The 57,671-nt window shown below is 42.3% G+C and carries 63 protein-coding genes (2 of these 63 only partly in view); 28 read left to right on the top strand and 35 right to left on the bottom strand.

From position 1 onward, the window contains the following. Both RMO68_RS06730 and RMO68_RS06725 read left to right on the top strand, forming a co-directional pair. A protein-coding gene (locus tag RMO68_RS06730) for a hypothetical protein (RefSeq protein ID WP_310439961.1) crosses the window boundary here: on the top strand, positions 1–404 show its 3' portion. 358 nt of this gene lie to the left of the window's left edge; the window shows 404 of its 762 coding nt (coding positions 359–762); its start codon lies beyond the left edge, outside the window; the stop codon is at positions 402–404. A 319-nt stretch (positions 405–723) separates the two neighbouring features. Next, a complete protein-coding gene (locus RMO68_RS06725) occupies positions 724–1,515 on the top strand; it encodes a lipoprotein (protein WP_310439960.1) in 792 nt (263 codons plus the stop codon). Between the two features lie 55 nt (positions 1,516–1,570). Here RMO68_RS06725 and RMO68_RS06720 read toward each other — a convergent pair whose 3' ends face one another. From RMO68_RS06720 to RMO68_RS06710, 3 genes are all read right to left on the bottom strand, one after another. Continuing rightward, positions 1,571–1,960: a 4Fe-4S dicluster domain-containing protein gene (locus RMO68_RS06720; protein ID WP_310439959.1), complete on the bottom strand. Its 390-nt coding sequence runs from the start codon at positions 1,958–1,960 to the stop codon at positions 1,571–1,573. A 93-nt stretch (positions 1,961–2,053) separates the two neighbouring features. Next, positions 2,054–3,193: a GGDEF domain-containing protein gene (locus tag RMO68_RS06715; RefSeq protein ID WP_310439958.1), complete on the bottom strand. Its 1,140-nt coding sequence runs from the start codon at positions 3,191–3,193 to the stop codon at positions 2,054–2,056. Between the two features lie 90 nt (positions 3,194–3,283). After that, positions 3,284–3,550, bottom strand: coding sequence for a hypothetical protein (locus tag RMO68_RS06710; RefSeq protein WP_310439957.1), 267 nt, complete (start codon positions 3,548–3,550; stop codon positions 3,284–3,286). Between the two features lie 282 nt (positions 3,551–3,832). On the opposite strand from RMO68_RS06710, the gene RMO68_RS06705 reads away from it, so the two are divergent. Further along, positions 3,833–4,009, top strand: a complete 177-nt coding sequence (locus RMO68_RS06705) for a hypothetical protein (protein WP_310439956.1) — start codon at positions 3,833–3,835, stop codon at positions 4,007–4,009. A gap of 4 nt (positions 4,010–4,013) precedes the next feature. Here the strand turns inward: RMO68_RS06705 and RMO68_RS06700 are convergent, their stop codons facing one another. Beyond that, the gene (locus RMO68_RS06700; RefSeq protein WP_310439955.1) at positions 4,014–4,394 is read right to left on the bottom strand and encodes a hypothetical protein; all 381 of its coding nucleotides are present in this window, start codon (positions 4,392–4,394) and stop codon (positions 4,014–4,016) included. A gap of 256 nt (positions 4,395–4,650) precedes the next feature. Here RMO68_RS06700 and RMO68_RS06695 point away from each other — a divergent pair, with 256 nt between their 5' ends. The 3 genes from RMO68_RS06695 to RMO68_RS06685 are packed head-to-tail and all read left to right on the top strand — an operon-like array spanning position 4,651 to position 6,143. After that, complete coding sequence (locus RMO68_RS06695) at positions 4,651–4,863, top strand: hypothetical protein (protein ID WP_310439954.1); 213 nt, start codon at positions 4,651–4,653, stop codon at positions 4,861–4,863. Between the two features lie 50 nt (positions 4,864–4,913). Beyond that, positions 4,914–5,828, top strand: a complete 915-nt coding sequence (locus tag RMO68_RS06690) for a DUF234 domain-containing protein (protein ID WP_310439953.1) — start codon at positions 4,914–4,916, stop codon at positions 5,826–5,828. Between the two features lie 36 nt (positions 5,829–5,864). Further along, entirely contained in the window at positions 5,865–6,143 is a 279-nt protein-coding gene (locus RMO68_RS06685; RefSeq protein WP_310439952.1) for a peptidylprolyl isomerase, read from the top strand. A gap of 9 nt (positions 6,144–6,152) precedes the next feature. Here RMO68_RS06685 and RMO68_RS06680 read toward each other — a convergent pair whose 3' ends face one another. Continuing rightward, positions 6,153–7,562 carry an SDR family oxidoreductase gene (locus RMO68_RS06680; RefSeq protein ID WP_310439951.1) on the bottom strand — a complete coding sequence of 470 codons (1,410 nt, stop codon included), beginning with the start codon at positions 7,560–7,562 and terminating at the stop codon, positions 6,153–6,155. A gap of 99 nt (positions 7,563–7,661) precedes the next feature. Between RMO68_RS06680 and RMO68_RS06675 the strand changes: the two genes are divergently transcribed. The 6 genes from RMO68_RS06675 to RMO68_RS06650 all read left to right on the top strand — a co-directional run bounded on the left by RMO68_RS06675 (position 7,662) and on the right by RMO68_RS06650 (position 12,842). Then, the gene (locus tag RMO68_RS06675; protein WP_310439950.1) at positions 7,662–8,909 is read left to right on the top strand and encodes an NAD(P)/FAD-dependent oxidoreductase; all 1,248 of its coding nucleotides are present in this window, start codon (positions 7,662–7,664) and stop codon (positions 8,907–8,909) included. A 91-nt stretch (positions 8,910–9,000) separates the two neighbouring features. After that, positions 9,001–9,483: a rhodanese-like domain-containing protein gene (locus RMO68_RS06670; protein ID WP_310439949.1), complete on the top strand. Its 483-nt coding sequence runs from the start codon at positions 9,001–9,003 to the stop codon at positions 9,481–9,483. Positions 9,484–9,618: 135 nt separating this feature from the next. Further along, complete coding sequence (locus tag RMO68_RS06665; protein ID WP_310439948.1) at positions 9,619–10,263, top strand: GNAT family N-acetyltransferase; 645 nt, start codon at positions 9,619–9,621, stop codon at positions 10,261–10,263. Between the two features lie 47 nt (positions 10,264–10,310). Further along, positions 10,311–11,099, top strand: a complete 789-nt coding sequence (locus RMO68_RS06660; RefSeq protein WP_310439947.1) for a polysaccharide deacetylase family protein — start codon at positions 10,311–10,313, stop codon at positions 11,097–11,099. 121 nt (positions 11,100–11,220) lie between these two features. Continuing rightward, positions 11,221–12,345 (top strand): hypothetical protein, encoded by a 1,125-nt coding sequence (locus RMO68_RS06655; RefSeq protein ID WP_310439946.1) that lies wholly within the window; start codon positions 11,221–11,223, stop codon positions 12,343–12,345. A gap of 83 nt (positions 12,346–12,428) precedes the next feature. Continuing rightward, on the top strand, positions 12,429–12,842 hold the full coding sequence (locus RMO68_RS06650) for an Rrf2 family transcriptional regulator (protein WP_310439945.1): 414 nt from the start codon (positions 12,429–12,431) through the stop codon (positions 12,840–12,842). On the opposite strand, the gene cobA is transcribed toward RMO68_RS06650, so the two are convergent. From cobA to cysK, 8 genes are all read right to left on the bottom strand, one after another. After that, positions 12,835–13,644: a uroporphyrinogen-III C-methyltransferase gene (gene cobA, locus RMO68_RS06645; protein ID WP_310439944.1), complete on the bottom strand. Its 810-nt coding sequence runs from the start codon at positions 13,642–13,644 to the stop codon at positions 12,835–12,837. The two genes, RMO68_RS06650 and cobA, sit on opposite strands and share 8 nt — an antisense overlap. Then, the gene (locus RMO68_RS06640) at positions 13,641–14,948 is read right to left on the bottom strand and encodes an aminotransferase class V-fold PLP-dependent enzyme (RefSeq protein ID WP_310439943.1); all 1,308 of its coding nucleotides are present in this window, start codon (positions 14,946–14,948) and stop codon (positions 13,641–13,643) included. Before RMO68_RS06640 ends, cobA begins: the two co-directional genes overlap by 4 nt. After that, complete coding sequence (locus RMO68_RS06635) at positions 14,920–16,500, bottom strand: nitrite/sulfite reductase (protein ID WP_310439942.1); 1,581 nt, start codon at positions 16,498–16,500, stop codon at positions 14,920–14,922. The genes RMO68_RS06640 and RMO68_RS06635 overlap by 29 nt, the downstream gene beginning before the upstream one ends. 9 nt (positions 16,501–16,509) lie before the next feature. Further along, entirely contained in the window at positions 16,510–17,922 is a 1,413-nt protein-coding gene (cysN, locus tag RMO68_RS06630) for a sulfate adenylyltransferase subunit CysN (RefSeq protein ID WP_310439941.1), read from the bottom strand. Next, entirely contained in the window at positions 17,922–18,833 is a 912-nt protein-coding gene (cysD, locus tag RMO68_RS06625; protein ID WP_310439940.1) for a sulfate adenylyltransferase subunit CysD, read from the bottom strand. Before cysD ends, cysN begins: the two co-directional genes overlap by 1 nt. A 119-nt stretch (positions 18,834–18,952) precedes the next feature. Beyond that, positions 18,953–19,660, bottom strand: coding sequence for a phosphoadenylyl-sulfate reductase (locus RMO68_RS06620; RefSeq protein ID WP_310439939.1), 708 nt, complete (start codon positions 19,658–19,660; stop codon positions 18,953–18,955). A gap of 9 nt (positions 19,661–19,669) precedes the next feature. Next, positions 19,670–19,900, bottom strand: a complete 231-nt coding sequence (locus tag RMO68_RS06615; RefSeq protein WP_310439938.1) for a DUF2061 domain-containing protein — start codon at positions 19,898–19,900, stop codon at positions 19,670–19,672. A gap of 23 nt (positions 19,901–19,923) precedes the next feature. Continuing rightward, positions 19,924–20,859: a cysteine synthase A gene (cysK, locus tag RMO68_RS06610; RefSeq protein ID WP_310439937.1), complete on the bottom strand. Its 936-nt coding sequence runs from the start codon at positions 20,857–20,859 to the stop codon at positions 19,924–19,926. Positions 20,860–21,152: 293 nt separating this feature from the next. On the opposite strand from cysK, the gene RMO68_RS06605 reads away from it, so the two are divergent. Continuing rightward, positions 21,153–21,722, top strand: a complete 570-nt coding sequence (locus RMO68_RS06605) for a hypothetical protein (protein WP_310439936.1) — start codon at positions 21,153–21,155, stop codon at positions 21,720–21,722. Here RMO68_RS06605 and RMO68_RS06600 read toward each other — a convergent pair. Beyond that, complete coding sequence (locus tag RMO68_RS06600; RefSeq protein ID WP_310439935.1) at positions 21,719–23,338, bottom strand: YcaO-like family protein; 1,620 nt, start codon at positions 23,336–23,338, stop codon at positions 21,719–21,721. The genes RMO68_RS06605 and RMO68_RS06600 overlap by 4 nt on opposite strands. A gap of 54 nt (positions 23,339–23,392) precedes the next feature. On the opposite strand from RMO68_RS06600, the gene RMO68_RS06595 reads away from it, so the two are divergent. Then, complete coding sequence (locus tag RMO68_RS06595; RefSeq protein ID WP_310439934.1) at positions 23,393–23,779, top strand: SHOCT domain-containing protein; 387 nt, start codon at positions 23,393–23,395, stop codon at positions 23,777–23,779. A gap of 106 nt (positions 23,780–23,885) precedes the next feature. On the opposite strand, the gene RMO68_RS06590 is transcribed toward RMO68_RS06595, so the two are convergent. Both RMO68_RS06590 and ppsA read right to left on the bottom strand, forming a co-directional pair. Then, positions 23,886–24,941, bottom strand: coding sequence for a tetratricopeptide repeat protein (locus RMO68_RS06590; protein ID WP_310439933.1), 1,056 nt, complete (start codon positions 24,939–24,941; stop codon positions 23,886–23,888). 74 nt (positions 24,942–25,015) lie between these two features. Continuing rightward, a complete protein-coding gene (ppsA, locus tag RMO68_RS06585) occupies positions 25,016–27,412 on the bottom strand; it encodes a pyruvate, water dikinase (RefSeq protein WP_310439932.1) in 2,397 nt (798 codons plus the stop codon). A gap of 68 nt (positions 27,413–27,480) precedes the next feature. Between ppsA and RMO68_RS06580 the strand changes: the two genes are divergently transcribed. After that, positions 27,481–28,980, top strand: a complete 1,500-nt coding sequence (locus RMO68_RS06580; protein WP_310439930.1) for a B12-binding domain-containing radical SAM protein — start codon at positions 27,481–27,483, stop codon at positions 28,978–28,980. Between the two features lie 108 nt (positions 28,981–29,088). Here the strand turns inward: RMO68_RS06580 and RMO68_RS06575 are convergent, their stop codons facing one another. The 4 genes from RMO68_RS06575 to RMO68_RS06560 all read right to left on the bottom strand — a co-directional run bounded on the left by RMO68_RS06575 (position 29,089) and on the right by RMO68_RS06560 (position 33,313). Continuing rightward, entirely contained in the window at positions 29,089–30,399 is a 1,311-nt protein-coding gene (locus RMO68_RS06575; RefSeq protein WP_310439929.1) for a porin, read from the bottom strand. A 276-nt stretch (positions 30,400–30,675) separates the two neighbouring features. Next, positions 30,676–31,086 carry a hypothetical protein gene (locus tag RMO68_RS06570; protein WP_310439928.1) on the bottom strand — a complete coding sequence of 137 codons (411 nt, stop codon included), beginning with the start codon at positions 31,084–31,086 and terminating at the stop codon, positions 30,676–30,678. A 10-nt stretch (positions 31,087–31,096) separates the two neighbouring features. Continuing rightward, complete coding sequence (locus RMO68_RS06565) at positions 31,097–31,825, bottom strand: Rieske 2Fe-2S domain-containing protein (RefSeq protein ID WP_310439927.1); 729 nt, start codon at positions 31,823–31,825, stop codon at positions 31,097–31,099. An 84-nt stretch (positions 31,826–31,909) separates the two neighbouring features. After that, positions 31,910–33,313 carry an FAD/NAD(P)-binding oxidoreductase gene (locus RMO68_RS06560; protein ID WP_310439926.1) on the bottom strand — a complete coding sequence of 468 codons (1,404 nt, stop codon included), beginning with the start codon at positions 33,311–33,313 and terminating at the stop codon, positions 31,910–31,912. A gap of 222 nt (positions 33,314–33,535) precedes the next feature. Between RMO68_RS06560 and RMO68_RS06555 the strand changes: the two genes are divergently transcribed. Next, positions 33,536–33,835 (top strand): chorismate mutase, encoded by a 300-nt coding sequence (locus RMO68_RS06555; protein ID WP_310439925.1) that lies wholly within the window; start codon positions 33,536–33,538, stop codon positions 33,833–33,835. On the opposite strand, the gene RMO68_RS06550 is transcribed toward RMO68_RS06555, so the two are convergent. Then, positions 33,836–35,065 (bottom strand): dihydroorotase, encoded by a 1,230-nt coding sequence (locus RMO68_RS06550; RefSeq protein ID WP_310439924.1) that lies wholly within the window; start codon positions 35,063–35,065, stop codon positions 33,836–33,838. A gap of 61 nt (positions 35,066–35,126) precedes the next feature. Here RMO68_RS06550 and RMO68_RS06545 point away from each other — a divergent pair, with 61 nt between their 5' ends. The 3 genes from RMO68_RS06545 to RMO68_RS06535 are packed head-to-tail and all read left to right on the top strand — an operon-like array spanning position 35,127 to position 37,049. After that, entirely contained in the window at positions 35,127–35,483 is a 357-nt protein-coding gene (locus tag RMO68_RS06545; protein WP_310439923.1) for a c-type cytochrome, read from the top strand. After that, positions 35,480–36,529, top strand: a complete 1,050-nt coding sequence (lpxB, locus tag RMO68_RS06540) for a lipid-A-disaccharide synthase (protein ID WP_310439922.1) — start codon at positions 35,480–35,482, stop codon at positions 36,527–36,529. Before RMO68_RS06545 ends, lpxB begins: the two co-directional genes overlap by 4 nt. Further along, positions 36,522–37,049, top strand: a complete 528-nt coding sequence (locus RMO68_RS06535; protein WP_310439921.1) for a hypothetical protein — start codon at positions 36,522–36,524, stop codon at positions 37,047–37,049. Before lpxB ends, RMO68_RS06535 begins: the two co-directional genes overlap by 8 nt. A gap of 4 nt (positions 37,050–37,053) precedes the next feature. Here RMO68_RS06535 and RMO68_RS06530 read toward each other — a convergent pair whose 3' ends face one another. From RMO68_RS06530 to dsbD, 3 genes are read right to left on the bottom strand one after another with little or no spacing between them, the layout of a single operon-like run. Next, the gene (locus tag RMO68_RS06530) at positions 37,054–37,437 is read right to left on the bottom strand and encodes a hemerythrin family protein (RefSeq protein WP_310439920.1); all 384 of its coding nucleotides are present in this window, start codon (positions 37,435–37,437) and stop codon (positions 37,054–37,056) included. A gap of 54 nt (positions 37,438–37,491) precedes the next feature. After that, on the bottom strand, positions 37,492–37,875 hold the full coding sequence (locus RMO68_RS06525; protein ID WP_310439919.1) for a thioredoxin family protein: 384 nt from the start codon (positions 37,873–37,875) through the stop codon (positions 37,492–37,494). Beyond that, entirely contained in the window at positions 37,875–39,683 is a 1,809-nt protein-coding gene (gene dsbD / locus RMO68_RS06520; RefSeq protein ID WP_310439918.1) for a protein-disulfide reductase DsbD, read from the bottom strand. Before dsbD ends, RMO68_RS06525 begins: the two co-directional genes overlap by 1 nt. Before the next feature lie 139 nt (positions 39,684–39,822). Between dsbD and RMO68_RS06515 the strand changes: the two genes are divergently transcribed. Next, positions 39,823–41,739: a thioredoxin domain-containing protein gene (locus tag RMO68_RS06515; protein ID WP_310439917.1), complete on the top strand. Its 1,917-nt coding sequence runs from the start codon at positions 39,823–39,825 to the stop codon at positions 41,737–41,739. A gap of 23 nt (positions 41,740–41,762) precedes the next feature. After that, positions 41,763–42,698, top strand: coding sequence for a polyphosphate kinase 2 (gene ppk2, locus RMO68_RS06510; protein ID WP_310439916.1), 936 nt, complete (start codon positions 41,763–41,765; stop codon positions 42,696–42,698). A gap of 33 nt (positions 42,699–42,731) precedes the next feature. Here ppk2 and thrC read toward each other — a convergent pair whose 3' ends face one another. The 7 genes from thrC to RMO68_RS06475 all read right to left on the bottom strand — a co-directional run bounded on the left by thrC (position 42,732) and on the right by RMO68_RS06475 (position 50,028). Continuing rightward, entirely contained in the window at positions 42,732–44,204 is a 1,473-nt protein-coding gene (gene thrC / locus RMO68_RS06505) for a threonine synthase (protein ID WP_310439915.1), read from the bottom strand. 75 nt (positions 44,205–44,279) lie between these two features. Further along, a complete protein-coding gene (gene argB / locus RMO68_RS06500) occupies positions 44,280–45,131 on the bottom strand; it encodes an acetylglutamate kinase (protein WP_310439914.1) in 852 nt (283 codons plus the stop codon). Beyond that, positions 45,115–46,017, bottom strand: a complete 903-nt coding sequence (locus RMO68_RS06495) for a tetraacyldisaccharide 4'-kinase (protein ID WP_310439913.1) — start codon at positions 46,015–46,017, stop codon at positions 45,115–45,117. The genes argB and RMO68_RS06495 overlap by 17 nt, the downstream gene beginning before the upstream one ends. Positions 46,018–46,028: 11 nt before the next feature. Continuing rightward, on the bottom strand, positions 46,029–47,147 hold the full coding sequence (locus RMO68_RS06490; RefSeq protein ID WP_310439912.1) for a DegT/DnrJ/EryC1/StrS aminotransferase family protein: 1,119 nt from the start codon (positions 47,145–47,147) through the stop codon (positions 46,029–46,031). Between the two features lie 14 nt (positions 47,148–47,161). Then, entirely contained in the window at positions 47,162–47,962 is an 801-nt protein-coding gene (locus tag RMO68_RS06485; RefSeq protein WP_310439911.1) for an NAD+ synthase, read from the bottom strand. A gap of 60 nt (positions 47,963–48,022) precedes the next feature. Beyond that, positions 48,023–48,835: a ferritin-like domain-containing protein gene (locus RMO68_RS06480; RefSeq protein WP_310439910.1), complete on the bottom strand. Its 813-nt coding sequence runs from the start codon at positions 48,833–48,835 to the stop codon at positions 48,023–48,025. A 29-nt stretch (positions 48,836–48,864) separates the two neighbouring features. Next, a complete protein-coding gene (locus RMO68_RS06475) occupies positions 48,865–50,028 on the bottom strand; it encodes a hypothetical protein (RefSeq protein ID WP_310439909.1) in 1,164 nt (387 codons plus the stop codon). Between the two features lie 126 nt (positions 50,029–50,154). Between RMO68_RS06475 and RMO68_RS06470 the strand changes: the two genes are divergently transcribed. Genes RMO68_RS06470 through RMO68_RS06460 form a run of 3 tightly spaced genes read left to right on the top strand, consistent with a single transcriptional unit; the run spans position 50,155 to position 51,802 of the window. Next, a complete protein-coding gene (locus tag RMO68_RS06470; protein ID WP_310439908.1) occupies positions 50,155–50,418 on the top strand; it encodes a GIY-YIG nuclease family protein in 264 nt (87 codons plus the stop codon). After that, on the top strand, positions 50,403–51,167 hold the full coding sequence (locus RMO68_RS06465; protein ID WP_310439907.1) for a transglutaminase domain-containing protein: 765 nt from the start codon (positions 50,403–50,405) through the stop codon (positions 51,165–51,167). Before RMO68_RS06470 ends, RMO68_RS06465 begins: the two co-directional genes overlap by 16 nt. A 41-nt stretch (positions 51,168–51,208) precedes the next feature. After that, positions 51,209–51,802 (top strand): MBL fold metallo-hydrolase, encoded by a 594-nt coding sequence (locus tag RMO68_RS06460; RefSeq protein ID WP_310439906.1) that lies wholly within the window; start codon positions 51,209–51,211, stop codon positions 51,800–51,802. On the opposite strand, the gene RMO68_RS06455 is transcribed toward RMO68_RS06460, so the two are convergent. Both RMO68_RS06455 and cmoB read right to left on the bottom strand, forming a co-directional pair. After that, a complete protein-coding gene (locus RMO68_RS06455) occupies positions 51,799–52,272 on the bottom strand; it encodes a hotdog domain-containing protein (protein WP_310439905.1) in 474 nt (157 codons plus the stop codon). The genes RMO68_RS06460 and RMO68_RS06455 overlap by 4 nt on opposite strands. Before the next feature lie 2 nt (positions 52,273–52,274). Continuing rightward, positions 52,275–53,168, bottom strand: a complete 894-nt coding sequence (gene cmoB, locus RMO68_RS06450; RefSeq protein WP_310439904.1) for a tRNA 5-methoxyuridine(34)/uridine 5-oxyacetic acid(34) synthase CmoB — start codon at positions 53,166–53,168, stop codon at positions 52,275–52,277. Positions 53,169–53,223: 55 nt separating this feature from the next. Here cmoB and RMO68_RS06445 point away from each other — a divergent pair, with 55 nt between their 5' ends. Further along, on the top strand, positions 53,224–54,108 hold the full coding sequence (locus RMO68_RS06445; protein WP_310439903.1) for a cation diffusion facilitator family transporter: 885 nt from the start codon (positions 53,224–53,226) through the stop codon (positions 54,106–54,108). Between the two features lie 66 nt (positions 54,109–54,174). Further along, complete coding sequence (locus tag RMO68_RS06440) at positions 54,175–54,738, top strand: DUF3365 domain-containing protein (RefSeq protein ID WP_310439902.1); 564 nt, start codon at positions 54,175–54,177, stop codon at positions 54,736–54,738. A gap of 43 nt (positions 54,739–54,781) precedes the next feature. Here the strand turns inward: RMO68_RS06440 and rny are convergent, their stop codons facing one another. Beyond that, a complete protein-coding gene (gene rny / locus RMO68_RS06435; protein ID WP_310439901.1) occupies positions 54,782–56,350 on the bottom strand; it encodes a ribonuclease Y in 1,569 nt (522 codons plus the stop codon). Beyond that, entirely contained in the window at positions 56,256–56,900 is a 645-nt protein-coding gene (locus RMO68_RS06430; protein WP_310439900.1) for a 5-formyltetrahydrofolate cyclo-ligase, read from the bottom strand. Before RMO68_RS06430 ends, rny begins: the two co-directional genes overlap by 95 nt. 54 nt (positions 56,901–56,954) lie before the next feature. On the opposite strand from RMO68_RS06430, the gene RMO68_RS06425 reads away from it, so the two are divergent. After that, a complete protein-coding gene (locus RMO68_RS06425) occupies positions 56,955–57,506 on the top strand; it encodes a TlpA disulfide reductase family protein (protein WP_310439899.1) in 552 nt (183 codons plus the stop codon). Between the two features lie 2 nt (positions 57,507–57,508). After that, positions 57,509–57,671, top strand: the beginning of a protein-coding gene (ftsY, locus tag RMO68_RS06420) for a signal recognition particle-docking protein FtsY (protein ID WP_310439898.1). It continues 725 nt past the right edge of the window; 163 of the gene's 888 nt are visible here — the first part of the coding sequence; it begins with the start codon at positions 57,509–57,511; the stop codon falls past the right edge of the window.

Here is a 57,671-nt window from a genome sequence, read left to right as displayed (position 1 = left end):
TTAATAGAAAAATAGCAAATAACATATCTATTAATATTGAAAATAATGAAGCATATATTAATTTTGACTTCTTAGATTTCGGAGACGGTGCAATTTTTGAAGTCTATCATACAGCAGATGCAAATGAGAAAATAAATCTTAATGGAACAATCAAAGGTGTCAATAAAATAAAACTAGGAATGTATGAAAAAGATTTCATTACAAATACTATTGTTGCCAAATTAGATAATACTTTTCCAGAACCAGAAAATATAATTATAAAAAGTTTTTATATTATATTGATTTTTCCAATAGTAATACCTTTGTTTCTCATAACAATGAGCATAGACTCATTCTTATCTTTTATAAATAGAATACCTGTAGAATATAATTTATTGAATAATAAAGACGAAAATACTGACTAGTCGAAAGCTAAGAAGCTAAGGAGGGACAGGCTAATTTTTCTATTCCCCTTCCCTCACCCCACATTTCAAACTTTCTCCGTACTTTTCTGTTTAGCCGAAAAGTACCAAAAGAGCATACCGCGATCCAAGAACGCTCGTTCCTCTCAGCACTACTGCCTCCGTAATGGCTCTAGGTGTTGGATCACGGGGAATATACGTTCTTAAGGACAAACTCATTCATTTATACTAAAGAATACTTTATAGAAATAGATGTAGAATGTTTTGTTGTATATTTTTTGTTTGCATTAGCTTCTAAAAATCTTTACCTTAGGAATAAATAATGAAAAAGTTATTTGTGCCGCTTTCTATTCTTTTCTTGTTAAGTGGTTGTGCCGGACAATATTACACTGTAAACCCCATCATGAAGTCTACTGATATCTTAAATGATAATAACCAAAGCTTTTATCTGAAAAATGAAAAAATAATTAATACAGAAGGAACTGCCTTTAAAGAGGCGTTTCAAAATGCACAAATTGATCCAAATGCAAGAAATACATTATTGAGTAGATTTATACTACTATCAGATGAAGTGTGTGAAGAACACAAAGGCAATATTCTTGGAAATTCGGTAAATTTCAATGTAACATTAGGAGGGGCAACAACAATTTTTTCTAGCCTTGCAACCGTTGTAGGTGCAGAAACAACCAAAATGGCTTTCTCTGCTGCTGCAACCGTATCAAATGCTAGTCGATCCCTTGTAAATGAAGAAGTGTATTACAATTCTTTCGCCATAGCTATTATTAAAGCTATTGATAAAGAACGAGAAATAGAACGACTACATATAAAAAATGAAATGGATAAAAATACAAGCCAATATACAATTGTGCAAGGTATATTGGATGTCAATGTCTATCATAATTTATGTTCATTCCAGAATGGATTGAAAATTGTTTCTGAATCTGTAGATAGAAGAAAGCCCTCAGCAATGGAATTGCGTGAAAAAATAGAATTTATAAAAAATGCAATTAAGTATAATAATGAAAATGCATATACAAAAGATTTGAATAATACTGCCGAACTATATAAAAAATTACAAGAAACACAGATTATGTATTTACAATCTAGCTATTAAAAAAAAATATAGAAACAAAGAAATAGGGGTTAGGTAATAACTATAACCTCAAACCCTAATTATAAAGCTTCAACGTCTCCCCAACACTCACACGCGCTTCTCTTTGCTCCATACTGATACTCTCACGCCACGGCATCGGACTCACGTCAGGAGACATCAGCCCTTTGCTCTTATGGACACGGATCACATACTCGCCGCTTTGGACAAAATGGTCGTTGTATTCGGCAATGTAGGACATATCCCACACGATGCACCCCTCGGTCGGACAGACATCGGCACATTTCGGTACTGCCGAATCGACGCATTCGATACATTTTTCAGGTTTGACATAGGTGTATTCGCCGCCCTCAAGCGGTGATTCATCTGCACTGACGATCGCCGTTGCAGGACACTCCTCGATACAGGCGTCACAATTTATACAGGTATCGGTGATCAACACTGCCATAAATCACTCCTTGGAACTTAGCTACTCTCATAATTTTAGAATATGCATTATCTATTCTGATTTTTTAGAGAGACATTTTCACCTATCATGCACCTAAAAGAACGATGGAGCCTCATAAATCTGGATTTGATTTCTGCCGCTTTCTTTGGCTTTATAAAGCTCGTCATCCGCTCGTTGGATAATTTTCTCTGTCGTATCCCCCTGTATATATTCAGTGATACCTGCACTTATTGTGATATTCTGCGCAGGAGAAAAATCCTCTTCCATAATGGTAATTCGTATTTTTTCGGCAATTTGAAATGCTTGCTGTGCTGTCGTTTTGGGAAGAAGAATTAAAAATTCTTCTCCTCCCCATCGTCCTACATAATCGACACATCGAATAGAACTCTGTAAAACTTTCGAGATATTTGATATAACCCGATCACCGATATTATGTCCATGAGCATCATTGATCTCCTTGAAATAATCGATATCGATTAAAATCATCGAAAATATTTCGTTATACCGTTCGGCTCTATCAATCTCCATGTCGCAATACGTCTCTATTTTCATTCTATTATACAATCCGCTCAACTTATCGACAGTGGCCAATTGTTCCAATTTTCGAGCATCAAGAAAGATTCGTTTGTTATTTTTTTCGAGGATAAGTGCTGTCATAACCCCAAAAGAAAAAGCAGAAAACATCCACAATTGGTGCAGATAAAAGATCTCTTTCGGCATCAAAGAATAGAATTGATACCCTAGCGTCAATATAAAGCATATCGATGCACTAATAATGGCATAGGAAAATCGCAATCCGGAGATAGCAAAAATCCAAATTACGATTAAATAGACTTCTGTTGAATAGAGTTCAGATAAATAAATCGGGGATGAGCGTAGTAATTCGGTCAAATATAAATTACCTATATTCGCTAGTACGGGAGAGATGGCCAAGATCAGAATCATCGGCGTATAAAGCGTTCGAAAAAATGTCATCGCACTGATAAAAAATAGAAGGGGAGGTAAAAAATACAGATGGAGTGATGTCGCAAACGAGAGCGTATCGGATGATAAGATATCACGCTCTATGTAGGAAGCGGCGATATAAAGCAGACCCGTCAAAAGTGATAAAATGCGGATTTGAATCGTCCGAGCATGTTTATCCCATGCTTCAAACTCTTTTTTTAGGTTCAACGATTCATTTTCAAGAAGCGGGTCAAAATAGACTACGACTTTACGTATCAGTTTAAACATCTACCCTCAATTTTTATCTCTTCGCTTGCACCCTATAAACATCAATGCCGCTTTTTTGATTAATTATAGCATCATTGATTCAGATATTCTCTAACATAATTCCGTAAATTCTGAGCAATAGATCATCATCTGCTCATGATAGAGTGGATGACTTATCCTTTCCGTGCTTTCGAGTGAACATAAACACGGCTTTTGAGAGCAGTTGGGGCACTGATGGCATTCATACTCAGAGTAACAAATAAATGTCGGCGTGTTCTCGTTAAAATCAACTTTCCATGCACCGTTGGTAAACATCTTGGCAACTTCATTGCGTCCGTTAATTTGTTCCAAATGACTAAACCATTCTAAAGTATTCATCGTAAAACCTCCTCTCGTATTAGAAGAAAGCCCGTGTCCAAATATCTCTTTTTTGGTAAAATCATAAGCATTTCAGACACACCAAAGATTTAATTATGTTAAATCCTATACCGAAAATTGTATTCCTTAAATTCTTGAAGTTATATAAAAAATAAAGACTATATAAAAACGATTTTCGAGACAAGTGAGGAAAACATCTTCTCTTTCTCCGTATCTTCAGGCTAAACAAAATACGTCTATTGTCGATATTGCTTATTCAATATAATTAAACGAGCTGTATTCATGAAACTAACTAAACTTTATTCACGATTTATGACCTTATTTCTCCTTCTCCTGTTTGGATTCGCAATCGGAGCCAAATCTGCCGGATTAGAGAGTTCACAATTCGCAATTCTTGTCTCTGTCGTCGGAATTTTAGGTTTCTTGCATTATAGAATGATGCGAAAAAAACTCGCGTAAGCGATTATTTTTTCTCTTCCTTCATCATCACCTCATTGCCTAAATCGACACTGAGCCTGCGCGGTTTTTGAACAAAGCGATAGTAAAGCAGATAGATGAATAACCCGAAGTAGGTTAATGCCCCCACCGAGATAAATAGTAACCCGATATTGAAATGTTTTTTCTCGACGATGAGCCGTGATTCGGAGCGCTCGATACGTGTATATCCGTTTTGATAAAACATTTCATCGATTTGATCCATTTTGTCACTCTGCGGTAGGTCAGCATAGTACATCTGCGAAATATAATCTCGAAAGAGTAGAAGATTCTGCGCGTAATTACGGCGATCCCAAAAATAGACCAATATCCCAAGCGGCAATATGAACAGCATAATGATCGTACTCATAGAGAACTCCTTGTCGATTAAGAAATTTTTATGTAATGTTAACTATACAACAAATGTTGAGCCGTGTCATTAAGTAAAAATCACTACAATAGCGTAACTGATTACACGATACCAAGGATCACCCATCAAACCACCTGCACAAAACAGAAAACCTGCCCCTAAACGGGATTATAAGAACCCGCCTCAAAACTTTGCCCGTAAAGCACCCCCTAAAAAAGAGAACATCGAAACAACACAAAAAAATGAGATCAAAGCGATGTTTCTAAACTGGTTCAAAAGCAGCCGTGCTGAAGCGGGTCACATCATGACCAAACAAGACGTCATCAGCGCCATTTTGAAAAAACTCGATTCTAAGCAAGACCGCCCTTTTCAAATCGCAATGGATGAGCTGAAAAGCGACGGAATAATTACCGTCAATGAAGACGGAGTAACGGTTGTCTTGACTCAAAAAGGTGCCGAAAAGCTCTAAGGAGCTGCCGTTAGGCTATAATGCGGTAATTAAAACAAGGTTGCTTCTGCATGTCCAAACACCCTACCCTTCTTCAACAATTCCGATCCTTTTGCTTTCAAAATAATGCCGCCGATATCGAAAAAGCGATTGAATACTTCGCCGTGTTCGGCGGTATGGGATGGAATATCGATTTGTCTAAGTCACTCGAAGAGCTGATCGAGGAGAAGGTACTCGCGAACTACCGCTACATTCACGGCGATCTGACCAAAATCACCCAAAGCAACAAAGCGCATCATGCCCTCCTCTCCGCATTGGCTTTAGGAGACCGACGGGAGCACTCAGCCTTCCGACGTGCCGATCTAAACCGAAAAGAGGGGGAAGAATCGGCGGCCTTTTTGATTAAATTCGGCTTACTGACGCGTGAACACTCCCAAGAAGAGCCTGCCGATGAGTCTGAAGAGGTCTCGGATCGTCTCCTCTTTACCGCTCCGTTTTTACGCTTTTGGTTCTCCGCTATCTCTCCGTATTATAAGGGGATAAAAGAGGGAGATTTCACCGAAGTAAAAGAGCGATGGGAAAATAACAAGCAGAGCTTTTTTGATCCAGTGTACGAGGGGCTCGTCATTGCCCTCGTCAAACAAAGTTTCAAAGAGGATTGGGTAGCTAAAATCGGCTCATACTGGGATAAAAATATCGAAATTGAGATTTTGGGACAAACTAAATCAGGAAAAGTTTTGGCGGGATCATGTAAATACTCAAAAGCTAAAGCCAATAAAAGCGAACTGAGCAAACTCCAAGAGAAATGTACACGTGCTAAACTCAATCCTGATAAGTTCGTCATCTTCTCTAAAAACGGTTTTTCAAGCGAGTTCAAAAAAGAGAAAAGCGATACCCTTAAACTCTTAAGTCTGAAAAATCTAAAAACACTGATGGACGACTTGAGCGAAAAAGATATGCTCGTCAATACAAATAAAAAGTACTAATAGAGTAAAATTCCAAAAATACAATAAAGGATCATCATGGCATGGGCAACCGCACGACATATATTAGTAAGTAGCGAAGCAGAGTGCAACGCACTCAAAGCAGAAATCGAAGAGGGAACCTCTTTCGCAGAAGCGGCGGCAGAACACTCCCAATGTCCATCCGGTCGAAAAGGGGGAGATTTGGGTCGATTCACACCGGGTCAAATGGTTCCTGAGTTTGACAAAGCGGTATTTAACGGCGATGTCGGCGTCCTCTACGGTCCGATCAAAACCCAATTCGGCTACCACTTGCTCGAAGTCACGGCTAGAGGCTAACAATAGAAGCTAAGCCCTCTCTAAAATCATCTTTGCCATATTGGCAAAGATGAGATGGTGCAACGGTATTAAAATATACCAGTAAAGACGACCGCTCACCCCATCGGGATAAAAATAGGCACTCTGAATCAAAGTTCCCTGATGAATTTTAAATTCCAGCCATGCAGAGCCCGGAAGCTTCATTTGCGCATACAATAAAAGCCGCTCATTCTCCACCAAATCGACCACTTTCCAAAAATCGAGACTATCTCCGATCCGCAGTGTCTCAGAATCTCGGCGTCCCCGATTGATCCCCGCACCTCCTAAAAGTTTGTCAATCCCACCGCGCACTTTCCAAAGCCAATCATACCCGAACCACCCGTTTGATCCGCCGATCGCACAAAAACTTTTGAACACCGCTTCGGCAGATTTATCCCCCAAAGGGAGTATTCGACGGTCGGTAAAAACAGCGCTAGCAATATCGCGGGTATGATCTACCTCCCATACCCCGCCGCCGCTGTCACTCCAACGGCTGATGATCTGATGAGTTCGTATCTCCTCGATCGCTTTGGCAACCGATGCTTCCAATCCGATAGGACGGCGTTCGAACAACACTTCCGCACGATTGTTAGTCATCACCACTTCGCTTTTAAGCCCCTCGATCAGTGAACTCGCAACACTGTAGGGGACGGGAGTAAAGAGCGTGAGCCAATACGAAGAAAGTTTGGGTGTCAACAACGGTACGGGTATCAGCCAACGGCGCAGCCCCATCACGGAAGCGGTGCGAAGCATCAGTTCCCCGTAGCTCATCGCTTCGCTCCCGATATCGATCATCTCGTTGTGCAAAAGACTCAACGTTTTGGCATCATCAAGATACCCGATGACATCGTCCACTCCGATCGGAGTAATACGGCTCTTGACCCAGCGAGGGGTAATCATAATCGGGAGCTTTTGAACCAGATTACGGATAATCTCAAAACTGGCACTCCCCGATCCGATGATCACTCCGGCTCGAAACCACACACATCGCACCGCATCGGGACGGGAGCTGAGGATTTCACCCGTCTCTATACGGCTGAGAAGGTGTTCGCTGGCACTACTCTTTTCCCCCAAGCCGCCGAGATAGATGATGCTCTTTACACCGTTTCGGATAGCGGCATCGAGAAAGTTTTGGGCACTTTGGCGATCCAACTCCTGATAATTGGGACGTGCGAGACCGTGGATCAGATAGTAGGCGACATCAATCCCTTCCAATGCGGAGTCTAGTGTCTCTTTTTTCAAAACATCCGCCTGTACCACCTCAATATCGGACCCTATATCCGATGAAAGGCTGGCTCGGTTACGTACCATCAGACGAAGAGAGACATCGTGTTGCGATATCAGTACACGTTTAAGGCGGCGTCCGATATAGCCATCGGCTCCCGTTAATAAGATACGCATAGTTTCTCGATTCTGTGTAGATTTATAGGATAGAATATACCACAGAGCGAATAAATTTAAGAATTTGGATTTTAGCTCCTCTCACCGCTATAATGGCGTATGCAAAACTCCTTTGAAACTTCTTTTGATCTCATCGTTGTCGGTGCTGGGGCAGCGGGAATCATGGCCGCTATCACTGCCGCACGACAGGGGAATAAAGTCCTCCTCCTCGAAAAACTTTCCAAAATCGGTGCAAAACTCAAAGCGACGGGAGGCGGACGATGCAATCTTACCAATACCCTCTCTAACGAAGATTTTATGGTACGGTTCGGGCGCGAGGGGCGATTTATGACCCCCGCTCTAAACGCACTGGATCATAAAGCCCTCATCGCGTTTTTTGCCGAAATCGGAGTAGAGAGTCACGCACCTGATGGCTATCGTGTTTTTCCACTATCCCACAGCTCTGTCACTATTATCGATGCACTTGAGCTGGAGATGGAACGTCTTGGCATTGTGCTCATCACGTCAGCAAAAGTAGAACACTTAAAATATGATACAGAAGGTATCCAAGGTGTCTCTACCTCAGAGAAATGTTACTATGCGCCTAAAGTCATTATTGCCACAGGTGGATTAGGATACCCTCAACTGGGAGCAGAGGGGGACGGTTTTTCCCTCGCTTCTGAAGTCGGTCACAACGTAACCGAACTTTACCCCGCGATGATGCCTTTGCGTACTCGTGAGACATGGGTGGCAGAGTGCCGTGCCGATACGATCCCCAAAGTAGAAATTCGTATCGATCTTCCCAAAGCAAAAAATATCCGTGCATCAGGGGATTTGATCTTCACCCAAAACGGTATTCGAGGCCCCGTTGTTTTGGATGTTGCCCGTGAGATCACCCCGTTGATTGAAAAATACGGATCCGTTCCACTACTGATCAACATGACAAAAGGGCTCAATGAAGGGCAAATATTGACCCATATCAAAGATTCGATCCATAAAAACCCCGAACAATCAGTGCTCACCCATATGATGACACTCCTCCCCGAACCACTCTGCCGCGCTTTATGTACCCAAGCAGGTGCCGATCCTGACATAGGGTTCAACCGACTTGAGGGGATGGTACGTGATCGTCTCATCAAACTTCTTGCATGGACTCCGCTCACGGTCATCGGGCATGACGGATTCAAAATGGCGATGATTACCCGAGGCGGTATCTCCCTCAAAGAGATCCGTCCCGAAAGTATGGAGAGCAAAGTGGTAAAAGGGCTCTATTTTTGCGGTGAAGTGATGAATCTTGACGGTCCATGTGGCGGATACAATCTCCAATGGTCATTTTCCAGCGGATACCTCGCCGGACTTTCTAAATAATTTCTTACGCTATTAATATATTTAAAAATATTATACTTTACTAACATTTTCTGTCTTATCATTTAACCATAATCATTTCGAGGAGTATGTCATGTTACGCTTGATTTCTTCTGTTCTGTTAACGATTTTTCTCTCTACCTCTGTGCAAGGTGTCGAATACGACGGTGAAAAAAGTATTATGTTTGAAACCAAATACGATGTATGTATCATACCCCCACAAGTTGATGACGCCACAGCCAAAGGGGTTAAAGTCGTGGATGTCAAAACCGCAAAAAAACTGTACGATCAAAAATGTTATTTTTACGATGCACGTGAAAAACGGCATTATCAAAAAGAGCATATCAAAGGGGCACATCCCGTCTATTTTGATGTTTCAAAAGCAGAATACATTGTAATACAGCTTCCCAAAGACAAAGAGGAAAATATCCTTTTTTATTGCTACGGAGAAACCTGTGCCAACTCGTATGAAGCGGCTTTGGCAGTACGTAAACTCGGGTATAAAAATGTCTATTGGCTCCTTAACGGATTTAGTGAATGGAAAGAGTATAAATATCCCGTTACGGAAAAACCCTAAGTTCGTCTGATTATCTTTTAATCATCAAAAGGAAAATGCCCTCACGTTAATCCGATATAATATTTCCACTCACTTAATTTAATCGGCTCCATAATACGGAACTTTTTACGTCCATAGAGAGGTAAAAGGATGCCGATGTCACTCTATCATCTTGAAACGTTGGGGCGTGATGCCTATATCAACTCCATAGCCACGATTCAAGACCCGCAAACACTCCGATTCGCCGATCAATCCATGGCATGGTGGGATCGCCATTTTAGTTGGAATGCCCAAGGGTGTATCGTACTGTGCAATGATAAAAATGAGCATTTGTGCTATCTCTTCTCCAAAATCGACCGTTACAGTGAATATCTTACCCTCTACAACCTCTTTACCCCTGAATCACAGCAACGCAAAGGGTATGCTACCCATTTACTCCGAATGACACTCGCACTGGGAGTCGAAAAGCATGTTCGACGCATCACGTTCTCTTCGATATCAACGTCACTCGATTTTTACCGTTTGTTGGGATTTATCTACTGGGGAATCAACGATATCGGCGATTACTATTGCAATCTTCCTCTTCCTCGAGAGGGTTTAGATGGGATGAGAGAGATGATTCATAGCTCAGACATACAAACGCTTCTCGGCCGATATCTCGAAAAAATCTATACCAAAATTGACGGCAACGAATTGAAATTAAGTGTTGCGCAAAATCTCATTTACAAACAAGATATTCGTAATCTCGGCTCCAGCTACGTCCGAGAGGATCTGCGTATCTTCAAAAACACCCCTCAATGATTGCGGTATAATTTCACCTCTTGTCGATCTAAACCGGAAATGAGTGTATGAAAAAACTGCTAATCGCCCTGTTCGTCTTTTTCCAGCTTGCCCTTTTTGGAGCAAATGATCCTCTGTATGAAATTAGAGGTTCATCCCCTCTGCTGGATGCCAATCTTACTCAATTTTTGGATCGATGGCGTAATGAGACGACTGCACCTATTGCAGAAGGAAACTATACGAATATTTATCTGCACGGAGACATTACAAAAGCTAAAAATATTGCCCTCACGTTTGATGATTCTCCCGATGAAAACAATACCGATAAAGTTTTAGACATATTAAAACATTACGGTGTGAAAGCAAGTTTTTTCATGATTGCCGCAGCAATGGAGGAGAATAATATCACGGTTGCAAAGCGGACATTTGATGAGGGGCATTTGGTTCTTAACCATAGTTTTACCCATCCTCATTTTACCGCACTGACCTCGGAACAAATTATTCAAGAGCTCAATACGACTTCGGAACGTATACATAAACTCACGGGGAAATATCCGCTCCTTTTTCGCCCCCCATACGGTGCGATTAACCAAGAGGTTGTCGATACCGTCAACGCACAAGGATATACAACGATTCTTTGGTCTCTCGATTCCCTCGATTGGGGAATGCAGAATAAAGAGGCCATAATCACAAACATAATGACCTATGTATCCCCCGGAGATATTATCCTAATGCACAGCAGCCGTTCTAATCATGCCACGGTGGAGGCGTTAGGAGAGATCATTGAACGGCTCCGTGAACAAGGGTATGTATTTCAGCGGTTGGATGAAATGTTATCGATTAAAGCTTACAAGTAAAAGAGGGAGCTTTACGCTATAATACGCTTACCATTCGCGTCGCGCTCACGCGTCAGAGACTTCTTTTACTGATCGCCTATCCCCCCTCTTTAATGAGGCCTATGTACCCAAGGACTATTTAATGTCATCGACACCTATCAAACGCCAAAATCATCGTATCCACCCATGTAACCGCCCACGTAAAAATGAACTGATCCATTTTTTAATTGAGCGAAATAGCGGTAAAAACATCCTTATCGTCAGCTCAACCGAGACCGGAGAACTTCCGAATATCTTTAGCGGTAATAATATCACCGTTTTAAGCGATGCCGAACTGGCAAAAACCCCCGATCTGCAATGCGAGGTTCTTATCAGCTACGATCTTCCGGACAAAGCGATTGTCTATATGTCACGCTTCGCCCGTGCAAGCGAATATGCCCTTATTACCCTCGATGAAGAGGATCAAAAACGGCTCTATCCTATCGAATTGCTCAACGGACGAACCATTACCCAAGAGGTAGTAAAAGGGTTCGAACCCGATTTCGGTATTGCCATCGATAATCAACAAAAAGCGGAAGCAAAAGCTCGCCGCGATGAGCGTGAAGCTCGTGATGCTAGTGACCCTAGAAATCGTGATAAAAAGCCGGTTCGTGACACCAGACCTGAGCGTCTTCGTGAAGATTCACGCGGCGATAAACGCCCTCCACGCAATGAGGGGGATGGCTTTATGGCTAAAAAACAACACAACGCCAAACCCCGTTTTGTCGGAAAAGATGAAAGCGGTAAACCGATTTTCGAAGGTAAAACCCGCGAGCGTAACCACTACATCGACGGAACACCCCGTTCTGATGCGGAAAAAGCAACCAAAACCCCTTACAGCAGCAAACCAAAATTTTTCGGTGACAAAGAAAAAAGTTCGGATGATAAGAAACCGTTTGGAGACAAGAAACCGTTTGGAGACAAGAAGCCCTACGGAGATAAAAAGCCTTACGGTGACAAACCTGCTTTCGGTGAGAAAAAGCCTTACGGCGATAAGAAACCGTTTGGAGACAAGAAGCCCTACGGAGATAAAAAGCCTTACGGTGACAAACCTGCTTTCGGAGAAAAAAAACCTTACGGCGATAAGAAACCGTTTGGAGATAAAAAGCCGTTTGGGGACAAAAAACCTTACCAAGATCGAAAACCCTCCGAAGCACCTGCCGCACCAAAACGTGCCCCTCGTCGCATCGATGTGAAATCGTTCAAATCACCGAAAGAGAGTGAATAATCTCTTCTAAATCGATGTCCTTAATGGACTATTAACACTACCTCGAATACAATACCTCCACTACAATCCAATAGGAGAGAACAGTGGCAGGTATTTCTACTAAAGGAAGCTATGGCCTTGCCGCCATGTATGAGTTAGCGCTCCATTACGGGCAAGGACATCTTCAAATCCGTGACATTGCGGAAAAAGCCAATATTCCCCAAAACTATCTGGAGCAGATTCTCGCTACCTTGCGCAAAGAGGGATTAATCCAAAGTATTCGAGGTGCAGGGGGCGGTTATTTGCTCGCGAAAGCCCCAAATACGATTGCGGTGTTTGAAATTTTAGTAGCACTGGAAGGGGAGCTTTGCAACCCAACCGATGAGCGATTACAACCGATTCTGCATCTCTATTGGGATCGTATTCGTGAGGATATGAAAGGTGTTTTTAGCGAAACCCTGCAAGATCTCGTCGATCAAGGGAATGCGCTCGATCAGCAATCCATGTATTTTATTTGACTTCTAGCAGCTGTGATTGATATTGCGGCAATTTTCCATAGAAATTTACGACCTCTCCAAATACGATCACGGCGGGACCTTCAACACATTTAGCTGCTTTATCCAATCCCGCCAAAGTCGTAATGATACTTTTTTGTTCGGGACGTGACGCATTGGAAACAATCGCTACGGGAAGATTCCGATTAATCCCCAACGCGAGTGCTGCTGATTTTATCTGTCGAGCGAGACTTAACCCCATCAACACTACCGTCGTATGATTACTTAGCTGGAGTAGCGGAAACCAATCGGTATTCACTTTTCCCTCTTTCAGGTGTGCCGATACTACAGAAAAACTCGCCGCATATCCTCTCGCGGTCGGAGGTATCCCCGCACATGCCGATCCGCTGACAGACGAAGAAATTCCTGCGATCACATCAACTTTATACCCTTTTTCAAGCAAATACAAAGCTTCTTCCGCTCCCCGTCCGAAAATATAGGGATCACCGCTTTTGAGACGTGCAACGCTAAAGCCCTGATCGGCATAATCAGCTATCAAAGTGTTAATCCGCTCTTGGCTAATACTATGGGAATTTTTCGGTTTTCCAACATATATTTTCCGTGTTTCAGGAGGGATCAAATCTAAAATCTCTTTGGATATGAGATTATCATATAAAACCACTTGCGCTTCTCGGATAACCCGATACGCTTTAAGGGTCAACAACTCTACTTCTCCCAGACCGCAGCCTACAAGATAAACATTTCCTTTTCTCGCCGAAAACGAATATTTTGTTTCGGCCGGAGTTGAATGTATAATTTTAGTCATCCTAGCCTCTTTATAGAATTTTTAACAGCTTCCAATAACGCGTCGATATCCTCTACGCCTTGTGAATAATGGATACTGATCCGCAGCCAACCCGGCCGCTCTTGAAGAGGGGTGTCATCCTCCAGTCCTAATAAATCATGCCCGTAAGGTCCGGCACACGAGCATCCTGCCCGTGTTTGAAACCCTTGAGATTCTGAGAGAAGCGTACATAATGCGTACGGATCAACTCCTTTAATGTTAAAAGAGACAATTCCGATATTTTCTGCCCTGCGACAGCCGTAACATGTCGCTCCCTCAATCTCTTTTAATCCTTCGATAAAACGTCCATACAAACTTTTTTTACGTTCTGCAATCCACACAAATCCGATCTCATTGCGGAGTTGATAGGCCAAAGCGGCGCGGATAAGCTGTAAAATTCCGGGGGTTCCCGCGTCTTCACGCTCTTCCACCTCTTCCACAAAATAGTGGCTAGTACGGCTCACATAGCGTACCGTTCCACCCCCTGCAAAGGTCGGTTTAGCATCGGTATCAAACAGATCCTTTCGTATCGCCAGTAAACCGCACGAGCCGGGTCCCCCTAAAAGCTTATGGGGTGAATAAAACATCGCGTCGTACAGTTCACAAGGTATGTTGATATACGGTGACGAAGCTGCCGCATCAAAACATACTATTGCCCCGTAGCGTCGAAGTATTGCAGAGATCTCCGCATACGGTGTAATCGTACCCGTCACATTCGATGCAATACAAAACGATCCGATAAGCTCTCGATCTTGGTTCTCTTTTAATATCTCTTCGAGATGTTCCAAGTCCACCAACCCCTTGGTATTCAATCCGACTCGTACCGTCTCACAAAGTGCTTCACGGTAACTTATTTCATTGGAATGGTGCTCATACGGTCCGACAATTACCAACGGCATCTCATAAGTTGGCGGTAACTCCCTATAGCGGGCACGTGTCGCAGGGGGAATATAAAGTCCCAAAATCTCCTGAAGCCGCTTAACCGCACCCGTCGCACCGCATCCACAAGGCATTAATGCAAAAGAGCCGTCCAATCCTAAGAGTCCTTTTAAGTGCTCTCGCGCCTGACGATAATAGTGATCTGTCCGAGCCGCCATTGATGCCTCTTTCGAATGGGTATTCGCATAGGTCTCTAGCACCTCTCGGATACGCGCTTCAATCGGCTCATACGCCAAACCCGATGCCGTAAAATCGAAATAGGTTTTTTTATGGATTCCGATCGTATTTCGCCCTATCTGGGCGTATTTGTCACCCTCTTCAAGGAGTGGACGAAACAGTGGGTTCATAAGCGTATTTCTCCAATAAATAATGTCTAAAATCGATACTGTTGCTGGTCTCAAATTCATGTATCAGTGATTCTATCAACGGTGCAACTTCCTCAGCGGCAACTTTTACCCCTGTTTTTACGGCAAAACGGCTCTCTTCCCCTTCTAAATAACCTCCCACGATTAAATCGAATCCTTTAAGGCGTTCATCACCCCGTTTCACGATGGCTCCGATAAATCCAAGATCAACGATATGAGGATGGGCACACGAGTTCGGACAGCCGTTAATACTGATACTCACCGGTTCGTCAAAGTCGGGAAATTTGGTGTTCAGATATTCCACTACCTTAATGGCTAAATCTTTCGTCTCACTCACCGCAAACTTACAAAAATTGAGTCCCGTACAGGCCAAGGTTCGTGCTTCAAAAACTGACGGATAGGGATGAAATCCCACAGCCTTCAGAGTATCGATCATCGGCTCCGTAGCATCGCTATGAACGTTCAAAATCACAAAATTCTGCGTCGTTGTCAGGGTGATCCCCTCAGCTTTATACAGATCAAGGATACGTCCGAGTTTCAACAGGTTTTCACCCTTGATCCGTCCGCTGGTAAGTGCACACCCTATCGTGTTGTACCCTTTTTTAACACTCGCTCCGACACCGAAATGGGTGCGTCGCGGATACGGAGTAAAAGGTGCCGCGTCGTAACGCTCTAACGTAACATGGGATTCTTTTTCCAGCTCAGCGACAAAGCGCTCAACACCCCAATCTTCTACCAAATGTCCCAAACGGGCTTTGCTACGGTTGTCACGTCGGCCAGAGTCACGATAAATACGTGCAACCGCTTCGGCAATTTTTACAATATCACGACGTTTCACATACCCGATATGATCGGCGATACGTCGATTACTCGCCTGCCCTCCTCCGACGCTTACGCTGAATCGGAGTTCATCGCCATTTTTGAGAGCGGTAAACGCCAAATCCTGTACTTCGTGCTGAATACAATGTTTATTGCATCCGCTGACCCCGATTTTGAACTTTCTAGGCAAATTCGAAAAATCAGGATTTCCGCGATAGAGATTGTTCAACGCAACCACCACATCGCGGACATCGTCAATCTGATCGTGATCAATCCCGTTTACCGGACAACTCACGATATTACGAGGACAATCACCTGATGCCCCGAGAACACTTAAACCAACTGCAGAGAGTGATTCCAAAATCTCAGGCAAATCTTCTATTTTAAGCCAATGAAACTGAATATCCTGACGTGTCGTCACATCACCGCTTTCACGAGCGAACTTCACTGAGATTTCTCCCAATACCTCCACTTGCTTAACGTTTAAATATCCGCCTTCAAGTTTGACACGCAGCATGTAATACTGCGTCTCATCCTCCGCTCCTTGCAAGTTACGATTTTGGGTATAAAGACCGTACCATTTAAAACGATCAATATCCTCTGGATCGATCGCTTCACCGGTTTGAGCGTATCGATAGATATCCGCAATAACCGCTAAACCGTCTTTTTCACGTTTAATACGTTCAACCCTTTCCGCTTTTGTTTCGGTAGCCATTTCTACTCCTTAAACAACTATTGCGGCATTCCAATGAGGGAAATGTCGCTGTATAAGAGCATTAAGCTCTATCTCAAATGCAGACGGAGTATGAGTGTTCGTCTGCGTAACCTCTATTTCCGTACTTTGGGTAATCATTCCTGCAGCAACGGTATTGTTGGTGATTTTATCGATTAGGATAAAGCTTCCCATCTCACGATTATCATCGTATACATCAAAAGCAATCGGTTCACTCAACACCAAGCGGACAGATCCGATATCGTTTAGCCCCAAAGAAGAGGCTTCATGTTTTACCTGCGTATTGACATCCACACGATAATCAATTCGATCCGCATAAACCGTTGTTACGGTTGATGAGCGTTTAAACACATAACTTTTATTGGGAAGAAACTTCTCCTCATCCATCCATACCAAGTTGGCAACAATCGCATCACTGCTTAAAATAGTCTCATTCTCTTTGATCAAAACATTTCCGCGACTGATATCGATCTCTTCGTTCAAAGTAAGGGTAATTGCATCCCCACTCGAAGCCGATTCCAAATCTCCATCATACGTCACAATGGCTTTTACCGTTGCTTGTTTCAATGATGGATACGTTGTTATGACATCACCCGCACGGATTGTTCCCGATGCAACCGTTCCGGCGAATCCTCTAAAATCGAGATTTGGACGATTCACATACTGGACGACCATTCGAAACGGCCCGTCTATTGCCGCAGAGGCTAATGGAACCTCCTCAAGATATTCAAGCAATGTCATCCCTTGATACCATGCGCTACGTTCGCTTTTTGTCACGACATTATCTCCATCCAGCGCCGATAACGGAACGGAATAGATCCCTTTGATCCCTAGCTCTTCAGCAAATGCACGATACTCCGCATCGATTTTCTCATATACCGCTTGATCAAAATTGACCAAGTCCATTTTATTAATCGCAACAACGACATTTCGTATCCCCAAAAGACGGACGATATACGAATGGCGACGCGTCTGCGTCACAATCCCATAACGCGCATCAATCAAGATAATCGCTAAATCCGCCGTAGAGGCACCTGTCGCCATGTTACGGGTATATTGCTCATGACCCGGAGTATCGGCGATAATAAATTTACGTTTGTCAGTCGAAAAATAGCGATACGCTACATCGATCGTAATCCCTTGCTCCCGCTCACTCTGTAAACCGTCTACAAGGAGAGCCAGATCGATTTTATCTCCGGTCGTTCCCGACTTTTTGCTGTCATTTTTGATACTTTCGAGTTGATCTTCGAAAATCATTTTTGAATCATGTAAAAGGCGCCCGATTAAGGTACTTTTACCATCATCTACACTCCCGCACGTTATAAAGCGGAGCAACTCTTTGTGTTCTTGTTCTTTGAGATAGCTCTCGATATCGGTGGCTATCAGATCGCCTTGATGTGCCATTAAAAATACCCTTCAATTTTTTTCTTTTCCATGGAGCCTGAACTGTCCGCATCAATCAGTCTCCCTTGCCGTTCACTTGTTTTTGTCAAAAGCATCTCTTGGATGATGTCAGGAAGCGTGATTGCATCACTCTCAACCGCTCCGGTTAGCGGATAACATCCCAACGTACGAAAACGGACATTCTCTATTGTCGGAACTTCTCCCTCTTCCAGAGGAAATCGTTCATCATCCACCATGATTTTTACCCCATCGCGCTCAACAATCGGACGCGGTGCCGAATAATAAAGAGGGACAATCGGGATATTTTCGAGATGAATGTATTGCCAAATATCGAGTTCCGTCCAGTTAGAGAGGGGAAACACCCGAATACTCTCTGAATTATGAATCCGTCCGTTATAGATATTCCACAACTCAGGACGCTGATTTTTAGGATTCCAACGGTGATGTTTATCTCGGAACGAATAGATTCTCTCTTTCGCTCGGCTTTTCTCTTCATCTCGTCGAGCCCCTCCGAAGACAGCGTCAAATTCATAATAATTCAATGCCTGCTTTAACCCTTCGGTTTTCATCACATCCGTATGCACTGCACTCCCGTGGGTAAAGGGATTGATCCCTTGTGCGATCCCATCAGGATTCACGTGGGTTAAAAGTGTCAATCCCAACTCTTTGATCCGACGATCCCGAAACTCGATCATCTCTTTGAACTTCCATGTCGTATCCACATGCAGCAATGGAAACGGCAGCTTTGCCGGATAAAATGCTTTTAGTGCCAAATGAAGCATGACCGAAGAATCTTTACCGATCGAATAGAGCATAGCCGGATTATCAAATTCCGCGACCACTTCACGCATGATGTGGATTGCTTCGGCTTCTAACGCCTTAAGATGTGTTTTTTTCTCATGTGATATCATGGTCTCTCCTTTATTAGTGTTTTTCAATCAAATAAAAATAGCCCAATCGGCCAACTCTTTACGCTCGGAATACTCATCATCGAGTAATCCATCCAAAATATCCAACAAAAATTTCATTGTCAGTTCCTTTTTATGTGGAGTCCACACTCCTTATGTTCAGGATTTTCCCACCACCATCTTCCGGCTCGCAGATCTTCTCCCTCACGGATTGCTCTCGTACACGGAGCACATCCGATACTCGGATATCCTTGATCGTGTAGCGTGTTATAGGGGACTTTCTGTGTTTTAATATAGTCCCAAACCATCTCTTCACTCCACTCTATAAGCGGATTGAGTTTTATCAGACCGTTGGCTTCATCCCATTCGATCAGCCGCATTGTCTCACGTGTCGGTGACTGGGCACGGCGTAAACCGGTTATCCATACTTCCAACCCCTCCAATGCCCGACGAAGCGGTTCTAATTTTCTTACCTGACAACATGTTTTACGGTTTTCAACACTCTCTCTAAAACCGTTTATTCCCTGTATTCGGTAGAGCTTTTCTACTGCCGCTTGATCAGGAAAATAAACATCGATTTTAATTCCGTACTTCCGATTTGTTGTCTCCATCAGCGTATACGTCTCTTCCGCCAATCGTCCCGTATCGAGTGAAAAAATTTTCGCCGACGGATTAATGCGAACAATCATGTCGGTTAATACTTGATCTTCAGCGCCATAGCTTGTTGCTAGTGCGATTCTCCCCTTATACGTTTGTAAAAAATGGGAAAGTACCGTTTCTACCGATGCACACTCAAACCAAGAATTTAATAATTCAAAACGTTCACTCATCCCATAATCCTATATTTGATAGTCATTTTCAACTACTTTTACCCGTCCAAAATCGGTTCTGTTCCAAGCTCTTTCATGCACGTAATATAAAAACATCTTCGTGATCACTTCGATAGAACCGATGGATACCGCCATAACCAAATTACCGGTTATGAAATACGATACGACGATCGTATCTATCGTTCCAACCGTACGCCATGAGATTGCCTTAATAACACTTCTATAATGTCTTTCTTCCATTATGACCCTTCCTCATAATACGCTCACGTATTCTCAGACGGGAATTCATAAAGTTCCGTACTCAAATACCTCTCACCGGTATCGCACAAAATCGTTACGATAACTTTCCCTTTATTCTCCGGACGCAAAGCGACTTTTTTCGCCGCTGCGACATTGGCACCTGAGGAAATCCCCACCAATAACCCTTCAGTTTTTGCAATCGTTCGTGACGTTTCAATCGCTTCGGCGTTGGTTATACGAAGAATCTCATCATACACATTACGATTAAGTACTTGTGGGATGAATCCCGCTCCGATCCCCTGAATTTTATGCGCTCCCGCCAACTCACCGGAGAGGACAGCCGAAGCATCCGGCTCCACAGCAATAATTTGTATGTTTGGATTGTATTTTTTCAATACCTCTCCGACACCGGTAATCGTTCCGCCCGTTCCGATAGCGGCGACAAAGATGTCGATTTTTCCATCGGTATCTCTCCATATCTCTTCCGCCGTACTCTGACGATGGATCTCAGGGTTATCCGCATTATTAAACTGTTGTAAAACAACTGCATTTGGGATCGATGCACCAAGTTCAATGGCCTTTACAACCGCTCCTCCCATACCCTTTTCAGGTTCGGTCAAAACGATTTGTGCCCCCAATGCCGCCAAAAGACGTCTGCGTTCGAGACTCATGGAACTCGGCATTGTTAAAATCAATTTCAATCCAAGACTTGCGGCGACACTCGCCAAAGCAATTCCGGTATTCCCGCTCGTCGGTTCGATAAGTACGCTCTCATGGGTAATCTCACCACGTTTAAGGGCCTGGAGAATCATATTGCACCCAATCCGGTCTTTCACAGAGCTAGATGGATTCATAAACTCACACTTGCCTATAATGGTAGTCGATTCATCCGAAAAATGGTTTAACGTAATGAGCGGTGTATTTCCGATCAACTCCGTAACATTGGCTGCAATTTTCATTTTTACTCCTTTCCTTTATGAGGTTCACTTATATATGAATACTCATTCATTTTTTTAACTTGGGAAATTATAGGGGCATATTTTTATATTGTCAAGTAATTCTATTGAATTAGTAGTATTTATTGGAAAATAAATTTGAACACCCCTGTTTTACGGAGTTTTTAATACTACTTAATTCATACTGTTTTGCTATGGTATCGGGGAAGTTATTTCTAAAAAGGGGAAAATTGCTATAATTTCGACTAAAATGCTCTACTTATGCTACCATTTTCAAAAATCAGAGGGTATTATTCATGGCTATTATTTCAATCGCTTCGACTAAGGGGGGGGTAGGGAAAACCTCTCTTGCTTTTTCTCTGGCAAAAGATCTCCGTTATCGCTATGCAACGAACGATATGTCGGTCGTATTGACGAAATATAAAAATGCCCGCTATTACCCGAACAAAATTCCTCTCTACCCTGATACGGTCTATGATTTCGGCGGATTTGAAAATCCTCATGCCAATGAAATCCTTCGAGAATCAGACATTATTATCCTGCCCACAACCAATGATTTAAACTCAATTATGAAAAGTTTGATTTTTATTAAGAACTTTAAAGAGAAGACGATTCTCGTATTTGCCAACATGATCGATACCCCAAGCGACGCCGTGATGATCCGAGAAAAGATACATGAGCATTTTCCAAATCTCGCCTTTACCTATCTGCGACGAACGAAACTTTTGAAAAATGCGTTGGAGAGCGGGATGAGTGCGAGCGAATTGTATGAGAGTAATAATCACACCCAACATCTGTATAAACAGGCGTTTAGCGAATACTCGAAAATTCTAAACCTCTTTAGCAGTGAATCCGAGGGATTTTAAAATCCCTGAGCTTTTTTCATTTCCAATCGATCATACATACCAAGCATATTCAGATAATCGCTGTGCAGTGCAGTATCAACCAATAATGCTTCTTTATTGAGAATCTCTAATGCTTTATCAACTCTTTGAGGAGTATAAAGATCATAGAGTGCTTGTTGGTAGTCACAGAGGTCTAATCCCAGTTCTTCGAGGCGTATAAGCTCGATAATGAGATTCCCCATAATATTACTACCAAATTCCAAATAGCTCACCGCTTCGTCGATATTTCCGGCGGTGAGATGAAGCTGCGCTTTGAGTTCACCGATCGTAAAATTCTCCTCGAAAATCACCCCGATAAATTTCTCTACATTCAGATGATCTTCGAGGGTTTCGATCTCATCTAGCACCGTTTCGGGGTCATACTCGGCGAAGTTCAAAATCACTTCACGATACGCTTTGCCCCGATTACGGTTATTAAAGATCAAATCATCGATAGGATAGACCTCTGATACTCCGGGAACAATCATTTGGCAGGAGTAGAAGTCCAAATAATTATAATCTCGGATATAGACCTCTTTGTTCATGGATTCAAAAATTCCCGTGAGATAGGTAAACTCATCCTCGGTATTCTCTCCACTATAATTCCATGGAGCAAATTCAAAACTCTTTTTAGCACTTAGAAACTGTATCCCCATCTTGCCGTTGGAATCGATAAAATGGGATTCGAGATTGAAACTCTCAGAGACGAGCGACATATCAAACGTCGGTACCTCAAAACTCTCCAAATTTTCCAATCCGCGCCCTTGCATCAGTTCCGTCATCGTTCGCTCCAACGACACCTCCAAAATCGGATGGGCACCGAAAGAGACAAAAAGGGTCGCGTTGGCGGGGTTAATAAACGAAATCGCCGTAACGGGGTATTTGCCTCCCAGAGAGGCATCCAAGACGTTCACGATATATCCTAACTCCCGAAGCTTTGTCAGATCACTGTAAAGCCGCTCGAACTGGCTCAAAAATTCATCACTGTAATGGGACAGAGAATACCCCTCTTTAATGATTTTGATCTTCGCATAACGCTCCAATATCTCGCTCATGGCCTGAACCTGCGCTTCTTTAGCGGTGTTTCCCGTTGCCAACCCGTTACTGACGTAGAGATTGCTGAGGATATTGATCGGAAAATAAACTACCTCATCAGAATCAAGCGCATGAAACGGCAAGGCAACAATCTTATCCTCAGTATCGCTGTTAAAATCAATCAATTCATCCTGACTCAGTTCGTTGCTCGGATCATATAGCTCCATTAATTCAGGAGTTAAATATCCCCCCTTAAAATCAAATGCCACCTCATCGGGATAATATTTCCGTGCAGGGAGATGAAAATCGATAAAAAAGTTGTTGGTTTGGAGCCGCTCGATGTATTCGCCCAGCGCACTCGCCGTAGAGGCCTCAGAGTAAATCCCTTTACCATTGGAATAGATATGTTTCGGGGCTTCAACAGAAGCCAAATTTACAGAATAGCAGTGGTTCAGAGGATGTTTTTCGCTTGAGTAAGTGACGTCACACCCCATCTCGCTTAATATGCTCTGCATACGCTTTATGGAGACTTCGAGCGGGACATTTTTGGAGGCTAAATTCATATGGGTTCACTTCAGTTAAATTGTAGCTGAAGTATAACCAAAAGAGTTTACGCCTTGTTGTCATATCTACGTTACGATACCGTATCTAAAAACATTGAGGTTACGATGATGGAAATACTATTAGGATTGAATCTGTTTTTTCTCTTTATACTTGTCGGAATGTTCGCAATATGGATATGGGCAATGATCGATATCATCACCTCCAAATTCAAAGAAGATCTGATGCAGGTGGTGTGGCTTCTTGTCGTCTTCTTCTTACCGTTTATCGGTGTATTACTCTATCTGTTGCTCGGACGAAACATGAAACGAATCCCGCTAGAAGAGCAAAATCCGAGTCATAAATACGATCATCTCACGAAACTAAAATCGCTGTTGGATGAGGGTATCCTCACACCCGAAGAGTACGAAGCGGAAAAAGAGAAGATACTAAACCGCTCGTAAGTTTCTTCCGTTCGCCCTGAGCTTGTCGAAGGGTAGAACGGTTCATGGTTCGACACGCTCACCACGAACGGAAACTTCTCAGTCATTCCCGTGTAGACAGAAATATTTAAATCTTTGATAATTTCTCTTGCCAATATTCCACTTTTTCCTTATTTTCTTCTTTTCGATAAAGTTTTATTAATTCTGTGAATGCTGCTTTATAACCAGCATCCGCACATTTTATAAATAATTGCTTTGCCATATCAGTGTCTTTTTGAACCCCTTCCCCATTATTGTACATTGCTGCCAAATCATATGTAGCATGAATATGACCTTGATTTGAAGATTTTTCAAGCCATTTTTTTGCAGTTGTATAATCAACTTGACATCCATCTCCTTGGATAAGCATCAATCCTAAAGTCCATTCAGCATGGGCGTTACCTTGTAATGCTGATTTTTCAATCCAATATTTAGCCTTAGGGAACTGTTTAGATTCAAGATATTTATAACCAATTATTAGCTGTTCATTTGAATCTTTTATTTCGTTCTGAACGGTAGATGAAAATTTGAAATTTTTATCCTTTAAAGATAAAAGTAATCTTTTTGCCTTTTCATAATCTCGATAATCATTACGAGTTTCTAAAAATTGTTCAGACAATAGAATAATTTTATTCTCTTTAGCAAAAAACAAAACTCCTCTAGTCGCATTGATTCTATGATCGTTTACCAAAACAGATGAACCTTTTGGAAAATCATAAAACACAAAATAAACATCATCCGCTATTTTTTCTTTTTTTATTATTTGTACAGTGTTCATAAATTTTTTAAATAAAATTAATACTTCTTCATCTAATTCTTCTAATCTTTGCATTTGCGTTTTGTTTAAATGGTTGTCCCAAAAATCTATTCTAAATAATTGCCCATAATCATCAAGAAATGTTACGTTTCCATGTGATTTATCATTTGGATTAATAAAGTCATTAATTCTATATCCAGGCTCAAAAAGTGATGGAACTATAAATTCAAAATCTTTATCCGGTGGGGTATATATACCTTCTTTAAATGTTCCTTGAACATCAATATGATTTCTGTATGAACCAAGTAAACTTTCAAGAATATCTGCATTCAACTGCCCAAAATTAAAAAATATATATAAAATTGTAAAATAAATTTTGTATTTCAATCTTTCTACCTCATATCAAAAATGTTTTCTATGCAATAATACAATAAAATAAATAATAATATTTTCAATTTAATCTAGTTTGCCGTTTCAAACACACTCACAACTTGCCGCATTTTTAAAAGTGAATCGGGGTTGAGGGAGATCGAATCGATCCCCTCCTCTACTAAAAATCGGGTGATTTCAGGGTAATCCGAGGGTGCCTGACCGCAGATACCGATGTATTTTCCCCGCTCTTTACACGCACGTATCGCCATTGAGAGCATCCGCGTCACCGCCTCGTTACGCTCATCGAATACCGCCGCGACCAATGTACTGTCCCGATCGACTCCGAGGGTGAGCTGGGTGAGGTCGTTGGAGCCGATACTGTAGCCGTCGAAGATTTCCAAAAATTGATCAGCCAAGATAACATTGGAGGGGATTTCGCACATCGCGTAGATTTCCAAGCCGTTTTCCCTTTGCACCAATCCCGCTTCATTCATCACCGCAATCGCTTTAAGCCCTTCATCGGGTGTACGGACAAAGGGGAGCATCACTTTGACGTTACTAAGCCCCATATCATCACGCACCCGCTTCAACGCTTCGCACTCCCACTCGTAAGCTTCTCGGTATTGCTCAGAGTAATAGCGGCTTGCCCCGCGAAATCCGATCATCGGGTTCTCTTCATCCGACTCATAGGCTGCCCCTCCGACCATGTGCTTGTACTCATTGGACTTAAAATCACTGGTTCGGACAACGACAGGACGGGGATAAAACGCCGCCGCGATCATCCCTACCCCCTCGGAAATCTTGTCGATAAAAAACCTCTTCGGATCATCATATCCCAACATCGCGGCTCTAATCGCTTTGTGCTCACGAATCTTTTTCCCACGGGAAAGTTCAACCAATGCCATAGGGTGTGCTTTGACGGTGTTGGAGATAATAAACTCCATTCGCGCCAGCCCAACTCCGTCATTAGGGAGTTTTGCCACTTTAAAGGCGATATCGGGATTTCCGACGTTCATATAGAGTTTTGTCTTCGTCGGAATAAGATTGCCCAAATCGATTTTGGTAATCTCATACGAAACCGATCCCTCATAAACCACTCCGTTCTCCCCCTCCGCACAACTAACCGTTACGGCTTCACCATCGTGTAATACCTCGGTTGCATTGACCGTCCCCACGATAGCAGGAACACCGATCTCACGCGCGACAATGGCGGCGTGACACGTCCGACCTCCGCGATTGGTGATAACGGCGGAGGCTTTTTTCATAATCGGCTCCCAATCGGGATCGGTGATATCGGCGACAAGGACATCCCCTGAGAGGAAAGACTCCCCTTCAGCGGGTGAGTGGATGATTTTGACATTTCCTGATCCGATCTTATCGCCGATCGCTTTACCGCTAAGGAGTATTTTCGCACTCACTTCCCCTCTAAAGCGGTACTGCTCCAACGTCGTGTCAGACATTTTACGACTTTGTACCGTTTCAGGGCGGGCTTGAACAATAAAAAGCTCACCCGTAAGACCGTCTTTCGCCCATTCGATATCCATCGGACGGTATTCCCCTGCCATTGCGCTGTAGTGCTCTTCGATAATCAATGCATAGCTCGCCAGTGTCGCAACCTCGTCGTCGTTAATCGAAAAGAGTTCCTGCAGCTCTTTCGGGGTGGAGAGGTTCATCGTATAGTGACGTTCATCATAGGTCATCGTGAGAGCTTTGGAGCCGAGTTGGCGTTTGAGGATAGAGACTTTCCCCTCTTTGAGTGTCGGTTTAAAGAGAAAAAATTCATCAGGATTGACCCGTCCGCCGACGATGTTCTCCCCCAACCCCAAAATCGAGTTGATAAGGATCAAATTTTCCGAACCGTTCTCCGTATCGATGGTGAACATCACCCCGCTGCTGGCCAAGTCGCTGCGCACCATTTTTTGCACCCCCACCGAGAGGGCAACGGCGAAATGGTCATACCCGCGACTGTTGCGGTAACTGATCGCACGATCGGTAAAGAGTGAGGCGAAACACCGCTTAACGTGTTCGATAAGCATTGTCTCCCCACGAACGTTTAGGTAGCTCTCCTGCTGCCCTGCAAAACTCGCATCGGGCAAATCTTCCGCCGTTGCGGATGAGCGTACCGCCACATCTACTGATGCTGTACCGTACTCATGCTCCATAGCACGATAACTCTCGGCAATTTCGATTTTTAACACATCCGGCATTTCACCGCTGAGCATGAGAGAACGTATCGCATCCCCGCATCGGTTCAACGCTTCGATGTCACTCAGATCGACGCCGTTAAAAAACTGACGTATTTTCGGTTCAAACCTATTATGGGAAATAAAGAGACGATACCCTTCCGCCGTTACGGCAAACCCTTCGGGAACTTTTACCCCCAGAACTTTGAGGGAACCGATCATCTCTCCCAAAGAGGCATTTTTACCCCCGACCAATGCAATATCATTAATTCCTAATGAATCTAAAGTGCGAATATAACGCATAATATCTCCCTTTAGGGCGTAGTATCTGTAGAATACCATATAATACGTTATCTTTTATCGGAAACCTTATGCACACTATTCTTCTAACGACTTTAAATGCCCGCTATGCCCATACCGCATTGGGTTTACGCTATCTGTACGCCAACTTGCACGAGCTCCAATCCGAGACAAAAATCATCGAATTTACGATGAATGAACAGATACAGAGTATCGCCGAGGATTTACTCAAACACTCACCGCGCATCATCGGCATCGGTGTCTATATTTGGAACGCCGCTCAGAGTGCAGAGCTGATCCAAACCCTCAAAAAAGTCTCCCCTCAGACAATCATCGTCATCGGCGGTCCCGAAGCAGGATATCTGCCACATCGCGTCGATTTGAGTAAAGCCGATTACATCATCAGCGGTGAAGGGGAAGTGGCGTTTTATGATTTATGCCAAAAAATCTTTGCCAATGATTTGCCAAAAGAGAAGTTTATCAAAGCGCCTCTTCCCGATCTCAAATCAATCAGCCTCCCCTACTCTGCTTTCAACGATGAGGATGTAGCGCACCGTTATATCTACGTCGAGGCCTCACGAGGATGTCCGTTCGAGTGTGAGTTCTGTCTCTCCTCTATTGATGAGAAAGTGCGTAACTTCCCCCTCGATGAGCTGTTAGAAGAGTTTGAAACACTTTGGGAGCGCGGTGCGCGGAGTTTCAAGTTCATCGACCGCACCTTTAATCTCAACATGACCTTCGCCAACCGCATCCTCGATTTCTTTCTCTCCAAAGAGCCACCGTACTTTGCCCATTTTGAAGTCATTCCCGATCATTTCCCCGATGTGTTGAAAGAGAAAATAAAACAGTTCCCAGCAGGATCGTTGCAGCTCGAAATCGGGATTCAAACTCTCGATCCTATTATTGCTAAAGGGATTAATCGTCCTCTAAAAATTGAAAAGATTTTTGATAACCTACGATTCTTGGAAAATGAGACACGTGCACACATGCACCTCGATCTTATCGTCGGACTTCCGGGAGAAACATTAGAAGGGTTTGGTCGTAATCTCGACACACTTGTCTCTCTTACTCATAGTGAAATCCAAATTGGAATACTTAAAAACCTCTCAGGAACAACCCTTTCACGCCACGATCAAACGCATGGAATGATCTACAGCGATACTCCTCCCTATGACATTCTGCAAAACAATTTATTGCGTTTTGAACAAATACAAAAAATGAAGCGATTTGCGAGATTTTGGGATATTTTCTACAACAGCGGAAGCTTTACGAAAACAGTTCCTCTCCTTTGGAGTAAGGGAAACGTATTTGAGGGGTTTTACGCATTCAGCGAATGGATTTACACCCAAACTCTCTCCACGTGGAAAATCTCGCTGGATCGCCAAATAACATTGATCCATACTTATCTATGTGAACTTCATGAGACAAAGATTGTAGAAGAAGCCTTGATAAATGATTTATCCTCACGACCTGAAAAAACCATTCCGTTTTTTCTACGACAATCGACTCAAGAGAAAAAAATAAAAGATGCAAATACGATTACACCGAAACGGCAAGCAAAAAGAATTTAGTTTAAAAAGAAGTGTGAAGGTGCCTGAGAGTGACGAATTCTCAGGCGGAAAGCTTAACATAAGGAGAATTTAGGGCCCGAAGGCCCTGAAAAGGGAAAATTCTAAGTATTAGAATTTTAAAGAAGCGATGATACGAATAGAATCTGTCAAGTTATCACCTGCAGTTGTATTATCCACATCTTTTTCGAATTGTGTATAGATAGCAGTCAAACCAACCGGTCCAACTTGAGTATTAGCTACAACGTCCCATGCAGTAAATTCGCAGTTATTTGTTGAAGCACCTTTAGAAACAGCTACAGTACCTTCATTATCACCCGTTTTAGCTACACCGTAGCTTGTAGAAAGAGCAACACCAGGAACCAATTTAGTTGATGCACCGACTTTCCAAGTATTGGTATCCGGAGCAGCAGCGATTTCGCCATCTAAGTAGATACTACCAAGAGTAGTATAAAGACTTGATTTATCACCCGTTGCAACGTTGGCAAAACCAAGTGTACCATCTGTTACAGATGAATATGCTGCATAAAGATTTACACCCGCAACATCAACTGCAGCTTTTACAGCAGTTGCATCAGTATCACGTTGACTTGTAGCCGCAGTCAAATCTCTTGTAGTTCCATCTGGGTTCATACCTGCATATTGAACACCAAGACTTACCATACCAAGAACTTTAGCATCTGCTTGCAACCAGAAAGCATCCGCTACGTTATCAACATTGTAGTACCATGCTTGTACAGTTGTATCCGGGATAGATTTATTGATCGCACCGGCAGCATACGCACCGTCAAGTCCAAATGTACCAAACTCACCGCTGTTAGATACAGTTTTACCACGACCTGCGGCAAGAACAGTTGCACCAGCTTTTTCAGTAATCATACCCGTACCGTTATGACCGCCAACCCATGCAGCTACCAATGTTGTATCCGGAAGATCGTTATTTAGCAATACTGCCGCTTCGAATGTGTTATCTACTACGTTCCATGTTTCAGTGAACGCAAGTGGTGTATTCAATGCTTGACGACCGATTTTAGCCGTTGTTTTACCCATAGTGTATGCAAGATAAAGTTCTTCTACCCAGCTTTGATCTTTCAAAGGCTCAGTAGCAGCATCGCCATCCATTTCAGTAGTAGCAGCCGGAACATTACCAACCAAGTTGTTTTCAAGACCAAGTGTAGAAAGTGCAGTCATTTTAACACCCGCACTTAAGTTTTGAAGCAAATCAGCTGTTGCACCAACACTTAATTTAACTTCAGCCATTGAGTTTGTATCTTTATCGAAAAAGTCTTTGGTTGAATCATTGTTATTTTCAGTAGTTTGATACCAAACTTTTGCTTCACCGTTTACTTTTACGTTATCGATTGCAAATGCGCTTGTTCCAAGAGCCATTACAGCGACTAGACTAAGTTTTCCTAATTTCATTCATTCTCCTTCAAGAAACCGTCCGAAATAAGATTTACTTATTCCGAATCATGCGACCATCATAACAAGTATTTCTTAAAGATTTCTTGATATTTATAATAGTTTTTAATAAAAAGACAAATTTGTCATACAATGAGACAAAAATGTGATAAATAGTACCATAAATGTAACATTTAGGAAAAGGTATATGCATTTTAAATTAAAAAAAGAAATGATTAGTTAATAACAAATCAATATTAGAAGTTCCCAAGCCAATGCTTGGGATGAAGCGCTACTTTACCAGTTTCGGATACGAATATGGCATGAAGTACATTGTTTGAGTAGCTGATTGTAATCATCCAGCGCATTGTCCATACGACCTGCATCGATAGACGTAATCATATCGTCTGAATAAAGGCGAAGCATATGCGCTGATTTTTGAGCAAATTTGTAGGCATACACCTGATCTTTTGGGAGAATAAATTTAATCTCTTCGCTCTCAAGGGTTTTGAGAGTCCCCTGAAGCTTTTTTATCCCCGCTTTCATCTCATCCGTCGAACTGTAAAGTCCTCCACGCTGAATCTGTTCCATTGCATCCAACATCGTACGCATATCTTTCATCAACATACTGCGGTGATCTGTTTCAGCCGCATTCAATGAACCGAAAATGATACCGCCTGCCACAAGCACACTTAGTAATTTTTTCATATTGATCCCCTTAGTATTGAATGACTTCTTTGGTAAACTCAGTCAACTTAACTGTTTTAGCCGAAATTGAAACCAGTTTTTTAGCTTCCGCCGGTCCACCGTAAAACTCTTTGAATTCAGGACGAAATTCTCTAAAATAATCGTGGAATTTATCTTGTCCTAAAATCCCGACAGCCCAAATGGTATCATCTGCAGCATGTTCCAACACTACAGCCTGAAGCGGCTGTGTCGCAGCACCACCAAGTACTTTAGCTCCCGCTCCGGCATCGAATGCAGAAAGATGCGATGAACAGACGATAACGCCGCTTTTATCGTACGCCATCGTTTTTTTAGCTTTCGGCACATACCCGATAAAACTATCATTAGGGGTCGGATGGGTCATTTGATGGGTACAGATCGCGACATAAGATACAATCGTACGCTCTTTACCGATACCGTTTTTCCAGACATACGATTCGCCGCTCTCAGATTTTAACGTAACTTCTTTTTCAGTCGGTTGCGGAAGATTGATCAACATACAAGGAGTTGAAGCGTATGGATAATTGAAAATATAGGTCACTTCTTTTAAGAGGGCAGATGCTTTAATCGGTTTGCCCGCTGCATCAACTAGCTGTGTTTTTTCATATGCTTTGTATAAAGCACCGTCGCTTGCGTAGAGATTTCCACGAATCAGTGATGGATTAACCGCCACGACCGTTGCACCGGCAGCAACAACTTTTAAAAAATTTCTTCTATCCATGATATTGTCCGTGTTGAGTAGTTTTGAGGGTATAAGTGTAGCAGATTTTAAGACGACATTCTCCCCAAATGGGGAGAAAAAGAGTTAACTAAACAAATCGCGCATTGCACCTTTGTACCAATCGTGAGTTGCTTTTGCAAGACCGGTTGAACGGAATTTATTATTCGCTTCGTCACCTTTTGGAACGCTTCCTTTTGAACCGATAACCGGTCCTGCAACCATAAATTCATGATTAACCATAATTGCTTCTTCAGGATTTTCACCCACCATTGAGTAACAAACGTTTGCACTTTTATATGGAAGTGCTGATGCCACACTGTACGATTTTCCGTGGAGTACATGCGCAATCTCTTTTGCACACTCTTTACCTGACCAGATAGCCGATTGTCCGCTTGGAGGGATAGCATGTCCGACAACGTCACCGACTGCATAAACAGCTTTATCACTAGCAGTTTGGAATGAAACCGGTTTTTCAGGACTGGTTGCCATTTTAACTTTCTTGAACCCGTCCGGAGTAACGGCAACACCTGCCATCTCGATAACAGGATTAGACATATTGTGAGGGATAAAATTGAAGACACCGTATTTGATGGTCTTAGTTGTTTTAGTCCCTTCGGTATCATCTTTATCTTTGAATACGGTTTGAACGTAAGTGATCTCTTTTTTATCAAAATCAACATCAGAAATTTTACAGTTGCTTTCGTGCACTACGGCACCTTTGTTAATTTCAGCCCATGCTTCTTTGAAAGCTGCACCTTTAGCGATTTCAGCCGTTTCATTAAGAATGATAACTTTACCGCTTAGTCCCTCTTTTTTCATGTAGTTTGCAATCATACTTGCGCGCTCAAACGGAGCCGGAGGACAACGATATTTACCTGCCGGAACCGTGATAACAACATCACCGTCTTCCATCGTTTTTACCATACGATCAAGTGACACGTGCTCACCGCCCGGAACCAATGCCGCAGGAGCTACACGACGTGCTTTTGCAATTTTAGCATCAGACCAAGCTGGGAATTGCCCTTTATAGTTATAGTCGATACCCGGTGCAAGAACGAGGATGTCATAACCTACTCCGCCTTTAGAAGTGTGAACAACTTTGTTGGCACGATCAATTCCTGTAACTACTGCAGTCAACATACCGTAACCGTTTTTTTCTACTGCTTGTGCATAGTCATGTGTCAATGTACTAAGGCTTACACCTTTAAGTCCGCCAAGATTACAGTTTGAAAACGGACACGACATAAAGCTGTCATTTTTTTCGATAATCGCAACATCGAATTTAGGATCAATTTTTTTCAACTCTTTGGCAACGGTCAAACCGCCCCAACCGCCACCGATAATAACTACTTGATGTTTACCGAGCATTTTGTTAGCTGCACCTTGTGCACCCGGAGTTGCGCCTGTAGCAGCTGTACAACCAGTTACGGCAGCAGCTGCTGCACTTAGACCGGCAAATTTAAGTAAGTCACGTCTTGAAATGTTCATAATGAGTCTCCTTCATTCTATGCAATATCGATTGCGAAATTTGAATTATCGCTCCGGACATCATAATAGCCTTAATCTTAAATATTTATAAGAAATAGTGAAATGTGGCGAAAAATAGCAAATAAGATATTATTATATATTTTTGTGTGATATAAATGTGATATAGTGAGAGAAATGATATTATATGGTATCATATCGATATGTTTGAAAAGGGGATTTTGAATGAAAATTGAAGAATGCCATTCCCTAGCGGAAGTTCGCAACCATATTGATCATTTGGACGATCAGATCGTCGAATTAATTGCTGCTCGCAACAGTTACGTTAAACAAGCCGCAAACTTTAAACACTCTATCGAAGAGATCAAAGCCAATGAGAGAATGGAAGCGGTGATGGACCGTGTCCGTACCCGTGCAATGGAGTTCGGGGTTTCTCCAAATCTCCTCACCACCCTTTACAAAATCATGATCGATGAAATGGTCGAAGCGGAAATTTCGGAATTTCGCAATGCTAAATCACTGTAATTAAAACGTAGTCACTTCTCCGCGACAAATCGCCATTATCACTTTTCCCTCTAATATTTCATTTTTATAGAGACTGTGGTGATGGGGAACTTCCGTTTTTTTAGACGGATCAAATACAATACAATTCGTACTCAATCCTACTGTAATTTCTCCCGATTTTATCCCGATATGTTCTGCCGGTGTACGTGAAGCCAGCCCGATAAATTTGCTCATATCGATAATTTTATTTTTAATGAGATAGCTATAGCACAACGGAAGGTACTCGGTAATAGAAGTTGTCCCGACATTGGCATCGTAAAAAGTGATATCTTTATGTACATCGGAGTTGGGTTGATGGAGCGACGTTAAAGAATGGATATCTCCTCTTATTAACGCATCGATAAGTTGAAGACGTTTAGATTCGCTCACTAAAGGGGGGTTTATTTTAGCATCCGTATCAAATCCTGCGCATGCCGAATCACTTTTCAGCAAATGGTGAATCGCTACTTCGCACTCTACCGATATCCCCTCTTTGCGTGCTTGTGCAATTAATTCGATCGATCGGGGCTCCGTAACACTTTTAAAGACGATTTTGATTCCGAAATAGCGGGCGATTTCAATCATAGAAGCGATGTGGACGACTTCGGACATCGGTGATATTCCCGGCAGACCAAGCTGTGAAGCAATCTCACCGTCACTAATTACGCCGCTCTCAAAAAGACTTTTATCTTCCGCCTTGTAAAACAAAGTTTTCTCTGCCATTTTCAGATACTGGGCAATACGATTAATTAGATTATAATCTTGAATCGTCGAAGTATGCACCGCTAGGCACCCTTTTTTCAGCATAATAGCGATATTGCTCAAAGCCCCTGAATCATTTAACGCACTTACCGCTGTCTCAATGGTTGCACCGTTTTTTGAATAACGGTGCTGTTGGACAAATTCCAGAGTTATCTCATTATCGATGCGTGGGATAGAATCACTGGCAAGAAGCACGGTACCGACTCCACCGCTAAGTGCTCTACCTGATAGTTTTTCAAGATTTGTTCTGTTGAGTTGCGAATCTTTTAAACGTACATCGGTATCAACAAGAGCAGGAATCAAATAGCATCCATCCGCTCGAATAATCTCATCGCCGCTAAGATTCTCTCCGATCGCGGTAATCACCCCATTTTCAATCTGAACATCACCATAACGTTCTCCATTGATATCACAGATAATTGCACCCGATATGATCATAATCTCTCCCATTGCTCTTTTGTAGGTATAATTACGGTATTTTAGTCCAAGAAATGTTAAAGGTACCTCTAAAGTGCTCAAGTTCATTCTGTTTTTACTCCCGATATTTCTCTACAGTGCTACTGACATCTATAAAACGGGTAAAAATCTCTATTTTTCAAAGGGGTGCAGCGGATGTCACGGGATATCAGCTACAGGGACAAACTTATACCCCGCTCTTGCCTATCGGCGCAAACCGTTTTTAATTTCAAAACTAAAAGATTATCGCGCTAAAAAAGGTTCTACCCAGCAATCGCAAATGATGATCCCTTTTGCTATGGGGCTTAATGACAAAGAGATCGATGCTCTAACCACTTTTTTAAGTGAATACCATGAAAACAAAAGCAATTACAAACCCGATATAAGCACACGAGGAGATGGAGGATCATGAAAGTATTAGTCAGCGCTCTTGAGCACTCTGCCAACGTTCATTTGGCCTATCTTGTGAAAGAACTGGACGAAGATGTCACATTACACGGTATATTTGACCGCTCATTGGGAGAGAGTATTGTCGATCTGCGTTCTACTTCCGTTATGGGATTTGTTGATGCGATTAGAAAACTCCCTTTTTTCTTCCGCCTCAAAGATCAAATGCTCAAGCTGGCTGAGTCTGCCGATAAAGTGCTTCTGATCGATTCATCGGGATTTAATCTCCCTCTGGCCAAAGCGATTCGCAAACGCTATCCGAAAAAAGAGATCATTTATTATATTCTCCCTCAAGCATGGGCATGGAAAAAGAAACGGATTCCCATACTGGAGAAAACAATCACCAAACTTTGTTCTATTTTGCCTTTTGAACCCTCCTATTATTCTCCCGATGCTCCTATCGAGTACGTAGGACACCCCCTCCTCGATGAGATCACCGTCCGTAAAGCCGATCTCACTCCAAGCGGAAAGATAACATTTATGCCCGGAAGCCGCCCGGGAGAGATTAAACGTCTTATGAGTGTATTTCGAGAATTACGTGCTATGTTGGAGACACGTGCCGTAGTTGTCATTCCTCCACACTTTAGCGATCAACAGATTCAAGAGCTGTACGGTGACATCTCTGATTTTGAAATTACCTATACCGCACATCAAAGTTTGGCTGAATCGGACTTTGCCTTTATCTGCAGCGGTACCGCTACATTGGAAGCATCTCTTATAGGGACACCGTTCATCCTCACCTATATCGCCAAATCACTCGATTATGCCATCGCAAAAAGGCTAGTTAAACTCGATTTCGTAGGGTTAGGAAACATCCTTTTTTCCCATGCATACGGAAGATCTCTGCATCCTGAGTTCATTCAAAACGAAGTCAATGCACAAAATCTGTATAATGCTTATCAACAAATGGATAAAATTGCATTTTTTAACGATGCAAAAAAACTCCGTGAGCTTTTGCGTCACGGCAGTGCAAAACGAATGAGCCAGATTATTAAGGAAAACAATGATTAGACTAGTTTCATGGATGAGAACAAAAATCGGTAGTTTTACCAACGATAAGATCATCCCCTATACTTTTAGCTTGAGTGATGGCCCGATGCTTTTTCGTGATCTTTTAAAAACGAATAAAATGTATCAAGAGGGACTCAAACTCGAAGGAAAAATTCCGGGATTCCGTCTCAGTATCGGACGAAGCTACCTCGTTTTTATAGCCCTTTGGCATTTAATTTTACTCCCTGCCTCGGCACTTTTCCATACCGTATTGGCAAAGATAGATTGCCATCTTCTGATTTTGATGGCGATACTCTTTACGGGGATGTTTTTTGCAACCTACGCTATTTTTAAAGAGTACCTTATTGATACGGTCGCATTAAAAATTATCAAAAGTGCATGGGTAAATCATTTTCCCCATTTTGATTACGATTTACATGCCAAAGAGGTAGCAAAGATTTATTCGGAAGCATTGGAAAAAGAGATACCGCATAAAAATATGCAGCTTTATATTTTGGATAAGTTAGTCGAAAATAAATAAATACCTAGCGGCTTAGGGTGATTACCCTTGCCAAATCGCTGTCCATATTAAGCAGATGATTGCGAAACCAATCACCTAGCCGATCCTTCACATACACTTTAGCAAACACCAGCTTCCCACTCACTACTTTCTCTCTGAAATAATTCATCTCATCGAGTGCTTTTTGGTGCTCTTGTTTATGTTCGGATTTATTCGGATAAACGACCCGTTCCATATCCGCCTCTTCTTCGGCAAAATGTCCCTGAGTATGAAGAATAACCGCATTAAAAGCTTCTAAAAAATCGCTATCTGTAGCATTTTTGAGTGTGTTGTACAACACATAGAACTCTTCATGCCGTTGGTCAATCGTATCTATACCGACTTTTAAAGCTTCCGGCAAATGAGACATTGAGAGCCTTTTTTATAAAGGTATTCAATTATCGTTCTACATCTAAGTGGAACTCTATTTTTTATATTTTCCCAAAATACCCATAAACGTCGGAATATTTGCGGCACCGTCATGGCGACCGATTTTCTTGCCTGAAGCATTTAAAAAATGAAATGTCGGTGTTCCGATGTATCCTAATCCCTCAGGAAGAAAGTCTTTGTGAATATCGAGATGAACCGGAACAAAGCTTTTGTGAATTTCACTCGTAACCGCTTTTTCTTCAAAAACGACATCATTCATGTATTCACACGCCGGACACTCTTCACGTGAAAGCATCACCATAATATTTTTTTTCTCTTTTTTTGCTTGTGCCAATGCCGCGTCATACGATGATGCCCATTTGAGTTCCGCCAATGCACAGCTTGCTAGAAGCGATAATACCAATATTATTTTACCCATTAGATTGCTCCTAAATGTTTTAGAAATTCTTGAGGATCTTTAAATCCGACAATATCAGAACTTTTAGTTCGCTCCCCTTTTTCATCAAAAAATAAAATAGCCGGAGGGCCGAAGATACCGTATTTTGAACTGATCGCACGTGCAGCCTCGTCATTGGCAGTTAAGTCTACTTTTACAAGAACATAGCTGTCCATTGCTGTTTTAACGGATTCGTCGCTAAAGGTTTTTTCTTCCAATTCTTTACATGCGGTGCACCAATCAGCATAAAAATCAACCATTACACGTTTACCTTTGTTGTCTGCCAAAATTGCATCCAACTCTTCGATTGAAGTAATACGTTCAAATGTTTTATGTTGATTTTGTGCGACAGAAGCTACCGCTTCTTTATTTGGCAAAAAAGGATCAAGCGGGTGAAGCGGGCTTTTCGCTCCGCTCATCCCTCCAAGTAATAACGACATACCGTAAAGTAAAATAATAATGCCAAGTGCTTTTTTGTTGGCACGATGACACTTGATGCAACGTCCGCGAATCGGTTCAAGTGCGCCGATATTTATCGCTACGAACACTGCCAATGCTCCCCACAGCATCATCGAAATGTTTTCATCAAGAATACGGCTAATCATCCAAATAGAGACACCGATCAGCATCACTCCGAAAATTGATTTTACGGTATCCATCCAAACACCCGGACGCGGCATAAATTTGCCGGCACTGGTACCCACTGCTACCAGCGGAATCCCCATACCGATGCTAAGGGCAAAAAGAGCAACACCGCCAAGCAATGCATCACCCGTTTGACCGATGTATATCAATGCCCCCGCCAACGGTGCCGCAACACACGGTCCAACGATCAATGCCGAGAGAAATCCCATAATGGCTACACCCACGATACCGCTTCGTTGTCCGCTAATTTGTGTAATACGTGATTGAATGACATTAGGAATTTGAAGCTCAAAAAGATCAAACATCGACATTGCCAAGACGACAAAGATCAAAGAGAATAAAGTAATAATCCACGGTGTTTGGAATGCCGCTTGAAGGTTCGCACCGAAAAGCCCTGCCAAAATACCGGCTATCGTATACGCAACCGCCATAGAAAGTACATAAACAACGGAGAGCCAAAATGCTTTTTTAGTCCCTAGCCCAGCCCCTTGTGCCACTATGACCGATGAGATAATCGGAATCATCGGAAATACACACGGAGTTAATGCTAACAATAAACCGAATCCAAAAAAGCTCAAAATAATAAACCAGAGACTTCCACCCTGAATAACACTCGCAATTTGATCTGTCTCGGATGTTTTCGCCCCTTTGTCGGGTTCGGTAACTGTCAAGGTTGCGGTTTCAACAGCCGGAGCCTTTAATATAGAATTATTTCCTCCGCTTCCGAGGGGAAGGTTATCGGCATTTATCCCGATTTTCAAGATTGTCTCTGTCGGTTCATAACATAACCCCGCAGAAGAGCACCCTTGATAAGAGAGTTTTACACTAACACTCTTTTCTCCGCTAAGACCAGAGTTTTTAGAGAGTTTAATGCGAATCGCCGGAGATTCCTCGAAAACACGCTCACCTTCGTGTTCAATAGCTTCATTCATCTTTACTGAAACAAAGTTGATCCCGTCTTTTAGATCGCTATCCTCAACTTTCAATTTTTCGGCATAAAGATAAATTTTTTCTCCAAGCTCGATTTCGACACCGATAGTTTCCCCGTCAATCATGCTGATTTTAGGTTTAAACGCTTCATCGGGCTGTAAAAAACCGACCGCCCATACGTTCAATGAAATTAGTAAAAACAATAGCCAACGCATAAATAAACCTTATTCTGAATTTCTCTTATATTTTACCGCATTTAACTGTAACGAAACGTAGTGAGAAACATTGTTAATATTTTTCAGTTTATCTATAGAATCAGATGTTACACTACACCAACTTTATACGGAGAAACGCATGTCCAATCGTCTCGCACTCGAAGATTCCCCTTATCTCCAACAGCATTGTGAAAATCCGCTTGAATGGTATCCATGGTGTGATGAAGCCTTTGAGAGAGCACGAAGTGAGCACAAAGCGATCTTTATCTCTATCGGCTACAGCAGCTGTCACTGGTGTCATGTGATGGAACATGAGGTATTTGAAAATGTTGAGATTGCCGCATTTGTGAATGCGCACTTTATCTGCATAAAAGTTGACCGAGAAGAGCGCCCGGACATCGATAAGCACTACCAAGAACTTCATATGCTCCTCAATCGTAGAAGCGGCGGATGGCCCCTCTCTATTTTCTGTACCCCTGAGAACAAACCCTTTTACGCCGCAACCTACATTCCCCCTTTTAATCGTGATCGTATGATGGGATTTAGTGAACTTACCGCAATCATCGCTGAAAAGGTGGCTGAAAATGACGAGAAACTGTTTCAAAATGCTGATGAAATCACTGCTTACATGCGACCGAAAAACGAAAACGCTCAAGCAACCGCTTTAAACGAAAAAATCCTCACCCAATTTACCCTCCAAGCCGAGCACAACTACGATGAAATCAACGGCGGTTTCTCCAAATCACCGAAATTTCCTCATGTATCAACACTCCTAACCCTTATACGTATTCAATGGCTCTATCATGATGAAAAAATAAAGAACATGATTACCCATACCCTCGACTCGATGGCACTAGGAGGGATGTATGATCTAATCGACGGCGGGTTTTGCCGTTACAGCACTGATGAGTCATGGATTATCCCTCATTTTGAAAAAATGGCGTATGACAATGCCCTTTTGTGTGAGCTCTATGCTCAAGCGGGGATGATTTATCACGAAGACCGATACCTCCAAATTGCTAAAGAGACAGCCGATTTTATGATGCAATTTATGATGGAAGATGATCTGTTTTATAGCGCCAGTGATGCAGATAGTGAGGGTGAAGAGGGGAAATATTTCGTTTATACCTACAATGAAATTATCACCGTGCTCGAAACCCTATCCATCCCTAATATTCATGAAGCGGCAAAGATAATCGGAGCAACTCCCGAGGGAAATTTCGAAGGGCTTTGTATTATCCGTTTATCTTCACAGGAACGTCCTCTGTGGTTTGAAGATTTTTGCAAAGAACTAAGCCGTCTACGACTAAATAGAACCTATCCCTTTATCGATCAAAAAGTGATTACGGCATGGAATGCCATGATGATTAAAGCCCTCTTTATTTTAGGAAAATCGGGTCAAAACTATCTGCATCAAGCCGTCAAAAGTTTAGCAAAGTTAAAAACAACCATGCTTATCAATGAACAACTCAAACACTCTGCCCTCATTCATAAACCACCGAAAATAGATGCGTTTTTAGAAGATTACGCCTATCTGTGCAGTACCTTCATTGAAGCGTATCAATCAACCTTTGATGAGCATTATCTGATTGATGCTCAACGTTTTGCCAATAAAGCGTTGGAACTTTTTTACGAAGAGGGAAAATGGTATTTTAGCCGAGGGGCTTTTACCACGGTTGCGGAATTAGATGATAGTACCTATCCAAGCGCCATGGGGGTTATGGTAAATGTATTGCAGAGTCTCGGATTACTAGTTGATCCGAAATATAGCCGTTTTGCGTTTAAAAGCCTCGAATATGTATCCATCAAACTGATGAAAACACCTATTTACTACCCTACCCTCACCGCTGAAGTGATACGTTATCTCAAAGGACAACGTCTCATCAAACATAATTCTGAATATTTAAAAAAGATAATACACCCCTTTAGCCACCCTTTCACTCTCCTCAAAAATGACGAAACCTTACATGAATTTACTATTTGTGGAGAAAATAGCTGTTTTGCAGCGACAAAAGAGTTAGCGCAACTTGATGAATTAATCACTTCAACGTTATAATTAAAAAAATTAGGAATAAATGAATGGGCGCAAAACACTCAATGGCTACAGCGGAAATAGCCGAAGCCGAAAAGATCGAAGATGTTGTACATGATGATCGACGTCTCACTCCGGCTCAAGCAAGAGCTGAAAAGCGTAAAACCGATCCAAAAAATGTACGTCTTCCGGTATGGGTCAAAAAAGAGGTTTTAGATTATGAGAGTGAACTCAAAAATCTACAAATCGAATTGCTTAAACTTCAAAATCATGTCAAAGATAAAGGATTGAAAATCCTGATGATTTTTGAAGGGCGTGATGCTGCCGGTAAAGGGGGGACGATCAAACGGATTACCGAACATCTCAACCCTCGCGGTGCTCGTGTCGTAGCACTCGATAAACCGTCCGACGTCGAAAAAACCCAATGGTACTTTCAGCGCTATACCCAACATTTGCCAAGTGCCGGTGAAATCGTCCTCTTTGACCGTAGCTGGTACAATCGCGGAGGAGTTGAACCGGTTATGGGATTTTGTACTCCGCAAGAGCACCAAGAGTTTTTAAATCAAGTGGGTGAGTTTGAACATATGCTCGTTAGCTCCGGAATAATCCTCTTTAAGTTTTACTTTTCTGTCTCTAAAGATGAACAAGCCAAACGGTTTAAAGAACGAAAAACCGATCCGTTAAAACAGTTTAAACTCTCCCCTGTTGATGCCAAGTCACAAGATTTATGGGACAAATATACTGAAATGAAATATTCTATGCTTCGCGCTTCCCATACTGGAAATGCTCCATGGGTCATCATCCGCTCAGATAATAAGAAAAAAGCACGTATCAATTGTATAAAACACATTTTATCAGGCGTTCAATACTCAACTTCAAAACAACCCGATTTGAATATATCGAAAAAAATACTCATTTGGGGTGATGAAGAGATTAAGTTGATGGAAATGGCACTGCATCAAGGGGCGCTAAAAGCAAAATAGAAGTAAGCGATATTTTGGGTTACCCCAAAACATCTAGTTCAAAAAATTCAAAATCTCTTTTTCGATGTTCTCTTTGTCAATAACGCTGTCTTGCGTAATCGGTTTCGAGAAGAGCCCTTTTATCATCTCTGGAATAGCCGTTTGTGCTGTTTTACTGATAGAAGCAAGGGCATCAAGATCACACGTATCGACTTCCCCCGTGAGCGCATTGGCAATCGTCGGAGAAAATTTTGTCCACTCAGCGGTTGAATAGACGATAGTTTTAAGAGGTTTGGTGGCACAGCAATCATACGCTTTAAAGCAGGTCGCCGTATGCGGATCCATCAAGTAGCCATAATCAAATGCCTCTTTAATATACCCTTTTCCTTCTGCACCGTTACAATAATCCGCCGCAAAAAGATTTTGAAGTTTCATTGTTTCATTATCATCCAAGGCGTAAAAACGCTCTGCTTCCAATCCACTCATAAGCGCTTTTGTCCGTTCGCTTCCAAAAAGATCGAATAAGATACGTTCCACATTACTGGAGATTAAAATATCCATAGCAGGGGAAGTTGTGGCGACAACATGTTCACCGCGTAAATCATAACGTCCCGTATTGATGAGACGGGTAAGAACATTGTTTTCATTTGAAGCAATAATAATTTTTTCAACGGGAAGTCCCATTTTATAGGCATAATATCCGCCGAGTGCATTCCCGAAGTTCCCGCTTGGAACGTCAAGATATACTTTTTCACCCAGTGTAATAGCCTTTTGGCGAACCAACTCTAGGTAGCTGTGAATATGGTAGATAATCTGAAAAATAATCCGTCCAAAGTTGACTGAATTTGCCGCAGACAAAGAGATGTTTTTTGCTTTTAGCGTATCTTTGAAGCTTGCTGAGCCTAAAAGACGCTTAAGGGCGCTTTGTGCATCATCAAAATCCCCTTTGATTCCGATGACTTTGAGGTTTTGTGCATCTTCAGTTACCATTTGGAGGCGTTGAACGTCTGAAGTTCCGCCATCAGGGTAGAGGCATGCGACACGAACATTAGGACGATTTTTAAATGTCTCTAACGCCGCGGGGCCTGTATCACCGCTGGTTGCCGCTAAAATGAGATACTCTTGGCCACGCTTTTGAGCGATAGAAGATAGAACCACACCAAACGGCTGCAATGCCATATCTTTAAAAGCACGGGTCGGCCCGTGATAAAGCTCACTCACATACAAATCATCACGTACTTTGACAACCGGCACTGGGTTGAGAGGATCATCGAATTTATCATAAAGGGATAATGCTTCATCAATGACTGAAGGTTCAATATCAATCGCAAGGGTCGTCAATAAATCTTTCGCCAACACTTTATACGAAGAGCCCAAATGTTTCGAAAGAAACGCTTCCCCTAAATTTGGAAGTTCACTGGGAACGTATAATCCTCCGAAGGATGCGATAGGGCTTAAAATCGCCTCTGAAAAGGCAACCTGCTGTGGATGGATTCCGTCGTTTCCGCGTGTTTCAATAAATTTCATCGGTTCACTTTATAAAATTTTTGTGATTATAGCAAAGGCACCATCAGGGAACGCTTAGAGAAAAAAAACGGGAGTTCACAGTGTAATCTGTGTCCCTACCCCCTCAGAGGTGAAAAGTTCGAGCAAGATCGCGTGCTCTATCCGTCCATCGATAATATGAGCTTTTTTCACCCCCATATCGACTGCTTCGAGACACGAATCGACTTTCGGTACCATCCCGCCACTAATCGTTCCGTCCGCTTTGAGCGCTTCAACCTGTGCTTCGGTAAGGGTTGAAAATAGCTCTTTCTCTTTGTTTAATACCCCCGAAGTGTCGGTCATAAAGATCACTTTACACGCACCGATTGCCGCCGCAATCGCCGATGCGGCAAGATCGGCGTTGATGTTATATCCCGGATGCCCTACGATAGGATCACAACCGATAGGGGCAATGACGGGGATGAAACCCTCTTGCAAAAGATTATGGATAACCGAGCCGTTCACACTCTCAACACGCCCCGTAAGACCGAACTTTGCCTCATCTTTCGGTTTAGCGCGGAGAAAATGGGCATCTTTTCCGCTGATCCCGATCGCTTTGGCCCCGTATGAGTTGAGGAGTGAAGTGATCTCTTTGTTGATCTCGCCGCTGAGAACCATTTCGACAATCCGCATAACCTCAGGAGTACTGACCCGTTCACCGTCGATAAATTCGGTCGGGATTTTAAGATCGCTCAGAAGCTGAGAGATACGACTACCGCCACCGTGAACAATAACCACTTTTACCCCTACCAAATGAAGCAAAACAATATCTTGGGCAAATTTAGCCTTAAGTTCATCGGAAGTTTGAGCGGAACCGCCGTATTTGATGACAACGATTTCATCACGAAACTCTTTAATGAACGGCATCGCGTCCATGAGAGTTTTGACGGTATCAATTTTTCGCTGCATTTACATAGTCCTTCACAGTAGTTATTAATGCCTCATCCAACGTGATGGAAAGTTCCAAAATAGAAAGATTGAGTTTTTTATAGGTCGACATTTTAACCAAGTCTTTTGAAGTTACCAAGAGACTCGTCGCACCGGTACGCTCAACAATCATTTCTAATTCCCCTTGGGTAAAGAAATGGTGATCTTCAAAATAGATTTTTTCACTCACTTCCGGCAGATAAGGATCAAGTCTCTCAGGGCGTGCAATCGCAGTTACCAATACCATCTTTTCCGTTGGGTTTTTAATACTCACGGAACGTTGAAAAGCCACTTTTTCCATCAACACGATAGCCTCTTTGCTACTCCACAAACGTTCTCTATACGGTCCTGCAGGAAGACAATAAGGGTTGGTGGTCGGAACGGCGATTACAAGATCAAGCTTCTCAATAGAGTGTTTGCCGTATCCGTCATCAAGCAATACGACTTCGCATCCCATCGATGCAGCTTCTGCGATTCCCCGTTCTCTAATTTCACTGACAATTACCGTAGCATTTTCCAAATACTCGGCATAAAGCATCGCTTCATCACCGCTTCGAATCACGTCACACAGTATCGTTGATTTATATTTAACAACAACCATTCCACGACTTTGTCGTCCGTATCCGCGCAATACTATAGCCGGCTTCTCAAAGTGTTTTGCCAGTTCAATGACGACGGGGGTTTTTCCACTACCGCCGAGGGTAAGATTACCGATGCTCACGACAGGAATCCCTAAAGATTTAGGGACACTCCGACGATAGCGTACGTAGGCCCCTAAGCAGTAGATCCAGCTAAGAGGTAAAAGTAATAGGGAAAGGATTTTTTGGCTCAGCGAGGGGTTGTAAAAATATCGTTCGCCCCATAGCACCCAAAAACGTTTCAAACGCGTGTTGAAGCTACATCCAAAATTGCGTCACAAATCTCTTCGACTTCATCGTCGCTGAGTGCGGCATAATTCGGAATTGAAAGTACTTGTTGATAGTTACGAAGAGCCACCGGAAAATCATTAACCCGTAAAGAGTATTTTGATTTATAATAACTCAATAAATGAAGCGGAATGTAGTGCAAACCGCACTCGACTCCCCGCGCAGAGAGCTCACGTGCAAATGAATCACGATTTTTATCGACTTTGATAATGTACAACGAATAGGCATGTTCTTCATTGGCGATAGGAAGTCTAATATGCGGTGCATCGATAAGACGTTCATTAAATATTTCAGCGATTTGACGTTGTCGTTCAATATTTTCATCTTGTTTCTCAAGCTGAATGATAATTGTTGCCGCATCGAGAGGACTCATCATGTATTGACTTCCGATATCGGTAACATCATAGATGTACCCTAGCCCCTCATCCTCTACTACCATTGCATGATTGCGAAGTGAGCGTGCACGCTCCATAATCTCTTCATCATCACAAACCATCATTCCGCCGTTACAAACATTACGACGTAAATGGGGGCTAAAATCAAAACAGGTAATGTCGGCACCGGTAGAACCGATTTTTTGCCCGTTATAGGTTGCACCTAGAGCATCGGAAGCATCTTCCACGATTTTGACATCGTACTGTTTTGCCATCGCATACAATCGATCCAACTCGACACTTTGACCTGCAATATGAGAGACAATGACCGCTTTGAGTTTTTTGGATTTATTTTCAGCCAAATACGCTTCGAGTTTATCCAAATCGATAGTAAAAGTGTCAGGATTAATATCGATAAAAATCGGCTCTGCATCGAAATGACGTACTACTTCGGGAACGGAAGGGTACGCATTGATGGAACAGAGCACTTTATCACCCCGCTTGAGATCAATCGCCAACATTGCCAAATGAAGTGCTGCCGTGCCGTGTGAAGTAGCCAAAGCGTACGTTGCTCCGATATACGATTCAAATGCCGCTTCTAAATCTTCAATAATATTCGGTGCTTCTCCATCTAACACTTCATCAATTTTTTCTCGTTCATCTCCGCCGACTTCGACACGATAGAATGGGATACTCATTTTTTGTTCCTTTTTTATAGGGTAATATCTCTGGGATAATTAAAATCATGATTGAGCGTTCGTGATGTCAATTTTGCGATTACAGGCATACGCCGTTTAAATTGATTTTGATAAATTCTCTTTACTATCATATCAACTAATTGAGAATTTTCTCCATCGGCAATCATATCTTCAATCGTATGCCGTTCTTCAACGTAACGCTTTAACACACGATCCAAATCTACATACGGAAAACCTATTTCCGTTTCATCACTCTGCCCTGCCCATAAATCAGCAGAAGGAGGTTTATCAATAATCGAGCTTGGCACCCCTAAATAACGGGCTAATTCAAATACTTCGGTTTTATACAAATCACCGATCGGGTTGAGCGCACTCGCTAAATCTCCGTACAGTGTTCCGTATCCGAGCATCAGTTCGCTTTTATTACTGGTTCCCAGAACTAAAGCCCCCTCGCGCGCCGAAATATCAAACAGCGTTACCATTCGTAACCGCGCCGAAAGGTTCCCTATCCGAAGCGGTGTCATATCGGTAGACTCATAGGCTCGCAGCATCGATTCAATACTTTTCGTCTCGGATCGGAGTCCGAATACTTCGCATAATTCATCTGCATCATCCAATGAATTTTGGGATGAATAGTGTGAAGGCATTTTAATACAGAGCAAGTCATCACCGAATGCACGATGCGCCAATACAGCCACAACGGCGGAATCAATACCGCCGCTCAAGCCCAAAACTACTTTTTTCAGACCTGTTTTACGAACTTCTTGATCCAAAAATTCGCGCAAGTACCGGCTGACAAGTTCGTATTTACCCACTACCTAACCTTACTTTAGTATTAACTATTTGCATTATAACTAATTTTCGTAACGAAGTTATTAACACTTTGAGAGAGAAATACGCTCCAATTCATCTTGATGAAATCCTGCTTGCGCTCTTGCCGTACAATTAATATCAATTCTTCGGGGAAAACTGTTAGGATAGTGTTTTTCAATGATTTCAAAATAGCTTGAAATCCCCTTATTCTCTTGTGAACAAGCGTATTCAAACCATACATCCCCTTTACGGACATGGTCAACCTCTTCCTCTAAAATAATATGAAGTGCCGCCATAATTTTTTGTATCATCGGATCGCTCTTATGCGGCTGTAATTTACGAAGGATGAGAGGAGTTGCATCCAAACCGTTGGCTTCAAGGTATCTCGGCACTACTGCCATTCGTTCATGTAGATCCAGTGTCCGCATAGAGGCTTCAAACAAGGCATCATGTACCGGATATTCCCCGTAAAAACTCCCCAAATCACGGAGTAATACCTCTATCATCTCAAAATGGCGCACTTCATCGTCGGCTACTTCTAACCAATCACGTTCAAAATTTTCACCTAATCCGCGAAAACGATACACGGCATCGAGGGCAAGATCGATTGCGCTGTATTCAATATGGGCGATTGCATGAAGAAGTAATATCTGACCTTGAGGGGTATTAAGTTTTGTACGTCTAGGCACTTCCTTGGGATCAATCACCGTACAAAAATCCCGATAGGAGGGGTGGCTAAAAATGATAGGCTTAATTTGGTCATCTCGTGTAATCTCGCCCCGACGATAGGTATCGTAAAACTCTCGAAAGAGGGCTATTTTTTTTCTGGGATCTGAAGCGGTCAAAATAGTTTCAAGGATATTGTAAAGTTTCATAGTTCTAATTGTACATTATGAGGATTCACTTATTGAGAAATCAATTCCATCATTTGTAGTTGAACAGCATAAATTTGTGCTTGAATAGAAATTTTTTCCTCTTCCCTTGCTTTTTGAAGTTTAACTTCTAAAGATTGTAACCGCTTTTTTAATTTCTCTAGCTTTATATCTATAGAGTCACTATCTTCATCAATATTAATTTTATATAAGTTAATCCCCTGAAGTTTTTTCATCGTATTGTTTGCCGATGATATCGTCTCTTGAACAGTATTTTCTCTTAAAACAGCCAAATCTATTTGTGAGATCATCCCTCCTTTTCCGTTTTCAAACAAAAAAAAGCTACTTTTTCGCATTACACCTAATAGCTCATTTGAGGAATTTTTAACCTCAAATGGTGTTACAATATCTCCCAAATATATTGCACCGATTCCTACTTCACCGATTGCAATAAGTTCATCCCTATTTTCTGTTTTATACCACACTCTTAATTTATTAAAAATGGAGTCGTTCTCATCAATCCAACCATTTTTGTCCTCATCATACATCCTAAGTTCTTGGAACCCATTACCGCTTTTTGCCCCAAATAATTCATTACCGTTATCAATTATTCCATTACTGTTTTTATCTAATGCTAAAAAAGCACTCGTATTTCCTAGCATTGATATTTGGTCTTCTGCCCCATCACTATCAATATCAAATGAAAAAGTTTTTGAATTTAATGAAGGGAAAGAACCTTTCAGCTCAATCACAAGAGGATCCATCAACGCGTTAAACTTCTCTTCGACACGTTCATGAACTATCTTCGTCTGCTCAACAAAACTTCGAGAGAGTGAAACACTTAGATTAAGTTCAATCTCACGATTATCGGTTTTTATAGTTGCTGTCGTATCAAATGTGAGTGCTTCAGCCTCTGAATGAATAGTTCTAAATCCAAAATTATCACCTAGCTCTATACTCTGACGTATCCCCTCTAGAAGTGAAGTGCTTAAATCTCTTATAAGAAGCTTTTCCTCTGTATTTGCAGATATCGTATTATCAGTTACGCTACTGCTTCCAATCGATTCATCCCCTTTAAAATTGTTTTGTGAAGAGTGTTCTTCCTTTATCTCATCTCTTTGAAAATCTTGCTTGTTTGAGCTTTGGTAATGGAAATAATCAGCATTGCTGAAAACATTATATCTTTCTACTTTCATACGATTATTCCCCCTTTTATCTAATGCTATAAAATCGACTAAAAGATATTTAATTTAAACTATATAATGAGTTCAATATGTATCTGTATATCATTTTATAAACTACTATTTTGCTATACTCACTCCATGAAATCATCCGAAAAAGCCTACACTCTTTATATTCTAAAATGCAGTGACGATACCTATTACACGGGGATAGCAATCGATGTTGAAAAACGGTTGATGGAGCATAACACGTCGGACAAAGGGGCAAAATATACCCGTTCGCGTCGTCCCGTAGAATTGATCTACCGTGAAGAATACAACGATAAAAGCAGTGCGCTCAAGCGAGAGCTCACCATCAAACGGATGAAACGCTCCAACAAAGAGGCTTTATGGACTTGTGGATAAAAATAACCCTTATCCTTCTGCTGGCGATACTTATCTATCGTGAAATTCTCAAATCAGCACTTCACCACCACCAACGTCCGAGTCAAAAATCGAAAGCGAATTTCCTAAACCTGCTCCTTGTGGGAGGGGTGGTAGGAATCTTTACCTATGCAGGGATTTCAATAACCTGGATTGAAACACGGGATTTACGCCCCTATATCCCAAAACATTCTCCTCAAATGGTCAGTATCTTTGATCGTGGAGTTATTGAACTGGAGGGGATGGTGATTAAAACGAATTTGGCACGTGAAGGAGAACTCTCGAAACTCGCCGATACGCTTACCGAAGGGTGCAACAACGATCAAGGATGCGAAGTTCAAAAAATGTTCGACTATGTCACTAATATCCCCTATAAAACGGACTATACCAGCCGCAATGCCAAAAAAGTGGTAGAGAGCAACTGGGGGGATTGTGACGACAAATCGAATCTCTTTGCCTCCTTATTGAATGAGAAAGGGTATGAGTATCGCTTTGTCTACGTGCCTCATCATGTTTTTGTCGTTGTCCACCTTAATGATACCGACGATCTCCCTTTTCTAAGTGCCAGTCTTAAAATTGAAGGAAAAAACTTCTACTACGCCGAAACCACTTCAGAAGGGGCTAGAATCGGTGAATTTAACGGCCAATTCCCTTATAACTTCGAGGGGATTTACGATATTAAAAAGAATGAACCGGTTGAACGTGATACCGTCTCATTCTCAATTAGCTGAAACCTCTTGTTTATGGTAAAATTTGACCAAAAAGAGCACCTATGGAAATCCTAAAACGCCCGATGGGCGATTATCAGACTAACTGCTATATTGTTAAAATCGATGGCAAAGAGATCATTATCGATCCGGGGATGGGGGCGACCGAGTGGGTACTGGCAAATGTCAAAAACCCGATAGCCATCCTCAATACCCACGGTCATTTTGACCATGTTTGGAGCAACAGTACCCTACAAGAAAAACTGAATATCCCCCTCTATACCCCTACAGGAGATGTGATGCTCCTCCAAAACAGCACATGGATGCCGGGGTTGCCCCCCTCGACCCCCGACGTCGAAGTCGAAGGAGACCAGACATTTAATCTCGACGGTATTGAAGTGAAGTTCCACCATTTTCCGGGCCATTGTCCCGGATGTTCCATGATTGAAATCGGGGATGTTATGTTTAGCGGGGATTTTTTATTTAAAAACTCGATCGGGCGGGTTGATTTTCCCTACTCCGATCCGGAAGCGATGAAGGAGAGCTTGAAGAAGTTTTCACAGATGAGAGAAGATAAAATTCTCTACCCCGGTCATGGGGAAGCGACGAGTGTCTATGCCGAACAGCAGCATGTCGCCTACTGGATTCGTTCGATTTAAGAGTCGATATTTTTCAAAAGATCCAGACGGAGTACATGACGTTCGGTTACAACCGTTTTAAACTCCCCTTCAAAAACTTTGATTTCATGGACGAAACCACGGACGGTAACGTTACGTTTCCGTCCCTCTTTTTGATGCTCCGTTGCTTCAAACGTAACCGTGTCCCCGACTCTAACGGGAGCTAAAAAAAGGCAGTTGCACGAAGCCAAGACAACATTAGGTTCATTTACGGCAACCATTGCGGAGAAATCGGCTGCACTGAAAATAAATCCGCCGTGAACCAATCCTACCTCATCGGCACGCATCACTTCATTGGTTTCCAGCATTACTTTAGAGTACCCGCTTTCCAGCTTAATAATTTCTCCGCTGTAAACGGTATTGATGCGCTCATGCGTATTCAGCGCCGTTTGCGGGCTGATCGCCACTTGGATCATCTCATTCATAATATCTGATGCTTGCTCTTTTGCCAAAATTACCCTCTTTTAATCCGTATGTATCCCCGCTTCGGCGCAGGGTATCCCTCTATGGTTTTACTACTATCGGCAGGATTCAGAAAATCTTCAAGGCTTTGGGATTCAATCCAATCGGTTTTACGCTGTTCTTCTGAGGTTGTCAGTACGCTCCCCAATACTTCAAACGATGTAAATCCGGCACGAATACACCAGTTTTCCAAAGCTTTGAGGGTCGGAACAAAATAAACATTCGTAATTTTCGAATAACTCTCACTCGGACAAAGAGCGTACGGCTCATCTCCGTCAATAATAAACGTATCGAGATAAATCTCTCCCCCCTGCGCCAAACCTTGACCAAGAGCTTTGAGCATCGCAACCGGATCACTACGATGATAAAGAACTCCCAAACAAAAAATGACGTCAAATTTTTCTTCATAATAGGGCAGATGCTCCACTCCGAGGAGTTCGTAAACAATATCACTTTTGACGTAATGGTTGATGAGATCAAACTGCGATTGAAAGAGCGCCGAAGGGTCAAATCCGACTATTTTTGCAGGTGCATCTTCGAGAAAACGGAACATATAATAGCCGTTATTACAGCCTATGTCGGCCACTTTTTTACCCGCTAGATTAAAATGGGGACGGAGAAAATTGTATTTAAGATCACTGCGCCATTCCGTATCGATAAAAAGACCGAATAGATCAAACGGCCCTTTCCTCCACGGCATCATAAGGCGGGCAACACGTTCAAGTTCTGCGGTATCTATCGTCTCTTTGGTCGTCAGCTTAACGGTATTGCCAAGTTCAACAGCAGATTCAATCTTAGGAAGCTTCTGTAGCGCTTCGCGCAGCGGAGCGATATTTTTCCATGTCATCCATTTTTGTCGCTCTTCTCGAACTGCATTTAAATCCATTTTCGCTCCTCACAATAATCTCGAAATTTTATCAATATTAGGCTAAAATGCCCCCATGCGTATAGAAAAAAAAGCCACCCTTATTTCGACAATTGTCGCCTTCTTGCTCGTAACGTTTAAACTGACGGTCGGGATCATTAGCGGTTCCGTTGCCGTATTAGCTTCTGCCATCGACTCGCTTCTGGATATGGTCGTTTCTCTTTTCAACTACTTTGCTCTTCACAATTCCGACAAAGAGCCGGATGAGCATTTTAATTTCGGTCGCCGAAAGCTCGAACCTCTCGCAGCAGTTATCGAAGGAACTATTATCAGTCTCTCAGCACTTTTTATCCTCTACACCGCTATCTCTAAAATGGTTCAAGGAAGTATCATTGAGCATTTGGATCTCTCTATCGGTGTGATGATCGCTTCACTAATAATTACCGCTGGATTAGTGATCTTTTTAAATCATATTGCAAAAAAAACCGGAAATATGGTAATTGCTGCGGATGCACTCCATTATAAAACCGACCTTTTAAGCAATGGAGCTGTTTTAATCTCTCTTGTTGTCATTACCTTTACCGAGTACACCTTTATTGATCCCCTATTGGGTATCGGGATCAGTGCTTATATGATCTATTCAGCTTATCCGCTTATCAAAGAGGGTATATTAATGCTTCTTGATGCGGCACTCGATCCGCAAAGTGTCGATAAAATCAATAGACTTCTCAACTCACAAACCGATATTAGCGGGCATCATGACCTCCGAACACGCCGTTCGGGAAGTGATATCTATTTGAGTGTTCATGTTGTTTTCAGTATCAGTACCTCTTTATATGACGCACATATGGTTGGAGACCGAATCGAACTCTCTCTCAAAAATCTCTTTCCCGAAAATAACGTTTACGCACTAATCCATCTTGATCCATACGATGATTCTGAAATCGATGATGTAGATTAACTTCATTAGTCAATCATTCTACTATATCTGTTAAAATTATCCATATTATAATACAAGGATATATTTATGAGTCGATTAAGTGCCATTTCATTTTTTTTAGCCTCTGCGCTACTTAGTGCTGAACCGCTCTCTCAAGAGCAAATGATACAAAAAGCTAACGCAATATCAGGAAAATTGCTTCAAACCCTCGGCGGTGAGCTAAAAACACACATGCAAGCGGGCGGTCCTATGCAAGCTCTGAATTTTTGCTCACACAATGCGCTAGCTCTAACCGATACTGTTGCTAAAGAATCATCTGTCGAGATTAAACGGGTCAGCAACCTCAACCGCAATCCGATCAATGCCGCAACCGCAGAAGAGCAAATTGTACTGAATAAGTGGCGTAATATGTTAGCCAACGCTCAAGCTCTCCCCTCAGGTGAACTGAAAAAACTCTCCAACGGAAAAGATGTTTATTACAAACCGATCGTCATCAATAATGAAGCGTGTTTAAAATGTCATGGTGCTCTTGAATCTGATTCACCGCTTACAAAAGCGATCAAAACAACCTATCCCGAAGATAAAGCAGTGGGATATAAAATGGGAGATTTACGAGGAATGGTAGTCGTTACATTTCCGAAAGATAAATAGTTCTTTTTAAATTATACTTCTGCCTCAGTTGAGGCAAAAGTATTTAACGCGCGTATTCTACCGCTCTGCTCTCTCGGATTACACTGACTTTGATTTCACCCGGAAACTGTACTTTCTGCGAAATTTCATCGGCAATTTCCCGTGCTATCAATGCCGTCTCGTCATCGTTGATACTTTGAGCACTGACTATAACCCGCACTTCTCGACCGGCATTAATCGCATATGCCTGTTTAACTCCCGCTTTTTGAGTAGCAATCTCTTCGATCTCACTTACACGGCGTAAAAAACTCTCCAGTACTTCACGACGTGCTCCCGGACGAGCCGCTGAGAGACTATCGGCAGCACACACTGCGGCACATTCGATACTCTTAATCTCTTCATGACCGTGATGGGCATAAATGGCATTAATAACCACCGGATCTTCATTGTAACGACGGCAGAGTTCAACTCCGATATCGACATGATTCCCGCCGTTTTCTTGCGTAAGCGTTTTCCCGATATCGTGCAGTAACCCTGCACGTCGAGCAAGTTTGACATCCCCACCCATCTCTGCAGCCATAATACCTGCCAAATGGGCAACTTCAAGCGTATGGGCAAGAGCATTTTGTCCATAACTAGCTCGGTATTTGAGCCGTCCAATCAGTTTCATCAATTCCGGATGGATACCTTGAATCCCCATCTCGAAAATAATCTCTTCCCCTTCACGTGCAGTCGCTTCATCAAACTCTTCACATACTTTTTGGTATACCTCTTCGATTCGTGAGGGTTGAATTCGACCGTCTTGAATTAACACTTCAATCGTTTTCGTCGCAATCGCACGGCGATAAAGATTAAATGAACTAACAATAATGGCATTCGGGGTTTCGTCAATAATAATATCGACTCCGCTAACCATTTCGAGGGTTTTAATATTACGCCCCTCTTTCCCGATTATACGCCCTTTAAGTTCATCATCATCCAAATGGATCACACTGATTAATCGCTCTGACGCATATTCTCCGGCAAACCGTGATGTCGCTTGTGCCAAAATGTAGTTTGCTTTGCGTTTGAGCTGTTCTTTGGATTGTTCTTCCAATGCACGCATAGTACGCGCTAATTCTAAACGCTCAGTTTCACGTATTTGATCCAATAAAATCGTTTTCGCTTCGTGTGCCGATAACCCTGCACGCTGTTCGACGATCACCTGTAATTGTTCACTTTTTTTGCGGTAGTCATCTTTTAATTTCTCTAAAGCACGTTCATTACGTTCAACATTGAGCCGACGATTTTCAACTCCGGCACGCTCAGAAACGATTTTTTCCTCTTCAAGCCGTCGGAATCGATCAAACTCGCGTTCTGAACGTTCAATCTTCTCTTCTCGTATGGATAAATCTTTTTTTACTTGTTCATACGTCTCATCGTAATGCTTTTGAGCCTCTTTTTCAATCTCACGAGAGCGGAAAGAAGCTCGCTCTAGCATCAAATGTGCTTCATTCTCAATCGCTTTGGCTTTCCCTTTCGCTTGTTCTACGTAAAGGTCAAAATGTGTAGCGGTAATCTTTTTTGAAATTAAAAATCCGACCAGCCCGCTGATGAGGGCGACTGCGCCCCCGACGAGAAGTTCGTTTAACATTGGTTTTCCTCATGCTTTGCACACCATGAGGGGTGATAAGAAGATCACCTTGCACATCGTAATCATCACATACATTTTCTTTTGTTCGGCATGCACATGATTGAATAAAAATCGTAAACGGTTTCGTTTTCAGGGTCGGAAAAAATCGATCATACATCCCTTTACCGAAACCTACTCGGCGCAGTGACCCGTCCACCCCTATCACAGGGACAATAGCTACATCTATTAAATTATATTTTCTATACGAATTCCGCGGCTCATAAATCCCAAAAGCTTTACATTCCAACGGGTATCTTAATGGTACCATTTTGAAACTGACGCCATCCATAAACGGCAAATATACTTCTTTTTCACGGCGTAGATATTGGATTGACTTACGAATATCAGGTTCAAATCCCATCGGCCAAAAGAATAATATTCTCTTAATTGAGAGTTCCTGAAGTACCCCCTCAAGAATAGTCCGTATTTTTGTGTCACGGTAATATCGAGTATGTGGACTAAGCGTTTTTAGCTGCTTAATACATTCGCTTCTAAAATCGTTTTTGGACACTTTTTACCTTTGCTTCGTTATAATCTTCATTATTTTATCGAAAAAAGGTTTTGTATGCGTTTTTCAACCCTCCTTATCCCTTTACTTTCCATAACTCTCCTCTTTCAAGGATGCGGTGAAGAATCAGCGGATGAAGCAATGGTCTCCACGGCTGAATTCACCCTTATGGATACTAAAGGTAAAAGCTATGTCGTTGAGAAACGAGGAACCAACTTTACCCTTGATGCAGGAGATGACAAAGTCGTCCTTTTCGATATCTTTGCAACCTGGTGTCCTCCCTGCCAAGCTGAAGTTAAACACCTCGGAAATTTGCAAAAAAAATACGGTGATGAGCTCATTATTATGGGGGTTACGATTGAAGATGACAAAAGCAATGCAGAGCTCGATGCGTTTCGTGAAAAATATCAAGGGGGAGAGTATCTTATCAGTAATAAAGCTGATAATCAGGAATTAGCACGTTCTATCGCTTCTACCATCGGTGTAGGACAACAATTCCCGATTCCCCTTATGGTTCTCTATTATAAAGGCGAATACGTCACCCACTACGCCGGAGCGACTCAAGAAGAGATTATTGATCACGATATTGCTCAAGCTTTAGGAAAATAAGTATGTTTTCATTCATAAAAAAAGGGCTTCAAAAAACAATTGATGCGATAGCCGCTATCGCACCGGAGCGAAAAGCAAAAATATCCAAAGATGAACTCGAAAACATCCTTCTCGAAGCCGATGTCGAATACGATCTTGTTGAAATAATTCTCCGTGAACTGTATC

The organism is Sulfuricurvum sp., assembly GCF_031427015.1.
GTDB lineage: Bacteria > Campylobacterota > Campylobacteria > Campylobacterales > Sulfurimonadaceae > Sulfuricurvum.
Note: the sequence above shows the minus strand (reverse complement) of the source record. Positions and strands in the feature narration are given on the sequence as shown.

Coding starts and splice junctions, on each gene's coding strand:
- RMO68_RS06725 (WP_310439960.1), top strand. CDS start 724: ATGAAAAAGTTATTTGTGCCGCTTTCTATTCTTTTCTTGTTAAGTGGT.
- RMO68_RS06720 (WP_310439959.1), bottom strand. CDS start 1,960: ATGGCAGTGTTGATCACCGATACCTGTATAAATTGTGACGCCTGTATC.
- RMO68_RS06715 (WP_310439958.1), bottom strand. CDS start 3,193: ATGTTTAAACTGATACGTAAAGTCGTAGTCTATTTTGACCCGCTTCTT.
- RMO68_RS06710 (WP_310439957.1), bottom strand. CDS start 3,550: ATGAATACTTTAGAATGGTTTAGTCATTTGGAACAAATTAACGGACGC.
- RMO68_RS06705 (WP_310439956.1), top strand. CDS start 3,833: ATGAAACTAACTAAACTTTATTCACGATTTATGACCTTATTTCTCCTT.
- RMO68_RS06700 (WP_310439955.1), bottom strand. CDS start 4,394: ATGAGTACGATCATTATGCTGTTCATATTGCCGCTTGGGATATTGGTC.
- RMO68_RS06695 (WP_310439954.1), top strand. CDS start 4,651: ATGTTTCTAAACTGGTTCAAAAGCAGCCGTGCTGAAGCGGGTCACATC.
- RMO68_RS06690 (WP_310439953.1), top strand. CDS start 4,914: ATGTCCAAACACCCTACCCTTCTTCAACAATTCCGATCCTTTTGCTTT.
- RMO68_RS06685 (WP_310439952.1), top strand. CDS start 5,865: ATGGCATGGGCAACCGCACGACATATATTAGTAAGTAGCGAAGCAGAG.
- RMO68_RS06680 (WP_310439951.1), bottom strand. CDS start 7,562: ATGCGTATCTTATTAACGGGAGCCGATGGCTATATCGGACGCCGCCTT.
- RMO68_RS06675 (WP_310439950.1), top strand. CDS start 7,662: ATGCAAAACTCCTTTGAAACTTCTTTTGATCTCATCGTTGTCGGTGCT.
- RMO68_RS06670 (WP_310439949.1), top strand. CDS start 9,001: ATGTTACGCTTGATTTCTTCTGTTCTGTTAACGATTTTTCTCTCTACC.
- RMO68_RS06665 (WP_310439948.1), top strand. CDS start 9,619: ATGTCACTCTATCATCTTGAAACGTTGGGGCGTGATGCCTATATCAAC.
- RMO68_RS06660 (WP_310439947.1), top strand. CDS start 10,311: ATGAAAAAACTGCTAATCGCCCTGTTCGTCTTTTTCCAGCTTGCCCTT.
- RMO68_RS06655 (WP_310439946.1), top strand. CDS start 11,221: ATGTCATCGACACCTATCAAACGCCAAAATCATCGTATCCACCCATGT.
- cobA (WP_310439944.1), bottom strand. CDS start 13,644: ATGACTAAAATTATACATTCAACTCCGGCCGAAACAAAATATTCGTTT.
- RMO68_RS06640 (WP_310439943.1), bottom strand. CDS start 14,948: ATGAACCCACTGTTTCGTCCACTCCTTGAAGAGGGTGACAAATACGCC.
- RMO68_RS06635 (WP_310439942.1), bottom strand. CDS start 16,500: ATGGCTACCGAAACAAAAGCGGAAAGGGTTGAACGTATTAAACGTGAA.
- cysN (WP_310439941.1), bottom strand. CDS start 17,922: ATGGCACATCAAGGCGATCTGATAGCCACCGATATCGAGAGCTATCTC.
- cysD (WP_310439940.1), bottom strand. CDS start 18,833: ATGATATCACATGAGAAAAAAACACATCTTAAGGCGTTAGAAGCCGAA.
- RMO68_RS06620 (WP_310439939.1), bottom strand. CDS start 19,660: ATGAGTGAACGTTTTGAATTATTAAATTCTTGGTTTGAGTGTGCATCG.
- RMO68_RS06615 (WP_310439938.1), bottom strand. CDS start 19,900: ATGGAAGAAAGACATTATAGAAGTGTTATTAAGGCAATCTCATGGCGT.
- cysK (WP_310439937.1), bottom strand. CDS start 20,859: ATGAAAATTGCAGCCAATGTTACGGAGTTGATCGGAAATACACCGCTC.
- RMO68_RS06605 (WP_310439936.1), top strand. CDS start 21,153: ATGGCTATTATTTCAATCGCTTCGACTAAGGGGGGGGTAGGGAAAACC.
- RMO68_RS06600 (WP_310439935.1), bottom strand. CDS start 23,338: ATGAATTTAGCCTCCAAAAATGTCCCGCTCGAAGTCTCCATAAAGCGT.
- ppsA (WP_310439932.1), bottom strand. CDS start 27,412: ATGCGTTATATTCGCACTTTAGATTCATTAGGAATTAATGATATTGCA.
- RMO68_RS06580 (WP_310439930.1), top strand. CDS start 27,481: ATGCACACTATTCTTCTAACGACTTTAAATGCCCGCTATGCCCATACC.
- RMO68_RS06575 (WP_310439929.1), bottom strand. CDS start 30,399: ATGAAATTAGGAAAACTTAGTCTAGTCGCTGTAATGGCTCTTGGAACA.
- RMO68_RS06570 (WP_310439928.1), bottom strand. CDS start 31,086: ATGAAAAAATTACTAAGTGTGCTTGTGGCAGGCGGTATCATTTTCGGT.
- RMO68_RS06565 (WP_310439927.1), bottom strand. CDS start 31,825: ATGGATAGAAGAAATTTTTTAAAAGTTGTTGCTGCCGGTGCAACGGTC.
- RMO68_RS06560 (WP_310439926.1), bottom strand. CDS start 33,313: ATGAACATTTCAAGACGTGACTTACTTAAATTTGCCGGTCTAAGTGCA.
- RMO68_RS06555 (WP_310439925.1), top strand. CDS start 33,536: ATGAAAATTGAAGAATGCCATTCCCTAGCGGAAGTTCGCAACCATATT.
- RMO68_RS06550 (WP_310439924.1), bottom strand. CDS start 35,065: ATGGGAGAGATTATGATCATATCGGGTGCAATTATCTGTGATATCAAT.
- lpxB (WP_310439922.1), top strand. CDS start 35,480: ATGAAAGTATTAGTCAGCGCTCTTGAGCACTCTGCCAACGTTCATTTG.
- RMO68_RS06535 (WP_310439921.1), top strand. CDS start 36,522: ATGATTAGACTAGTTTCATGGATGAGAACAAAAATCGGTAGTTTTACC.
- RMO68_RS06530 (WP_310439920.1), bottom strand. CDS start 37,437: ATGTCTCATTTGCCGGAAGCTTTAAAAGTCGGTATAGATACGATTGAC.
- RMO68_RS06525 (WP_310439919.1), bottom strand. CDS start 37,875: ATGGGTAAAATAATATTGGTATTATCGCTTCTAGCAAGCTGTGCATTG.
- dsbD (WP_310439918.1), bottom strand. CDS start 39,683: ATGCGTTGGCTATTGTTTTTACTAATTTCATTGAACGTATGGGCGGTC.
- RMO68_RS06515 (WP_310439917.1), top strand. CDS start 39,823: ATGTCCAATCGTCTCGCACTCGAAGATTCCCCTTATCTCCAACAGCAT.
- ppk2 (WP_310439916.1), top strand. CDS start 41,763: ATGGGCGCAAAACACTCAATGGCTACAGCGGAAATAGCCGAAGCCGAA.
- thrC (WP_310439915.1), bottom strand. CDS start 44,204: ATGAAATTTATTGAAACACGCGGAAACGACGGAATCCATCCACAGCAG.
- argB (WP_310439914.1), bottom strand. CDS start 45,131: ATGCAGCGAAAAATTGATACCGTCAAAACTCTCATGGACGCGATGCCG.
- RMO68_RS06490 (WP_310439912.1), bottom strand. CDS start 47,147: ATGAGTATCCCATTCTATCGTGTCGAAGTCGGCGGAGATGAACGAGAA.
- RMO68_RS06480 (WP_310439910.1), bottom strand. CDS start 48,835: ATGAAACTTTACAATATCCTTGAAACTATTTTGACCGCTTCAGATCCC.
- RMO68_RS06475 (WP_310439909.1), bottom strand. CDS start 50,028: ATGAAAGTAGAAAGATATAATGTTTTCAGCAATGCTGATTATTTCCAT.
- RMO68_RS06470 (WP_310439908.1), top strand. CDS start 50,155: ATGAAATCATCCGAAAAAGCCTACACTCTTTATATTCTAAAATGCAGT.
- RMO68_RS06465 (WP_310439907.1), top strand. CDS start 50,403: ATGGACTTGTGGATAAAAATAACCCTTATCCTTCTGCTGGCGATACTT.
- RMO68_RS06460 (WP_310439906.1), top strand. CDS start 51,209: ATGGAAATCCTAAAACGCCCGATGGGCGATTATCAGACTAACTGCTAT.
- cmoB (WP_310439904.1), bottom strand. CDS start 53,168: ATGGATTTAAATGCAGTTCGAGAAGAGCGACAAAAATGGATGACATGG.
- RMO68_RS06445 (WP_310439903.1), top strand. CDS start 53,224: ATGCGTATAGAAAAAAAAGCCACCCTTATTTCGACAATTGTCGCCTTC.
- RMO68_RS06440 (WP_310439902.1), top strand. CDS start 54,175: ATGAGTCGATTAAGTGCCATTTCATTTTTTTTAGCCTCTGCGCTACTT.
- rny (WP_310439901.1), bottom strand. CDS start 56,350: ATGTTAAACGAACTTCTCGTCGGGGGCGCAGTCGCCCTCATCAGCGGG.
- RMO68_RS06425 (WP_310439899.1), top strand. CDS start 56,955: ATGCGTTTTTCAACCCTCCTTATCCCTTTACTTTCCATAACTCTCCTC.